The organism is Aminobacter sp. MET-1 (genome assembly GCF_026521175.1).
Taxonomy (GTDB): domain Bacteria; phylum Pseudomonadota; class Alphaproteobacteria; order Rhizobiales; family Rhizobiaceae; genus Aminobacter.
This window is the reverse complement of the sequence record NZ_JAMSHL010000033.1, coordinates 1-44,073: the sequence shown is the minus strand read 5'-3', so window position 1 is coordinate 44,073 and position 44,073 is coordinate 1. Positions and strand designations below refer to the sequence as shown.

At 64.1% G+C, this 44,073-nt stretch carries 39 protein-coding genes; 24 read left to right on the top strand and 15 right to left on the bottom strand.

Annotation, left to right across the window (positions count from 1 at the left end; translation table 11 throughout):
• Window positions 1-90: 90 nt before the first annotated feature.
• Complete coding sequence (locus NDO48_RS27515; protein ID WP_018430652.1) at window positions 91-1,167, top strand: tartrate dehydrogenase; 1,077 nt, start codon at window positions 91-93, stop codon at window positions 1,165-1,167.
• Window positions 1,168-1,245: 78 nt separating this feature from the next.
• Here NDO48_RS27515 and NDO48_RS27510 read toward each other — a convergent pair whose 3' ends face one another.
• From NDO48_RS27510 to NDO48_RS27500, 3 genes are all read right to left on the bottom strand, one after another.
• Window positions 1,246-2,154, bottom strand: coding sequence for a hypothetical protein (locus NDO48_RS27510; protein WP_267322773.1), 909 nt, complete (start codon window positions 2,152-2,154; stop codon window positions 1,246-1,248).
• 358 nt (window positions 2,155-2,512) lie between these two features.
• The gene (locus tag NDO48_RS27505) at window positions 2,513-3,328 is read right to left on the bottom strand and encodes an SDR family NAD(P)-dependent oxidoreductase (protein ID WP_267322772.1); all 816 of its coding nucleotides are present in this window, start codon (window positions 3,326-3,328) and stop codon (window positions 2,513-2,515) included.
• 12 nt (window positions 3,329-3,340) lie between these two features.
• Window positions 3,341-4,180: an NAD-dependent epimerase/dehydratase family protein gene (locus NDO48_RS27500; RefSeq protein ID WP_018430655.1), complete on the bottom strand. Its 840-nt coding sequence runs from the start codon at window positions 4,178-4,180 to the stop codon at window positions 3,341-3,343.
• A gap of 385 nt (window positions 4,181-4,565) precedes the next feature.
• Here NDO48_RS27500 and NDO48_RS27495 point away from each other — a divergent pair, with 385 nt between their 5' ends.
• The 4 genes from NDO48_RS27495 to NDO48_RS27480 all read left to right on the top strand — a co-directional run bounded on the left by NDO48_RS27495 (window position 4,566) and on the right by NDO48_RS27480 (window position 7,681).
• Window positions 4,566-5,210, top strand: a complete 645-nt coding sequence (locus tag NDO48_RS27495; RefSeq protein WP_018430656.1) for a cysteine hydrolase family protein — start codon at window positions 4,566-4,568, stop codon at window positions 5,208-5,210.
• Window positions 5,211-5,262: 52 nt separating this feature from the next.
• Entirely contained in the window at window positions 5,263-5,796 is a 534-nt protein-coding gene (locus tag NDO48_RS27490) for a MarR family winged helix-turn-helix transcriptional regulator (RefSeq protein ID WP_018430657.1), read from the top strand.
• Between the two features lie 101 nt (window positions 5,797-5,897).
• Entirely contained in the window at window positions 5,898-7,097 is a 1,200-nt protein-coding gene (locus tag NDO48_RS27485) for an amidohydrolase family protein (protein WP_267322771.1), read from the top strand.
• Window positions 7,098-7,303: 206 nt separating this feature from the next.
• Entirely contained in the window at window positions 7,304-7,681 is a 378-nt protein-coding gene (locus NDO48_RS27480) for a glyoxalase superfamily protein (RefSeq protein WP_267322770.1), read from the top strand.
• A gap of 79 nt (window positions 7,682-7,760) precedes the next feature.
• On the opposite strand, the gene NDO48_RS27475 is transcribed toward NDO48_RS27480, so the two are convergent.
• Both NDO48_RS27475 and NDO48_RS27470 read right to left on the bottom strand, forming a co-directional pair.
• Window positions 7,761-8,345 carry an amino acid synthesis family protein gene (locus NDO48_RS27475; RefSeq protein WP_018430660.1) on the bottom strand — a complete coding sequence of 195 codons (585 nt, stop codon included), beginning with the start codon at window positions 8,343-8,345 and terminating at the stop codon, window positions 7,761-7,763.
• A complete protein-coding gene (locus tag NDO48_RS27470) occupies window positions 8,342-8,926 on the bottom strand; it encodes an amino acid synthesis family protein (RefSeq protein WP_026227736.1) in 585 nt (194 codons plus the stop codon). The genes NDO48_RS27475 and NDO48_RS27470 overlap by 4 nt, the downstream gene beginning before the upstream one ends.
• Window positions 8,927-9,166: 240 nt before the next feature.
• Here NDO48_RS27470 and NDO48_RS27465 point away from each other — a divergent pair, with 240 nt between their 5' ends.
• From NDO48_RS27465 to NDO48_RS27440, 6 genes are all read left to right on the top strand, one after another.
• Window positions 9,167-10,168 (top strand): BMP family lipoprotein, encoded by a 1,002-nt coding sequence (locus NDO48_RS27465; RefSeq protein WP_018430662.1) that lies wholly within the window; start codon window positions 9,167-9,169, stop codon window positions 10,166-10,168.
• A gap of 125 nt (window positions 10,169-10,293) precedes the next feature.
• Window positions 10,294-11,874 carry an ABC transporter ATP-binding protein gene (locus tag NDO48_RS27460; protein ID WP_267322769.1) on the top strand — a complete coding sequence of 527 codons (1,581 nt, stop codon included), beginning with the start codon at window positions 10,294-10,296 and terminating at the stop codon, window positions 11,872-11,874.
• A complete protein-coding gene (locus NDO48_RS27455; RefSeq protein WP_018430664.1) occupies window positions 11,871-12,911 on the top strand; it encodes an ABC transporter permease in 1,041 nt (346 codons plus the stop codon). Before NDO48_RS27460 ends, NDO48_RS27455 begins: the two co-directional genes overlap by 4 nt.
• A complete protein-coding gene (locus NDO48_RS27450; RefSeq protein WP_267322768.1) occupies window positions 12,899-13,879 on the top strand; it encodes an ABC transporter permease in 981 nt (326 codons plus the stop codon). Before NDO48_RS27455 ends, NDO48_RS27450 begins: the two co-directional genes overlap by 13 nt.
• 23 nt (window positions 13,880-13,902) lie before the next feature.
• Window positions 13,903-14,919: a nucleoside hydrolase gene (locus tag NDO48_RS27445; RefSeq protein WP_018430666.1), complete on the top strand. Its 1,017-nt coding sequence runs from the start codon at window positions 13,903-13,905 to the stop codon at window positions 14,917-14,919.
• 11 nt (window positions 14,920-14,930) lie between these two features.
• Window positions 14,931-15,860, top strand: a complete 930-nt coding sequence (locus NDO48_RS27440) for a nucleoside hydrolase (RefSeq protein WP_416377225.1) — start codon at window positions 14,931-14,933, stop codon at window positions 15,858-15,860.
• Window positions 15,861-15,924: 64 nt separating this feature from the next.
• Here NDO48_RS27440 and msrA read toward each other — a convergent pair whose 3' ends face one another.
• The 3 genes from msrA to NDO48_RS27425 all read right to left on the bottom strand — a co-directional run bounded on the left by msrA (window position 15,925) and on the right by NDO48_RS27425 (window position 18,572).
• On the bottom strand, window positions 15,925-16,650 hold the full coding sequence (gene msrA, locus NDO48_RS27435; protein ID WP_416377224.1) for a peptide-methionine (S)-S-oxide reductase MsrA: 726 nt from the start codon (window positions 16,648-16,650) through the stop codon (window positions 15,925-15,927).
• 174 nt (window positions 16,651-16,824) lie between these two features.
• A complete protein-coding gene (locus tag NDO48_RS27430) occupies window positions 16,825-17,628 on the bottom strand; it encodes an arginine deiminase family protein (RefSeq protein WP_267322766.1) in 804 nt (267 codons plus the stop codon).
• 113 nt (window positions 17,629-17,741) lie between these two features.
• Complete coding sequence (locus NDO48_RS27425) at window positions 17,742-18,572, bottom strand: helix-turn-helix transcriptional regulator (RefSeq protein ID WP_267322765.1); 831 nt, start codon at window positions 18,570-18,572, stop codon at window positions 17,742-17,744.
• A 174-nt stretch (window positions 18,573-18,746) separates the two neighbouring features.
• Here NDO48_RS27425 and NDO48_RS27420 point away from each other — a divergent pair, with 174 nt between their 5' ends.
• From NDO48_RS27420 to NDO48_RS27410, 3 genes are read left to right on the top strand one after another with little or no spacing between them, the layout of a single operon-like run.
• Complete coding sequence (locus NDO48_RS27420) at window positions 18,747-20,003, top strand: cytochrome P450 (RefSeq protein ID WP_267322764.1); 1,257 nt, start codon at window positions 18,747-18,749, stop codon at window positions 20,001-20,003.
• A 15-nt stretch (window positions 20,004-20,018) separates the two neighbouring features.
• The gene (locus NDO48_RS27415) at window positions 20,019-20,339 is read left to right on the top strand and encodes a 2Fe-2S iron-sulfur cluster-binding protein (protein ID WP_018430672.1); all 321 of its coding nucleotides are present in this window, start codon (window positions 20,019-20,021) and stop codon (window positions 20,337-20,339) included.
• A gap of 60 nt (window positions 20,340-20,399) precedes the next feature.
• Window positions 20,400-21,353 carry a ring-cleaving dioxygenase gene (locus NDO48_RS27410; RefSeq protein WP_267322763.1) on the top strand — a complete coding sequence of 318 codons (954 nt, stop codon included), beginning with the start codon at window positions 20,400-20,402 and terminating at the stop codon, window positions 21,351-21,353.
• Window positions 21,354-21,371: 18 nt separating this feature from the next.
• Here the strand turns inward: NDO48_RS27410 and NDO48_RS27405 are convergent, their stop codons facing one another.
• Window positions 21,372-22,928 (bottom strand): VOC family protein, encoded by a 1,557-nt coding sequence (locus tag NDO48_RS27405; RefSeq protein ID WP_267322762.1) that lies wholly within the window; start codon window positions 22,926-22,928, stop codon window positions 21,372-21,374.
• A 130-nt stretch (window positions 22,929-23,058) separates the two neighbouring features.
• Complete coding sequence (locus NDO48_RS27400) at window positions 23,059-25,242, bottom strand: malate synthase G (protein ID WP_267322761.1); 2,184 nt, start codon at window positions 25,240-25,242, stop codon at window positions 23,059-23,061.
• Window positions 25,243-25,425: 183 nt separating this feature from the next.
• On the opposite strand from NDO48_RS27400, the gene NDO48_RS27395 reads away from it, so the two are divergent.
• The gene (locus NDO48_RS27395) at window positions 25,426-26,358 is read left to right on the top strand and encodes a sugar phosphate isomerase/epimerase family protein (protein ID WP_267322760.1); all 933 of its coding nucleotides are present in this window, start codon (window positions 25,426-25,428) and stop codon (window positions 26,356-26,358) included.
• Window positions 26,359-26,497: 139 nt separating this feature from the next.
• Window positions 26,498-27,904 carry an allantoinase PuuE gene (gene puuE, locus NDO48_RS27390; RefSeq protein WP_267322759.1) on the top strand — a complete coding sequence of 469 codons (1,407 nt, stop codon included), beginning with the start codon at window positions 26,498-26,500 and terminating at the stop codon, window positions 27,902-27,904.
• Between the two features lie 51 nt (window positions 27,905-27,955).
• Here the strand turns inward: puuE and NDO48_RS27385 are convergent, their stop codons facing one another.
• Both NDO48_RS27385 and NDO48_RS27380 read right to left on the bottom strand, forming a co-directional pair.
• Window positions 27,956-28,666, bottom strand: coding sequence for a GntR family transcriptional regulator (locus NDO48_RS27385; RefSeq protein WP_018430678.1), 711 nt, complete (start codon window positions 28,664-28,666; stop codon window positions 27,956-27,958).
• 345 nt (window positions 28,667-29,011) lie between these two features.
• The gene (locus NDO48_RS27380) at window positions 29,012-29,752 is read right to left on the bottom strand and encodes an aspartate/glutamate racemase family protein (RefSeq protein WP_267322758.1); all 741 of its coding nucleotides are present in this window, start codon (window positions 29,750-29,752) and stop codon (window positions 29,012-29,014) included.
• A 446-nt stretch (window positions 29,753-30,198) separates the two neighbouring features.
• Here NDO48_RS27380 and NDO48_RS27375 point away from each other — a divergent pair, with 446 nt between their 5' ends.
• Genes NDO48_RS27375 through NDO48_RS27350 form a run of 6 tightly spaced genes read left to right on the top strand, consistent with a single transcriptional unit; the run spans window position 30,199 to window position 36,670 of the window.
• Complete coding sequence (locus NDO48_RS27375) at window positions 30,199-31,776, top strand: ABC transporter substrate-binding protein (protein ID WP_267322757.1); 1,578 nt, start codon at window positions 30,199-30,201, stop codon at window positions 31,774-31,776.
• Window positions 31,777-31,788: 12 nt separating this feature from the next.
• Window positions 31,789-32,832 carry an ABC transporter permease gene (locus tag NDO48_RS27370; protein WP_018430681.1) on the top strand — a complete coding sequence of 348 codons (1,044 nt, stop codon included), beginning with the start codon at window positions 31,789-31,791 and terminating at the stop codon, window positions 32,830-32,832.
• Window positions 32,829-33,692, top strand: a complete 864-nt coding sequence (locus tag NDO48_RS27365) for an ABC transporter permease (RefSeq protein WP_018430682.1) — start codon at window positions 32,829-32,831, stop codon at window positions 33,690-33,692. The genes NDO48_RS27370 and NDO48_RS27365 overlap by 4 nt, the downstream gene beginning before the upstream one ends.
• A gap of 19 nt (window positions 33,693-33,711) precedes the next feature.
• Window positions 33,712-34,740, top strand: coding sequence for an ABC transporter ATP-binding protein (locus NDO48_RS27360; RefSeq protein WP_018430683.1), 1,029 nt, complete (start codon window positions 33,712-33,714; stop codon window positions 34,738-34,740).
• Between the two features lie 2 nt (window positions 34,741-34,742).
• Complete coding sequence (locus tag NDO48_RS27355; protein ID WP_018430684.1) at window positions 34,743-35,561, top strand: ATP-binding cassette domain-containing protein; 819 nt, start codon at window positions 34,743-34,745, stop codon at window positions 35,559-35,561.
• A gap of 20 nt (window positions 35,562-35,581) precedes the next feature.
• A complete protein-coding gene (locus NDO48_RS27350) occupies window positions 35,582-36,670 on the top strand; it encodes a sugar phosphate isomerase/epimerase family protein (RefSeq protein ID WP_018430685.1) in 1,089 nt (362 codons plus the stop codon).
• A gap of 201 nt (window positions 36,671-36,871) precedes the next feature.
• Here NDO48_RS27350 and tdh read toward each other — a convergent pair whose 3' ends face one another.
• Both tdh and NDO48_RS27340 read right to left on the bottom strand, forming a co-directional pair.
• Window positions 36,872-37,894, bottom strand: a complete 1,023-nt coding sequence (gene tdh / locus NDO48_RS27345; protein ID WP_018430686.1) for an L-threonine 3-dehydrogenase — start codon at window positions 37,892-37,894, stop codon at window positions 36,872-36,874.
• Window positions 37,895-37,911: 17 nt separating this feature from the next.
• Window positions 37,912-39,114 (bottom strand): glycine C-acetyltransferase, encoded by a 1,203-nt coding sequence (locus NDO48_RS27340; protein ID WP_018430687.1) that lies wholly within the window; start codon window positions 39,112-39,114, stop codon window positions 37,912-37,914.
• Between the two features lie 150 nt (window positions 39,115-39,264).
• On the opposite strand from NDO48_RS27340, the gene NDO48_RS27335 reads away from it, so the two are divergent.
• Entirely contained in the window at window positions 39,265-39,846 is a 582-nt protein-coding gene (locus tag NDO48_RS27335) for a helix-turn-helix domain-containing protein (protein ID WP_018430688.1), read from the top strand.
• 104 nt (window positions 39,847-39,950) lie between these two features.
• On the top strand, window positions 39,951-43,739 hold the full coding sequence (locus NDO48_RS27330) for a hydantoinase B/oxoprolinase family protein (protein WP_267322756.1): 3,789 nt from the start codon (window positions 39,951-39,953) through the stop codon (window positions 43,737-43,739).
• A 150-nt stretch (window positions 43,740-43,889) separates the two neighbouring features.
• Here NDO48_RS27330 and NDO48_RS27325 read toward each other — a convergent pair.
• On the bottom strand, window positions 43,890-44,073 hold a 184-nt coding region (locus tag NDO48_RS27325), incomplete at its 5' end, for a hypothetical protein (protein ID WP_267322755.1).

Sequence of the window (44,073 nt, the reverse complement as noted above, 5' to 3'; positions counted from 1 at the left end):
AGAACACCCCGGCCGAGTTCTTCGACCATCCGCGCCACGAGCGCACAAAACTCTTCCTCAGCCAGATCCTGCATTAGGGCGACACCAACCATGAGCGACAAGACCCTGAGAATCGCCGTCATCGCTGGCGACGGCATCGGCAAGGAAGTCGTGCCAGAAGGCCTGCGGGTGCTCGAGGCAGCGGCGTCGAAATTCAAGATCGACATCGGCTTCGATGTCTTCGACTTCGCCTCCTGCGACTACTACCTCAAGCACGGCACGATGCTGCCCGAGGACTGGAAGGCCCGGATCGGCGGCCATGACGCCATCTTCTTCGGCGCCGTCGGCTGGCCCAACACGGTGCCGGACCATGTTTCGCTGTGGGGCTCGCTGCTGCAGTTCCGGCGCGAGTTCGACCAGTATGTCAATTTGCGGCCGGTGCGGCTGATGCCTGGCGTCAGCTCGCCGCTGGCTGGCCGCAAGCCCGGCGACATCGACTTCTACATCGTGCGCGAAAACACGGAGGGCGAATATTCGTCGATCGGTGGCCGCATGTATCCCGGCACCGAGCGTGAGGTCGTCATCCAGGAAACGGTGATGAGCCGCATCGGTGTCGACCGCATCCTGCGCTATGCCTTCGACCTGGCCAAGCGCCGCGACGCCAGGCACCTGACCTCGGCGACCAAGTCGAACGGCATCTCGATCACCATGCCCTACTGGGACGAGCGCGTGGAAGAAATGGCAAGGCACTATCCCGACGTGCGCTGGGACAAGTATCACATCGACATCCTCGCCGCCCAGTTCGTGCTCAATCCCGACCGCTTCGACGTGGTGGTGGCATCGAACCTGTTCGGCGACATTCTCTCCGACCTGGGCCCGGCCTGCACTGGCACGATCGGCATAGCGCCATCCGGCAACATCAACCCGGAGCGCAAATTCCCGTCGCTGTTCGAGCCGGTGCATGGCTCGGCGCCCGATATCGCCGGCAAAGGCATCGCCAATCCTGTCGGCCAGATCTGGACGGGCGCGATGATGCTTGAGCATCTCGGCCACCGCGATGCGGCCGATGCCATCGTCAGGGCCATCGAGGAGGTTCTCGCCAACGAGGCACTGCGCACCCGTGACCTCGGCGGCAAGGCAGACACCACAACCTGCGGCAAGGCAATTGCCGACGCCGTGTCGGGTTGAGCCACCAGACCAGCCGATAAACTCTCCGCGGAGCGCTGTCGCTTCGCGGAGAGGGATCACTTGGCCAGATTGAAGATATCAGTTTTGGGCGGAAGCCTTGACGCCGGTCAGCTCCAGGCTGGTCACCACGTCCCAGACGATTTCCTGCATACGCCTTGCAAGCTCGGCCGACGGCGCCTGTGCCGGCGTGCCGTCGGCGCGCAGAAGTTCGTGCGGCAGGCCCACAGGGCTCCTGGCATAGAGCACCGCATAATGGGTAAGCGCGACCAGATAGAGACCGAGGTCGCTGGCATGGATCTGGTCCTGCGTGCCATCGGCGGCGATCGCGAAGAGCCCTTGCCGGTTCCGCAGGCCGCCAATGCCCTCCGGGCTCGCTTCCACTTCCGCGACGAGCCGGGCCATCACCTGGCCTGCCGGGATGAGATATATGGGGCGTCCGGTGGCGCGCACCGAAGGCCAGAGCAGTGCGGCTTCCCAGAGGTCTTTCAAGTCAGTCGGAAAACGCTTCAGCCAGTCCTTGGGTGCATCGAGCGCATGCCAGGTCTCGTAGAGATAGACCTTGATGTCGGGATTGCCGGCAAAAGCCGCCTCGGCCCATTTCGGTGCATAGCGAACGCTGTCGTGGTAGCGGATGGCATCGCGCAGATCGACCATCTCGGTCATGACGAACGCGTCGTATTCGCCGCTGGCCAATGCGGCCCGCGCATCCCGGTAGCGCGGGGTTGCGTTCTCCTTGGCAAAGCCGGCGATTTTTGTTTGCAGCTCCCAATGGTCGCGCAGGGAGGTGCCCCATCCGAGCTGCAGTTCATAACGATGGCCCGGACCGGCAAGCTGCGCCAGCATGGCTGGCATGTCGCGGCCGACGAGACTGTGTCCGAGATGGAAAACCCTCTCCCCTCCGGAGGGAGGCTGGACCGGCTTGGCGTAGAGCGCCAGGAGATCGGGGTCGGGTGCGCTCGTGCCCTGTTTCAGGGATGGAAGAGCCACGCGAACTCCAAGGGCCACGGCAGCGACCAAGGCCCCGGCGGCAAGCAGGATGCCGCGCTTTCCCGCATTGAATATGGGCTTCTTCATCGCCAGACCGACAATTTCGATTGAACTTGCAGCCTTTGAGTTGTCTTCAACCCTGTCTTACACAGCATGACCGGAAACAAATCGACATCAGGCCTTTCAGATCGGCTGAAGCTCAGCGGCGGCAGACTTGCAGGTTTCATATGGCGAAGCTCGAACAGCACGATTTTCTTCGATGAGGTCGCCTGCTATTTTAGAGTAACCTGCATGCCATTCATAGGACGGAAAAGGCTGCGGATTGGCGGGCAACCGGCCGATAGTCCGCAACCCTATGTTACTCCGGCTTCACATGGCGTGGGAAAGCCTGGGCTTCGGGGGCGTTGGCCCAGCTTTGCAGCGTCTGGCCGCCGTCGATCAGCCAGTCTACGCCGGTGATGTGGCGCGCTTCGTTCGAGGCGAGGAAGGCGACTGCTGCGGCCACGTCCTCGGGCTGGCCAATGCGGCGCAGCGGGATGCGGTCGGCAAAGCGCTGGATGCCCTGGAGGTAGCCGGCACGATCGGCGGCAGGCACGCCCAGCGTCGTTTCGATGACGCCGGGGCAGATGGCGTTGACGCGGATGCCCCAAGGCGCGGCGTCGAGGGCGGCGACCCGGGTGAGGCCGACAACGCCGTGCTTGGTCGAGGCATAGCCGGCCCCACCCGCAAGCACGTCCCAGCCGGCCATCGACGAGCCCATGTTGACGATCGAGCCTTCGATGCCCTGGTCGATCATTGCCTTCACAGAGGCCTTGAGCACCAGGAACATGCTGCGCAGATTGATGCGCACGATCCGGTCCCAGTCCTCGACAGGCAGTTCGTGGACGGGTGCGACCTTGCCGGAGATGCCGGCGTTGTTGAACACCGCATCGAGGCGGCCGAAGGCGGCGACGGTCTTTGCCACTGCGTCATTGGCCTGTGTTTCGTCGGCGACGTCGGCGGTGATGGCAAGCGCGCGGTCGTCAAGGGCGGAAGCGACCTCCATGGCCCGGGCAGCGTCGAGATCGACGACCGCAACCTTTGCGCCTTCCTCCGCAAAACGGCGCACCGCTGCACTGCCGATGGCGCCGCCGCCGCCGGTGACCAGAACAACCTTGTTGTCGAAGCGCTTCATCGTCGTCCCCTGCTATTTGCCGTATGAGCGCCAGCTGTGGCGCGGCTTGAAACCGAGCGTTTCGCGGGCGTGGACATTGTCGATAACCGCGTCATGGCCGGTGAGCGGCCGCTTGAGCGGCGTGTTCGGGAAGGCGTGGAGGACCAGATCGGCGGTCGGCTCTTCCGAATAGGTGTCGGCTGCGCTGAGGAAGGTGCGCAAATGGCCTTCGCCGGTCCAGGTGAGTGCTTTGATGAAGGCCTCGGCGGCGTCGCGGGCGTCGAGATAGGCCCAGAGGTCGCGAGCCGAATCGGCAAGCTCGCGGCGGGGTCCGATGCTGCCAAAGAAGCTTTGCGGTGTCTGGATCCACGGCATGCGCAGGCTGATGGCCGAAAACGCGCCGCGCCGCACGGCAGCTTCCACGATCTCCTCACCCAGCCATTTCGACAGGCCGTAGGCGTCCTGCGCGCCGATGGGATGATCCTGGTCGACTGGCAAGTAGGTGGGAGCGACGAAATTCTCGGCGAAGGGATAGCCGAGCACGCTGAAGGACGAGGCGTAGACAAGGCGGGTGGCGCGCGACAGCGCCGCTGCCTCGATGACGTTGTAGGCAATCGCCATGTTGGTGCGGAACACCTCGGCCGGCGCCTTGCCCAGCGGACGCGGAATGGCGGCGATATGGACCACCGCATCGCAGTCGCGGATCAACTGCAGGGTCAGCCCGAGATCGGTGAGGTCGGCGCTGACATGTGCCCAACTGCCCGATGCCGGCGGTATGGCGTCGATTCCGAGCACCTCGTGGCCGGCGTCCACCATGGCCCCGGCGACATGGCTGCCGAGCAGTCCGCTCGATCCGGTGACGACGATTTTCATCAGGGGCTCCTCTCGTCTGGCCGTGAATATTGTTTGTAGTCAAACAATCGGACACCGCAATCCGGCCCGCTTGTCAAGGTGTTGTTGGCGCCGTCGAGGCCCGTCAGCTTGATGCGCTTTGGCCTGCCGCCGCAACCGCCGCTGGGTGGGATCATCGGACGTCGCGCCATCTGCCGAGCCTGTCGTTTGGCGCGATAGTCGCTGGTCCGATCCGCTATCAGGCTCTAACGTCTTGTTCGCGAATGATCTTCTCCGAAAATAGCGGTTCCAGCGCCCGAGAATCGTGCTCTACTGTGACAAGTTGCTGCCAGAGGATTGACTTGGACGTCGCCACGGTTTTTTGTATGACCACCAACAATCGGCAATCTGCCGGGGAGGTAGGATCATGACATTGGACAGCTTCTCGTCGCACAGGCAGGACGGCGGCATCGCGCTCGACCCCAAGCGGGCGGCCGTCATCGTCGTCGACATGGTCAACGACTTTTGCAAGCCCGGCGGGGCAATGGTGCTGCCCGGATACGAGACGCTGGTCGCACCGCAGCTCGCCGTCATCGAGGCTGCCCGCGCTGCTGGCGCACCGGTCATCTGGGTGCACGATGCGCACCGCCGCAACATGCGCCGCGACCGCGAATGGGTGAAGCGCACGCCGCATTGCGTCGAAGGCACCTGGGGTGTCGAGATCATTGATGACCTCGGCGCGCGCGACGACGAGATTCACGTCATCAAGCGGCGCTACTCGTCCTTCTTCCAGACCGACCTCGATATGACGCTGAAGGACATGATGGTCGACCAGTTGATCGTCTTCGGCGTGGTCACCAATATCTGCGTGCGCTCCACCGTGCATGACGCCTTCTTCAACGGCTACGAGGTCGTGGTGCCGGCTGACTGCTGTGCCGCCACCGGCCCGCGCGAGCAGGAAAGCACGCTTTACGACATCTCGACCCATTTCGGCGTGGTCAGCGATGCTGCCGCTGTGGTGAAGGCGTTCCGCGAAGGCGCCTATGTCGAGAACACAAGCATCGCCGCGTGACCGGGCCGCAAGCCAGGGTCCGGGGTTTCAAGCCTGGAGTTGAAAGCACGCCGTGACAACCCTCGACGAAGCCCAGAAGTCCAAGATCAAGTCCAGCGGCGACGAGCCGCTGAGCCGCGAGGAAGCGATGGCGCTCTATGCCGATACCGGCTACGACCTTGACGTCCACCCCGCTCACGTCGTGCGCCGCGCCCACCAGCGCGCCACCTTGTGCTTCCAGCAGGTGATGGCCGGCGAGGACCTGTCGCCGACGCAGTTCGCCGCACTGGCCACCGTGCTGCGCCATGGCGAGGTGTCGCAGAACCATCTCGGCCGCATGACGGCGATGGATCCCTCAACCATCAGCCTGGTGGTGCGCAAGCTGCTGAAGCAGGGGCTGATCAAGCGCAGCCCCTCGCAGACTGACCAGCGGCTGGCGATCATCGCCCTGACCGACGAGGGCGTGCGCTACACGCTGGAGCGACTCGAGCGCAGCGTCGAGGTCGGCCAGCGCCTCCTGTCGCCGCTGTCGGCGGCCGAACAGGTGACCCTGCTCAGGCTGCTCCAGCGCATCAGCGGCGACGAACCCGGCGCCGAAGGCAAATGACCGGCTAGCACACCGAAACACCCCCTCCGAAGCGCGCGTTTTTGCCGGCCGGCGGCCGGAGCGCCTGCTTCATGCCCGAGACTACGCAAGGAACGCACGCGATGGCGCATGACCCGCAAACCAAGGATGCCAAGGGAAAACTGGTCATCCGCAATATCGGCCTGCTGCTGAGCGGCGATATCGCCCGGCCGATCCTCGATGCCGATGCGATCGTGGTTCTGGATGGCCGCATCGCAGCCGTCGGCAAGGCTGTAGATCTCGACCTCGCCAATGCCGACAGTGTCATCGACGCGCAGGGCTGTGTCGTCACACCTGGTCTCATCGACAACCATGTCCACACGGTCGCCGGCGACTGGACGCCGCGCCAGAACCAGATCGGCTGGATCGACTCGACGCTGCATGGCGGCGTCACCACCATCATCTCCGCCGGCGAGGCGCATTACCCCGGCCGTCCCAAGGATATTGTGGGCATCAAGGCGCTCGCCATCGCGGCCCAGCGCAGCTTCGCCAATTTCCGCCCCAGCGGCATGAAGATCATCGCCGGCGCGCCGGTGCTCGAGCCTGAAATGACCGAGGACGATTTCCGCGAACTCGCCGAGGCCGGCGTTACGCTGATCGGCGAAGTCGGGCTCGGTGGGGTCAAGGACGGCCCCACCGGTCGCCGGATGATCGCCTGGGCGCGCAAATATGGAATGACCTCGATGACCCATACCGGCGGCCCGTCGATCCCGGGTTCAGGCCGCATCGGCGCCGACGTCGTGCTCGAGGTAGATGCCGACGTGGTGGCGCACATCAATGGCGGCCCGACGGCGTTGCCCGACGATGAGATTCGCCGCATCTGCGAGGAAAGCCCGCGCGGCCTCGAAATCGTTCACAACGGCAACCTGCGCACCGGCCTGTTCGTGCTCGGCATCGCCAAGCAGCGCAACATCCTCGAGCGCGTCATCCTCGGTACCGACGGCCCGGCCGGCTCGGGCGTGCAGCCGCTCGGCATCCTCAGGACCATCTGTCATCTCGCTTCGCTCGGCGACGTGCCGACCGAAGTCGCCTTCTGCTTCGCCACCGGCAACACGGCACGTGTGCGCAATCTCGACGATCGCGGCCTCATCGAGGCCGGCCGTGCAGCCGACCTGGTGTTCATGGACCAGGCGGCCGGCGGCATCGGCAAGGATTTCCTCGAGAGCCTTGCGCTCGGCAACCTGCCCGGCATCGGCATGATCATGGTCGACGGCATCGTCCGCACCGCCCGCAGCCGCAACACTCCGCCGGCGATTCGCGTGCCCGAGATCGTCGCGTCCTGATTTGGCCGCGGCGACGCCGCAAAACCCGGCTGCAAGCGCCGATCGCGATATTCGCGACGGCGTACATACTGCCTGTTTCGCTGGAGACCGGCACAGGATAGACTTTGCCGCGTGGGCACCGTCCTGCTGATTCAAACAACAAAGCGCATCAAATCTGCCGGCACCGTCCGGAGAGTGATCGCGACTTTGCAATCAGAGGCTCTGCGATGAACGATATCGCCGATCACGGTGTCCGGTTCGGACGAATTGCCGCCATGATGCCCGTAAAGGACATGGGCAAGGCCCATGACTTTTACACCAAGGTTCTCGGCTTCACGAAAATCTTCGAAAACGGAAGTCCCGTCGGCTTCATGATCCTGAAGCGCGACCAGGGTGAGTTGCATCTGACGCTGCAGCCCGGCCACAAGGCCGCGCATTTCAATGTTGCCCACCTGATGGTGGACGATGTCGATGCCCTGCATGCGGTTTGCAAGGAACATGGGCTGAGGATCATCAAGGGCCTTCAGGACAAGGACTATGGCCTGCGAGCGTTCGTATTCGAGGACCCGGATGGAAACCGTATCGACGTAGGCCAGGCGATCTAGAGCCTGCCTCGGAAGCCGGGCGGACTGTGTCCGTCCGGCTTTTTGCCCATTGGAACTCTGCCTATTGGAACAGGGGGCCTCAGTTCACGCCGTCGATGCCGACGACCTTGTCCTTGGTCAGGCCGCCGACGCGTGGATGGGGGCGACCCGAATCGGTGACGGCGATCGCCACCACGATCTCGTTGTCGCGCGGAGCGTCGGGGATGCGCACTTCCATACCGTCGAAGTGGCTGCGGACCTTGGCGGCGTCCTTGTGGCCCAATGGAATGTCGAGCGCTATGCCCATGCCGCCGCGCTTCTTGGATGACGGAATAAGCGCCGCACCCTTGCCGAGGATGGTGCGGAACGGCGCGCCGAGCTTCGGATGTAAGATCGCTGCCGCATGCTCCAGCTCGCCCTCGGCGCCGACGGCCGCCGCCTTGCCGAAGCTCTCGACCTGGTCGCCCGGAATGCCGAGTGCTGCGACTGCGCGGCGCGGCAGGATGTCGCCCAGCTCCTCGCCGATCGCCATGAGTTCCGCGAGATCGTCGGCATATTTGCCGGCATAGGGGTTGGTGATGACGGCAACGGCTGCGGCCCGCCTGGTCGGCGGATCGACCGGCTTGCCGCCTTCGTCGCGGACCTCCTCAACGACGGTGATGATTCGGCGGATCAGGGCGCTCATCGCAGTCCGTCCTCGCCCTTGATGTCCTTGGCGTCGAGGCCGCCGGCGCGGGCATGCACGCGCGCGCCTGTCGTCATGGCCAGCACCAGCACCAGCTCGTTGGCGCGCGGCGCGTCGTTGATGCCGACTTCGATGGCGTCGAAATGGCTGCGGACATAGGAGGCGTTGACGTGGGTGACCGGGATGTCGATGCGGGCGCCGGGACCGCCGACCTTCTTGCTCGACGGTACGATGGCCTTGGCGCCGCCGAGGGCTTCGCGCATAGCGTAGCCGCCGGGATTGTGCCACAGCGCGCCGTGTTCGAGCTCGCCGCCGCCGCCGACGATCGAGCCTTTGCCATAGCCTTCGATGGCAGAGGCATCGCCGCCGAGCGCGGCAAGCAGCTTGGTGGCCATCTCGACGCCGAGCGGCTTCAGATCTTCCATGAAGGGCTGGATGTCCTCGACATAGCGGCCGGCATAGGGGTTGGCGACCACCGCCATCACCGTGCCGCGCTTCACCGGTTCGGCCCGCACCGGCCCGCCCTCATGAAAAATTTCCTCGACCTGTACGACCAACTTCCTGACGACAACGTCCGGCATCGACTGCTCCATTCCGGTGGGCTGAAAACTTGTTAGAGTATCAACAATTATCCATCCGCCGTTTTTGTCAAGCAGGATGCGTGAAACCGCCGCCGCGGCGATTGTTCACAGCGATTTCGGACGTTCGCTGGCCGATTGACAGTTCGTTGGACCGCCCATAAAGTCATATGACCACCAACAAGTTTTGGGCGTCGAGGAGAGAGGCCCTTTGCTGGTGATGCTTCACATCGGGGAGTTGAGATGAAGAGCGTATTCCGTAAATGCATTATCGCCGGCGCGGCCCTTGCTGCTTCGCTCGGCTCGGCCGCAGCCCAGGACAAGGTGTCCGTGGCGGCGATCTCCGGCTACTTCGCGCAGGGCTTCGGCATTTCGATCGTCAACGGCCTCAACAAGGCCAAGGACGAGTTCGGCATCGATCTCAAGCTCGTCGACACCGGCAACCGCGCGCTCGATTATGAAGAGCAGTTCGCCAACCTCGCCAAGGGCGGCCAGTACGACCTGATCTTCGTCATGGGCTGGGAACTGGTCGATGCGCTGACCAAGGCCAGCGAAGCCTATCCGAACCAGCGCTTCGTCTTCATCGATGGCGTGCTCGATTCGAAGAAGATCGTCTACGCCAACTTCGCTGAGGAGCAGGGTTCCTTTGTTGCCGGCGCGCTCGCCGGCATGGTCGAGAACCAGGGCAGCGCCTTCGACAAGATCGGCGACGGCAAGGCCATCGGCTTCGTCGGCGGCCGCGACATCCCCGTCATCCGCAACTTCCTCGGCGGCTACGAGCAGGGCTCGAAATATGCCGCGCCTGAAGTCAAGGTGAACTCGGTCTTCGCCGGTACCTTCGACGATCCGGCGAAGGGCAGCGAGCTGGCGTTGGCGCTCTATGGCCAGGGCACAGATATCGTCTACAACGTCGCCGGCCCGACGGGCGAAGGCGTGATGCAGGCGAGCGCCGCCGCCGACAAGTACTCGATCGGCGTCGACATCGACATGTGCAGCTCTGCCCCTGGCAACGTGCTCGCCTCGATGCTGAAGCGCGGCGACGTCGCCGTCTACAGCCTGATCAAGAGCGAAGTCGAAGGCAAGAAGGTCGAGGCAGGCAGCACCCACACCTTCGACCTCGCCTCTGGCGGCGTCGAGGTGAAGGTCTGCGACGACATCGCCATCCCGGACGAGGTGACCGCCAAGCTTGACGAGATCAAGAAGGGCATCACCGACGGCTCGATCAAGGTCGAGCGCCACAAGTAAGGCGCAGCCTTGATTCCGGAAGCCGGCCCCCCGGCTTCCGGAGCTAATCTTTTCCCAAAAATCAGGTAGAGATGGGTCGGCTCCCGCCAGTGCGGGGCGGATCGGACTCAAGCTGCGAGGCAATCGTGTCGGACACGTCGCCAGCCAGGACGGAAGATAAGGCAGCAACTGCCGAAACTGCCGTCGAATTGATCGGCATCACCAAGCGTTTCGGCGCCTTCGTCGCCAATGAAGACGTCAATCTTTCCGTCAGGCGCGGCGAGATCCACGCCATCATCGGCGAGAACGGCGCCGGCAAGACGACGCTGATGAACATCCTCTTCGGCCTGTTGCAGCCCGACGAAGGCAAGATCGTTCTCAACGGCAAGGAAACGGTCGTTGCCGACCCGGCCACCGCGATCGATGCCGGGCTCGGCATGGTGCACCAGCACTTCAAGCTGGTGCCGTCTCTATCGGTCGCCGAGAACGTGTTCCTTGGCATGGAAATCCGCCGCAACGGCCTGATCGACCACACCGCCCAGATCGAGAAGACGCGCGAGCTGTCCGAGCGCTTCGGCCTCAAGGTCGACCCGGAAGAGCGCGTGTCGCTGCTGTCGGTCGGCATCGAGCAGCGCATCGAAATCCTGAAGGTGCTGGCGCGGGGTGCCCGCACCATTATCCTCGACGAGCCGACAGCGGTGCTGACCCCGCAGGAGAGCCGCGAGCTGTTCCAGACGCTGCGCGGCTTCGTCGCCGGCGGCATGACGGTCATCTTCATCTCGCATCACCTCGAGGAGGTGATGGAAGTGTCTGACACGGTGACCGTGCTGCGCCATGGCAAGCATGTCGCAACCCGCCCGACGGCAGAGCTGACCAAGGGCGACATGGTCCGCATGATGGTGGGCCGCGACGTCAGCTTCGATCGCCGTCCGCGCGAGAAGGTTTCAGGCGAGATCGTTCTCGACGTCAACAACCTCTGGGCTCGCGATGACCGCCGCCTGCCGGCGCTGCGCGATGCGAGCTTCACGGTTCGCGCCGGCGAGATTGTCGGCATCGCCGGTGTCGCCGGCAACGGCCAGACCGAGCTGGCGGAAGTGCTGTCCGGCCTGCGCCCGGCAAGCCATGGCTCGGCCAGGCTCAAAGGCAGCGAGCTCACCGATTTGTCGCCGGCCGAAATCCGCGATGCGGGCTTCGCTCATGTGCCCGGCGACCGGTTGGTGCGCGGCGTCGACGGCAGCGCCTCGATTTCGTCCAATCTTCTGATGGGCCGCCAGTCCAAGGCGCCGTGGAGCCGCAACGGCGTGCTCGACTGGCGCGCCGCCGCCAGCCGGGCGGTCGAGATGATCAAGCGCTTCGACATCCGTGCCCGCGGTCCCGAGGACACGGTCAAGCGGCTGTCGGGCGGCAACATCCAGAAGGTGGTGCTGGCGCGCGAATTCACCAATGAGGCGGACTTCCTGCTCATCGACCAGCCGACGCGCGGCGTCGACATCGGCGCGCAGGAATCCATTCACGACGAGATCATGCGCCAGCGTGCCGCCGGCCGCGCCGTGCTCGTCATTTCGGTGCAGCTCGACGAACTGCTCACTCTGGCCGACCGCATCCTGGTGATGTTCAACGGTCGCATCATGGGCGAGGTCGACGGCGACAGCGCCGACAGCGAAAGGATCGGCATGATGATGGCAGGCCTGGAAGTTGACGCCGCGACCGGCGAGGTGGCGGCATGAGCGACAGACTGCGCGCATTCTATGGCCAGATCATTGCCGTGGCGATTGCGCTTGCGCTCGGCGCGGTGATCATCGTGCTGATCGACGAAAGCCCGGTCAAGGTGCTCATGACGTTGCTCAAGGGTGCGTTCGGCGACCAGTCCAAGATCGCCGGCACGCTGTTGCAGACGACGCCGATCCTGATCTGCGGCATTGCCGCCTGCATCGGCCTGCGCGGCGGCATGTTCAATGTCGGCATCGAGGGCCAGCTTTTCCTCGGCGGTTTCGCCGCTGCCTGGGTCGGCTTCGCCCTGCCGCTGCCGGCCGGCCTGCATGTCGTGGTCGGCATGGCCGTGGCTGTGCTCGCAGGTGCCGCCTGGGTCGCGATCCCGGCCTATTTTCGCGCCCGCTATAACACCAACGAGGTGGTCTCGACCATCCTGTCGAACTACGTCGCTGTGCTGCTGACCTCCTATTTCACCATCTTCCTGTTCAAACGTCCCGGCGGCTGGTCGGAGACCCCGCCGATCCTGCCCACGGCCTACCTGCCCGAGCTGTTTTCCTTCTCGCGCCTCAACTGGGGCCTGGTCATCGGCCTGGCGCTGGCACTCTTCGTCGCCTGGTTTTTCCGCTACACCGCCAAGGGTTACTCGATCTCGATGGTCGGCTCGGCACCGAAATTCGCCGAATATGGCGGCATCGACGTCAAGCGCCAGGGTTTCCTCGTGCTGCTGGCCTCGGGCGCAGTCGGCGGTCTTGCCGGCGGCATCGAGACGCTTGGCGTCCACCACCGCTTCATGGAGGGTTTCGCGCCAGGCTTCGGCTTCGATGGCCTGATAGCGGCACTGCTCGCCAACGGCTCGCCCATCGGCACCATCGTGACCGCGCTGTTCTTCGGCGCCTTGCGCAGCGGTTCGCTGCTGCTTGAGACCGACACCAACGCATCGCGTGAAATCATCACCGTCATCCAGGCCCTGATCATCCTCAGTGTCTCGGCGCAGGTCTTGATGAAGCGCCGCGGCGACAGCACCGCAGGAGAGCGTCGATGGAAGTTCTAGGCAGCCTGTTCAACGTCGCGCTGTTGGTCGCGACGCTGCGGATGACGGCACCCATCCTGCTCGTCGCGCTCGGTGGATCGTTCACCACAAAGGCCGGCATCTTCAACATCGGACTCGAGGGCCAGATGCTGGTCGGCGCTTTCTTTGCCGTGCTCGGCTCGATCTGGTCGGGCTCGGCGCTGGTCGGCGTCGCCTGCGGCGTTGCGGCGGCGCTCGTCTTTGCCCTCGCATTTGCTGTGCTGGTGGTCAGCTTCCGCGCCAATGAGGTGGTCGTCGGACTGGCGCTCAACATCCTCGCCGGAGGCATGACCATTTCGCTGATGAAGGCGATCTTCGGCACGCGCGGCTCGATCGTTGGTCAGGGCATCGTCGGCCTGCCCAAGGTACAGATTCCCGGCGCCCGCGACCTGTTCGGCTCCTGGGCGCCGCTGATCAACGGCTTCACGCCGATGGTCTATCTCGCCTTCATCGCGGTGCCGCTTCTGGTGCTGTTCTACAAGCGCACGCGTCTCGGCCTCTATATCCGCGTCGTCGGCGAAAAGCCCGAGGCAGCCGAGGCGTTGGGCATCTCCATCACCCGGGTGCGCTACACCGCCTCGCTGCTGTGCGGCCTGCTGGCCGGCCTTGCCGGTGCGCATCTGTCGCTCGGCTACATCACCATGTTCACCGAGAACATGTCGTCGGGCCGCGGCTTCATGGCCGTTGCCATCCTGATCTTCTCGGCCGGCGATCCGCTCAAGGTGCTGGCGGGTTGTCTGCTGTTCGGTTTTGCCGACGCCTTCTCGCTGCGCCTCCAGACCTTCGGCTTCCCCTCCTACCTGATCCTGGCGGTGCCCTATCTGGTGGCCCTGGTGGCGCTGTTTGCGTTGTCCTACCGCAGCCGGCCGAAGATCATCCGCGAAACACTGGAGAGCATGAAGAAGCTGCTCTCCGTCGAGAACAAGCCGGCTGGGACCGGCACCAACTGACGCTGAAGGATCGCATCAAGACCATGGAACGCATCATCCTCGACGTGGATTCGGCTGGCGACGACATTCTCGCCGTGCTGTTTGCCGCGGCCAATCCGAACGTGAAGCTGGAGGCAGTGACCACCTGCACCGGTGCTGCCGGTCCCATCGAGCAGGTCACCAATGTCGTGCTCAACACGCTGTCGCTTGCCAATCGCGACGACATTCCTGTCTATGCCGGCGCTTGGCGGCCGATCGTCGGCCATTCCAAGGCGGCGATGGAAGCGCCTGTTCACTTCGAAAAGACGCTCACCGCCCGCTTCGGCGACCGCCTGAAGAAATTCAACCCGCCGGCTCCGACGCCAAGGCGCCAGGCGAACCCCGGCCACGCCGTCGATTTCATCATCAAGACCGTGATGGCCAGTCCGGGCGAGATCACGCTCGTCACCACCGGCCCGCTGACCAATGCGGCGATGGCGCTGCTGCAGGAGCCGAAGATCGCCGGTGCGCTGAAGCGCCTGATCGTGCTCGGCGGCACCTTCACCACTCCGGGCAACATCACGCCTGTGACCGAATACAACGTCTGGGCCGATCCCGAGGCGTCGCGCATCGTGCTCAACGCCGAGGTCGACAAGATCCTGGTGCCGCTCGACATCTGCGAGGACAACCGCGTCGCCACCTCCATGCTGACGCGTGACGACATTGCCGACATGCAGGCAAGGGCCGAGAACAATCCGGTTCTCGACATGATCGCCGACGTGTTCCCGATCTACATTGACATCTGGCGCGAGTTCTTCGGTCTCGTCGGTTTCCCGCTCGACGACGTCATCACTGTCGCGCTGGCCTTCGACCCCGAACTCGCGACGCTGACCGAGCCGCTGTTCGTCGACGTGCTGATCGATGGCACTGTCTCGCGCGGCCAGACGGTCGCTTACCGCGGCTTCCAGATCCTGCCCGGCGGCGGCCCCAAGACCACGCGCATCGGCATCGACCTCGACGGTCGCCGCTTCCTCGACATGTTCAAAGAAACCATCGCGCGCTTCGACCTGGCGGCGGAGTGAAGAGTGACATCATGACAGCTACACCCATTCTCTTCGACTGCGACCCCGGCCACGACGACGCCATCGCACTCGTCATGGCGCATCGTTCGCCTGCCATCGATCTGCTCGGCGTCACCACCACCTGCGGCAATGCCGAGCTGGAGAAGACCACCACCAACGCCCTGCGCATCCTCGAATACATAGGCGCCGGCGACGTGCCGGTCGCGGCCGGCTGCCATCGCCCGCTGGCACGGCCACTGGTGCTCGGCACCGCTGACGGCCCGAGCGGCCTCGAAGGCTCCCCTTATCTGCCGCAGGCGACCATCAAGCCGGTCGACCAGCATGCGGTCGACTTCCTTGCCGAGAAGCTTTTGGCATCGCCCGAGCCGCTGCTCGTCGTCGCCACCGGCCCGCTCTGCAACATCGGCCTCCTGATCCTCAAGCACCCCGAGGTGCTGCCCAAGATCAAGGAGCTGATCTGGATGGGCGGCGTGTTCTTCCGCAAGAGCGAGATCATCACGCCGACCGAATTCAACGCCTTCTGCGACCCGGAGGCACTGAAGATCGTGCTCGATTCCGGCGTACCCATCCTGATGGTCGGCCTTGACGTCACCATGCAGGTGCTGGTCGAGGAAGAGCAGTATGCCGAGCTCGCCACCATCGACACGCCGCTGGGCAAGCTGGTCAACGACTGGCTACTGTTCTACGAGAAGCTGCACCGCAACTCGATGGGCGTCGGCGGCGCCATGCACGATCCGCTGGCCCTTGCGCTGGCGATCGATCCGACGCTGGTCAAGACCCGGCCGGCACATATTGCCGTGGACCTGACGGGCACCCATACCTTCGGCGCGACGGTTGCCGACTATTGGGGCGAACGTGGCGAGAAGGACAACGCCCGCATTGCCTACGAAGTCGATGCCGACCGTTTCTTCAAGCTCATGTTCGATCTTCTGAGGGATTGAACGCAGCGTCGAACGTTGAAGGAGGGCGGCGGCGCTTACTTGGCGCCAGCCGCCGCCCGTTTCGTCAATTCGAAGCCTTGGCTTCCGAAACCAGGACCGGGTCACTGCGGTAGCTGCCGGGGAAAAGCCGCTTGAGATTCTCGATCTTCGGCAGGTCGTTGTAGACGATGTAAGGATAGGTCGGGTTCAGGGCGAGGAAGTCCTGATGGTATCCCTCCGCCGGATAGAATGCGTGTCCCGGCTCCACCTTCGTGGCAATGGCCCGGTCGAAGGTCTTGGCCCCATCCAACTGGGCAATATAGGCTTTCGCGACCTTCGCCTGCTCGGCAGTCACGGGGAAAATCGCCGAGCGGTACTGCATGCCGCTGTCAGGTCCCTGGCGGTTGAGCTGGGTCGGATCGTGCGCAACCGAGAAATAGATCTGCAGGATCTGCCCGTAGCTGATCTTGCGCGGGTCGAAGGTGATCTTGACCGATTCGGCATGACCGGTCGATCCGGTGCCGACAGTCTCATATTGCGCCGTCTGCTTGTCGCCGCCGGCATAGCCTGAAACCGCATTGCGGACGCCAGTCACGTGCTGGAACACGCCCTGCACCCCCCAGAAGCAGCCGCCGGCCAGTACTGCCGTTTCCGAACTGCCATTTGCCGGCTCGTCCAAGGCAGGCGCCGGAATGGCGATGCCCTCCTCCGCCTTGGCGGGGGCAAGCAGGAGCGCGAGGCCTCCCGCCATACCCAGCAGGACAATGCGGCTGGCGTTGTTACTCCATGCGGTTGAAAGCAGCTTGAGCATTGGACACTCCCTGATCTTCAGCCGATGCCGGGTCGGATCGGCACGCTGGCGAACCCCTGGCGTCGGTGGGTACAGGAGAGAATACGCAGCGTGGCCGACAATTGTTGCGTAGGCGTGCTTCAACTCACGGGCAAGTGAACGCGCCGCGTCAGCCCATTGGCGGCGCCGACGCGCTCAAGCGGTGCCGCGATGCCAGCGCAGCGACATGCAAGACAGGCCGGCGTCGATCTTGCCGATCTCGGTCGTCTTCAGTGGCACGACGGTGTAGCCGAGCAGGTCCAGCATCTCGATGGTGCGCGGATAGTCAGAGCCCACCATCACCACGCCGTTGACGCGCAGCGCGTTGGCCGCCGGCTCCTCTCCGGCGGGTATTGTCACTTGCCGGAAGCCCGAGAACACGCCCGAGTGGCCCAGCCTTTCGGTGGTCAGCATCGTTTCGTCGTCGAGCAACGAGCAGTCGGTCTTGAAATGCAGCACGCCTTCGGGCGTCTGCACGATCTCGCCCTTGCGTCCAAGACGCTCGAGGCTCGAGATCAGCCCTTCTGCGCCGGCGCGGTCGGTGCGGGCCGACAGGCCGATCATCACGCCTTTGGGCGTCGTCAGCACGTCGCCGCCGTCGGCGTAGCCCGGTGAGGGCAGGTCGAGCACAGTGTCGAACATCGCCTTCAGCGTCGGCGTGATCTCTGCGGTTTCCTTGACCCGCGTCTCGGCGCCGGGCCGGAGCAGGACAGCACCCTCCGGGAAAACGAGCGCCGGGTCTTCGACGAAGATCGAATCTGGAAACGCTTCCAGCGCCGGCAGCACAGTCACCTCGACGCCCGCCGCCCGCATCGCCGCGATATAGGCCGCATGCTCAGCTCTCACGCCCTCATATGTCGGATTGCCGCGGTCGTCGGCGCGCAGGCCGTTGACCACCGAGCGTGCCGGCTCGCGCACGATCGCCGCGTTGAATTCGTAAACGGCTGGCTTCGATGTCATGTCGGTTGGCTCGTACTCGGAGTGGCGGGCAGGTTTGCCTCAACCTGCCCGAATTGGCGGGGCCTGTCGACGGGCAGGTCATGGTCCAGATATGGCGACAGCACCCTCGCGCGCTATTGACCTCTCGCGCGCCGAAACTCGCTTGGCGACTGGCCTGATATGCGCCGGAAGTCTCGGCTGAAATGGTAGGGATCGGCATAGCCGGAACTCAAGGCCACTGCTGATATCTTGGCGTCTGTGGAGGTCAAAAGCCGCTTGGCGAGGTTCATGCGCTCGTGGCGAATCCAGTCCATTGGTGTGGTGCCCGTCTTCTGGCGGAACTGCCTGTGCAACTGCGAGGCGCTGAGACTGGAGATGTCGGCCATGTCTTCGATCTGCCAGTTGCGGGCGATGTCGGCCCGGAGCGCCCGCATCAGCCGCTGGACGCGCTCGCCGCTGTCTTCCTCCTGCTCGCCGCGCTCGGCAACCAGAAGTGCCACCAACTGGCTGACTATGGCGCTCGACAGCGCGTCGGTGGTTTGGCTGCGATGGGCAAGCTTGGCAAGCGCCTGCTCGAACAGCGGCTCGGCTGGGCTGGAGCTTACGAAGACCGGCTGTTGTCCGACACGCAGGAAGGCGAACACCGCGTCGAGGCCATGGCCATCGATGCTCATCCAGAGGTAGTTCCAATGGTCGGCGTCAGCGTTGCAGCCATGGGCATATTGCATCGCCGTGTCGAGCCAGACGACGCTGCCGGCCTGGGCGGCAAAGCGCTGTCCGGCAACCTCGATCAGGCCGCGGCCGGACAGGGAAAGAATCAGCGTGTGGTGGTGGAAGCGGCGCGTCACCAGCCCGTCCTCGGCGGTGAAGCGCGTGCGCCCGGCAACGAGGATCTTGTAAGGATAGGCCTCCGCATGCCGGCCTGGCGTGTGAAACAGGATCTCGTCACGATGGTCTTCGGTCATTTTTGCGCAGGCCGGTCAGCTCGTCCGTTGCTGGCGTTGTAGCGGCATGCCCACGACGATGCGAGTTTTATCCATCAAGGCGCGACTTCGGTGCATTCATATCGGCACCGTTGCCGCTAGCCTAAGGCAGGCTGCCGCATTGCGGCGGCTATCCATGTAAGTTGGAGCGACCAGATGGCGACCGCTACCCCAAAGGCAAGCGTATCAGGCGCGGCATTCGAGCCGCTGTCCAGCGCCTTCGCCCAGAATCCCTATCCTGCCTATGCGGCACTGCGCGACATGGGCGAGCCTCAGTTTTTCCCCGACTTCGACATGTGGCTGGTCTCCCGCTTCGACGACGTTGCCGGCATCGCCCGCGACAACTCGATGGTGCGTTCGCCCGAGTTCTTCATGTCGGCCGAGGAGGTGCATGAGCAGAAGCGGCTACAGAACTGGCTCGGCATGCCGCATCATGAGCGCTTCGTTCAGTTTTCCATGCTCGACAGCGATGGTGAGGTACACGATCGGCTGCGCAAACAGGTGTTCCGCGAGTTCACGCCCGCCTTCATTGCCCGCCAGCGCGGCATGATCCAGAGCTTCGTCGACAAGCTGGTCGATAGCCTGATCGACAAAGGCGAGATCGATTTCGTCGAGGATCTCGCCTCCCAGGTGCCGGGCCACATCATTGGCCGCGTGCTCGGCGTGCCTGATGAGGATTGTCCGCAGCTGCGCGGCTGGTCGGAAAAGGTCGTGCAGTTCTTCGACATCAACCGTACCGACGAGCGCAAGGCGCTGGCCGAGCAGGCGACCACCGAGTTCTACCACTACCTCCAGAAGCTGATGGCCGAGCGCCGCGCGGCGCCGCAGGAGGACCTGATCACCCGCCTGATCGCGGCTCAGGACGCGGGTCACCTCAACGAGGACGAGCTGGTCTCGACCTGCATGCTGATCCTGATGGCAGGCCACGGTTCGACCATCGACGTGCTCGGCTCGGGCATGCACGCGCTGCTGCGCTTCCCCGACCAGATGGAGCGGCTGCGCCAGGATCCGGGCCTGATCCACACCGCGATCCAGGAAATGTTCCGGTTCGAGTCACCGCTGCCCTTCTTCCACCGCTACTCGACCACCGACTGCGTCGTCGGCGGCAGGGCGTTTCCGCGCGGCACCAAGTTCGGCCTGCTCTACGGCGCGGCCAATCGCGACCCCTGGGCCTTCGGCGACGACGCCGGCAGCTTCGATGTCGGCCGCAACCCCAACCGCCACCTCGCCTTCGGCGGCGGTGCCCATTTCTGCCTCGGCAACCATCTGGCGCGCCTGGACATGGAGGTGATCTTCACCACGCTGATCAAGCGGCTGAAGTCGATCTCGCTCGCCGAAGCCGAGCCCCAATACAAGCCCGGCCTGTCCGTGCGCGGCCCCAAGGCGCTGCACCTGACGCTGACCCCGGCCTGATCAAGGAGAAATTTCATGTATCGCGTAATCTTCGTCGACGCCGACGGCCAGGCAACCGAACTCACGGCCAATGAAGGCCAGAGCGTCATGTCGGTGGCTGTCGCCAATGGCATCGACCAAATCCTCGCCGAATGCGGCGGCTCCTGCGCCTGCGGCACATGCCATTGCTATGTTGACGAAACCTGGACCGGAAAGTTGGCAGCGCCTGACGATTCCGAGCAGGGCATGATCGAATGCCTGATGAACCCGACCGAGCGCAGCAGGCTCACCTGCCAGCTCAAGATGTCGGCTGCCCTCGACGGCCTCGTTGTGCATTTGCCGCGCGAGCAATATTGAGCGTGGCCGCCCCGGCATAAAGGCGCTATCTCTAGGCCTTCCCGGTAACAGGAGGCTCCGATGACGCTGCAACTGACGGGCATTCACCATCTGACCGCGATCACCGCCGACGCACCCGGCAATTTGCGCTTCTACACGCAGATGCTGGGCATGCGGCTGGTCAAGAAGACGGTCAACCAGGACGACACCAGCGCCTATCACCTGTTCTACGCCGACGGAAAGGCCAGTCCCGGCTCGGACCTGACCTTCTTCGACTGGCCGGTGGGACGCGAGCGCCGCGGCACCCACAGCATCTGCCGCACCGGCTTGCGCGTTTCGGGCGAGGCGTCGCTGTCGTGGTGGCGCGAGCATCTTGCGGCCAAGGGCATCGAGACATCGGATATCAGGGAGATCGGCGGCCACAAATCAGTCGATTTCGAGGACCCCGAGGGCCAGCGCCTGCGGCTGGTCGACGATGGCGGCAAGGGTCCGGCCAATGAATGGTCTGCCAGCACCATTCCAGCAGAGCACCAGATCAGGGGCCTAGGACCGATCACCATCAGCGTGCCCGACCTCGCAAACACCGAGTTGGTGCTGACCAGAGTGATGAACCTGCGCAAGGTCAGGGATTTCGCCTCGCCAGATGGCGAAGGTCAGGTACATGTCTACGAGATGGGCGAGGGCGGGCCGGCTGCCCAGCTGCATGTCGCCGTCCAGCCAAAGCTCAACCCGGCCATGCAGGGTGCTGGCGGCGTCCACCACGTGGCCTTCCGCACCCCGGACGTCGAGCAGATCCATCAATGGACGGCGCGGCTGCAGGAGTTCCGCCTGCCATCGAGCGGCGAGGTCGAGCGCTATTATTTCCGCTCGCTCTACTTCCGCGAACCCGCCGGGGTGCTGTTCGAAATCGCCACCGACGGCCCCGGCTTTGCCGTCGATGAGCCGATGGAGACGCTCGGCGAGCGCCTGTCGCTGCCGCCGTTCCTCGAGGGCAAGCGGGCCGCGATCGAGGCGAGGCTCAAACCTCTGGCGTAGTCTGGCAGGGTCTCGCCACTAGAGCCCGCGAGCGGCCAGCCACGCCCTGACGCTCTCGATGTCGGCAGCCTCGAAGGCATGCCCGGAGGAGATGGTGCGAGCGTCGATCTGGGCGCCCGCCTGGCGCAGCAACCCGGCCAGTTCGGGGCCAAAATTGCTGAACACATCGACGTCGCCCGTGATCAGCAGCACCTCGGCATCCGACAGGTCGGCCGCCGGTGGCCGTTCAAGCACCATCGCCGCGCGCAGCAATGCCGCGCGGCGGATGACATGTGGGTGCAACAGCATGGTGGCGGCCAGCATGTTGGCGCCGTTGGAATGGCCGAGGAATACCAGCTTGGCAGGGTCGAGCCGGTAGGCCTCGATGGCGCCGTCGATGAAGGCGGCCAGCGCCTCGGTCTCCGAGGCAATGTCGGTCTGGTCGAATTTGTTTGCCGAGAAGCGGCGGAACCAGCGTGGCGTGCCCTCGTCGGTGGCGCGGCCGCGCAGTGCCAGCAAGGTGGCGTTGGGCGCTGCCTTGGCGGCGAAGGGCAACAGGCTGGTTTCGTTGCCGCCCGAGCCGTGCAGCAGCACGATGGTCGTGCCGTCGGGGTTTTCGGGCGTGTAGAAGCGGTGGACGAATGGCAGCTCGCGATAGATGACGCGCTCTTCGCCGGGCCAGGAAAACTGTGGCAGCATCGTTTTCAGCTCGTCGATCTTGTCGGCGCGGTCGGGCGGCACGAACAGATGCGTGCCGAGTTCTTCCGGGGCTTCGTCCACAGCCATTCCAGGCGCGTCGGTTGCCAGCTCGATCAACGTGCCGCCCGGCTCGCGCACATAGAGCGAGTAGAAATACTTGCGGTCGTGCACGTTGGTGATCGAGGAATTGGACGAACCCAGCTCGCCATGCACCCGCTCCACCTCTGCGATATCTCGAGCGCGGAAGGCGATGTGGTCGATGGTGCCGGTGCCCGGTGCGCTTGACCAAAAGCCCTTGGCGTCCCTGATGTCGATGATGTCGCCGGAATCCGAAATCAGCCGGCGGATGAACTCGGTGCTCTTGTCCTGCCGATAGCCAAAATGCCTGGCGACAAAGCTCTCGGTCAGCTCCGGCACCTCGGTCATGATGGTGGCACCACGGATACGGCGGATGGCATGTTCCGAAGGTACGGTCGAGCCGTCCCAGCCTGAAGGGACGGGAAAACCTGTTACGCCCACCAGCTTGACGATCACCCCGTCAGGGTCCTTCAGCCTGAGCGTCGGCTCGCCCATCTCTTCTGTAGGGCCAGAAATCTCGACGTGGTGCGACAGCGCCCGCGTCAGCCAGAAGCCGGTGCTTTGGGGGTCGATGGCGAGCGAAATCTCGCTCGGTTGCCCGTGGCCGATGCGTCCCTGAGCGCCGTCCTCCCAGACCAGGAAGGTGATCAGCGTGCCGGGATTGGCGGCACCGTCGCCATAAAACAGGTGCAGCTGGGTTGTGTCCTCATAGCCGCCGGTCTGCTTGACCAGCCGGAGCCCGAGGAAGCCGACATAAAAGTCGACATTGGCCTGCACCTTGCGGGTGATGAGCGTGATGTGATGGATGCCAGCGCCCATGACGCACCTCCGGCCGATTTGCTGCTGGCGTGACATTCCATCAGCAGCACGAAGCACGCAACCTGATGCAGCGACGCACCAAAGCAAAAGGCCCCGTCGAAACGGGGCCTTTCGTATTTCCGCTTCGAGCTCAGGCCGACAGTGCCTTGGCCTCGCGGCGCCTGATATGCAGTACATGCTCGGTGTAGCCGTTGGGCTGGGTGCGGCCGGTGAACACCAGATCCTCGGCGGCTTTGAAGGCCGGGCTGTCGAAGCCGGGGGCCAGCGGCTTGTAACCTTCGGTGTCGGCATTCTGCCGGTCGACCACGGAAGCCATGCGCCGCATCGTCTCGCGCACCTGCTCTTCACCAACAATGCCGTGATGCAGCCAGTTGGCGACATGCTGGGACGAAATGCGCAGTGTCGCGCGGTCTTCCATCAGCCTGACGTCGTCGAGATCGGGCACGGTAGAGACACCGACGCCCTGGCCGACCCAGCGCACGACATAACCGAGCAGGCCCTGCAGGTTGTTTTCGAGCTCGGCCTTGATCTCGTCGGCGCTGTAGTCGCGGGTTGCCAGCGGAATGGTCAGCAGGTCGGTCAACGACGCCTGATCCTTGCCGCGCAGTCCGTCCTGCACGGATGCGACGGCGACGAAGTGATAGTGCATGGCATGCAGCACCGCTGCCGTCGGCGTCGGCACCCAGGCGGTGCTGGCACCGGCGCGCGGATGGGCGATCTTCTTGTCGAGCAGCGCGGCCATCTGGTCGGGCGCCGCCCACATGCCTTTGCCGATCTGGGCGCGGCCGGGCAGGTTGCGGGCAATGCCGACATCGACATTGTTCGCCTCATAGGCCGTGAGCCAGGTGGCAGACGCCATCTCGGCCTTGCGCATCATCGGGCCTGCTTCCATCGAGGTGTGGATCTCGTCACCGGTGCGGTCGAGGAAGCCGGTGTTGATGAACACCGTGCGGTCGCGCACCTTGGACATGCAGGCGGCGAGATTGGCCGATGTGCGGCGTTCCTCGTCCATGACGCCGATCTTCATTGTGTATTTGGGCAGGCCGACGAGCTCCTCGATGCGCTTGAACAGCAGATCGGACAGGCCGACTTCGTCGGGGCCGTGCATCTTGGGCTTCACCACATAGACCGAGCCGGTGCGGCTGTTGCGCACGGCGTTTTCGCCGCGGATATCCTGCGCGGCGCTGGCAACGGTGATGGCCGCATCGAGGATCGCCTCGGGCACCGGGTTACCTGCTTCGTCGAGCACGGCGTCGGTGAACATGTGGTGGCCGACATTGCGCACCAGCATGGTCGAGCGGCCGTGCAGGACAAGCTCGCTGCCGCCGGGCGCGGTGAAGACGCGGTCTTCGACCAGCTTGCGGGTGACGGTCCTGCCGCTCTTGCTGAATTCCGAGCTCAGGCTGCCATCCATCAGGCGCTGCCAGTTGCGGTAGACGGTGACCTTGTCCTCGGCGTCGACCGCCGAAACCGCGTCCTCGAGGTCCATGATGATCGAGATCGCCGCCTCGATGACGACATCTGCGATGCCTGCCGAGTCGAGCTGGCCGACCGCGTGCTCGCGGTCGATGACCAGCTCCATGTGCAGGCCGTTGTTGATCAGAAGCACGCTCTTAGGCTCGTGGCGAGGGCCGGTGAATCCGGCAAATTGTGCGGCCGACTGCAGGCCGGTCTTCGAGCCGTCTGCAAGCGTCACTTCAAGCTTGCCGCGCTCGACGACATAGCTCGTGGCGTCGGCATGGCTGCCCTTGGTGAGCGGCACGGCCTGGTCGAGGAAGGCGCGGACACGGGCAATGACGCGGCCGGCGCGGGTCGGATTGAACGCCTTGCCCTTCTCGGCGCCGTCGGTCTCAGGGATGGCGTCGGTGCCGTAGAGCGCGTCGTAAAGCGAACCCCAACGCGCGTTCGCGGCATTCAGCGCATATCGTGCGTTGGACAGCGGCACGACCAGCTGCGGGCCGGCGAGCGTGCCGATCTCGGCATCTACGTTCTTGGTCGCCACCTGATAGGCGTCGGCGGCCGGCGCCGGCACCAGATAGCCGATGTCGCGCAGGAATTGTTCATAGGCGGCCGCGTCGTGCGGCTTGCCTTTCCGCTCGATATGCCAGGCATCGATCTTCGCCTGGAGGTCGTCGCGCACGGCCAGCAGCTCGCGGTGGCGCGGCGCCAGTTCCGCGATGATGGCGGACAGCCCGGTCCAGAAGGCCGACGGCTCGAGACGGGCGCCGGGCAGCACCTCGCCTTCGACAAAGGCGCGCAGGGCCGGATGCACCGAGAGGCCGGCGACGCTTTCATAATTTGACGGCTTGGTCATGGGAGGCTCCTTCATTGGCGCAGGCGCGCGCAGTCATCGTGCTGATGGCAGAGATTGTATCCATTGACAACAATTTTATGATACAAGATAGTGCTGATGGATCCGACTTGCCAGGATCGCCATGCGTTCAACGCGCTCGGGCGGCGGCGGTTGCGGACCCAGTTTCTTCCGCGAGGTGGCTGTATGACCGGCATCATCAAGAGTTCCCTGCCGAACGGCCGCAGCCTGACGGCTGTCGAGGCGCTGCACGCCGCAGCTGGGCTGGGGCTCAAGGGCCTGTTGTTCAACTCGCTGTTCGATATCAGCCCGACGCTCGATCCCAATGAACTGCGCGCCATCAGGCAGGAGGCCGATCGGTTGGGGCTGGAGATTTCGGCGATGCTCGGCATCGTCAATCCGGCGCTGCCCGCCCGCAGCAAGCCGATTGTCGATGCCGGTCACGGCGACATGCAGGCCGGCATCGAGCGGCTGGTCGGGCTTGCCGCCGGCGTCGGCATCTACGACATGTTTTTCATCATCGGCATGATCGAGGATCGCTTCGACGCGGATGTGAGCTGGCAGGCCCAGCTCGACGGCGTTGCCGAGCTTTTGTCACGCTGTGGGCCGGCCTTGCGCGGCAACGGCGCGAAGCTGTTGCTCAAGACCCATGAGGAGATCGCGACATCGGAGATCGTGGCCCTTGTCGAACAGGTCGGCCCCGACGTGCTCGGCATCGCCTTCGATCCGGTGAATGTGTTGTGCCGCCTCGAGGACCCTGTTGCCGCGGCCCGGCGCGTCGCGCCCTATGCCGCCCAGATCTATGTCGACGATGCGGTGATGCGGTTCCAGGACCATGGCATCCGCCGTTTTCTGGCACCGCTCGGCGAAGGGTTCGTCGACTGGGAGGCGATCAGGTCGATCCTGCCCGAATGCAAGGTCTGGATTGAGATGCATGCCGGCCAGTTCGCCATGCCGATCTTCGACCAGGACTGGCTGAAGCGCCAGCCGCCCGTGGCGATCGAGGAGTTTGCCGGCGTCCTGGCCATGGCGGCGAAGTTCGGGACGCGTGCGGTGCCGTGGGACCAGGCAACGCCTGTCGCGCGGCTGACACAGGCGTTGGGTAAATGCGGCCCATAGCATTTTTCCCGCCGAATTATTGGATACGATTTTTACCTGAGGCCGGTTTTTAGACGCTGCGGCCAGCCTGCTGCGTCAGACTTTGACAGCCACTCTTTTGCGCGGGACGCGACCGCGCACCCACTTCTGGAGAAATGCCATGCGTTACCCCCGCGACATGCGCGGCTACGGCGAGAACCCGCCGCACGCCAACTGGCCTGGCGGCGCCAATGTCGCCGTGCAGTTCGTGCTCAATTACGAGGAGGGGGGCGAAAACAACATCCTGCACGGCGATGCCGCCAGCGAGGCCTTCCTGTCGGAAATCCCGGGGGCGGCGCAATGGCCGGGCCAACGCCATTGGAACATGGAGTCGGTCTACGAATACGGCGCCCGCGCCGGTTTCTGGCGGCTGCATCGCCTGTTCACCGATCTCGATGTGCCGGTCACCGTCTATGGCGTGGCAACGGCCTTGATGCGCGCGCCCGAGCAACTGCGCGCCATGCAGCAGGCCGGCTGGGAAATCGCCAGCCACGGCTACAAATGGGTCGAGCACAAGGACATGCCGGCCGAGGAGGAGCGAGCCCAGATCAAGGAGGCGATCCGTCTGCACACACTGGCCACAGGCGAGCGCCCGACCGGCTGGTACACCGGGCGCTGCTCGGTCAATACCGTCGATCTGGTTTCGGAGGAGGGCGGTTTCGATTATGTGTCCGACACCTATGACGACGACCTGCCTTACTGGCGCGAGCATCAGGGCCGGGAGCAGCTCATCGTCCCCTACACGCTCGAAGCCAACGACATGCGCTTTGGCACCCCCAATGGCTTCAATTCGGGCGACCAGTTCTTCGCCTATCTCAAGGACACCTTCGACTATCTCTATGCCGAAGGCGCTGCCGGCAGGCCGAAGATGTTTTCCATCGGCCTGCATTGCCGTCTGGTCGGCCGCGCCGGCCGGATTGCGGCTCTGAAGCGCTTCATCGAATACGTGCAGCGCCACGACAAGGTCTGGATCGCCAAGCGCATCGACATTGCCCGTCATTGGGCGAAGGAACATCCCTTTGAGAAGCCGAAGCTGGTGCCGTCACAACTGGACAAGACGAGCTTCGTGGAAACCTTCGGCCATTGCTTCCGCAATGGCACGTTTCTGGCCGAACGCGCCTTCGACGGCGAGCTGGCGCCGGTTAACGACAGCCCTTACGGCCTGTTCTTTGCACTGCGCACGCAATTTCGCGCTGCAAGCGACGCCGAAAAATTCGAGGTGTTGAAGGCCTACACGCCGCTAGACCCGCGCATCGAGGCAGCCAGCATCATTTCTGATGAAAGAAAGTCGGTCAGCCTCGACGCCATGACGGCCGGCCAGCAGGCCAGGTTGCTGGAACTGCTGGGCGCCTATGTCGAAAAATTCGGCTTCGACGCCATCTTCGTGGTGCGCAACTACACCACCGCGGAGCTTCTGGCCTCGCTAGAAACTCGCCTTCTCACAGACCGCGAAACCGAGCTGGCTGTCACCTACGGCGAGGTCGAGCGCCTGGCCGAGATCCAGGTCGAGGCGCGCTTCGCAGCTTAGCGCGGAGTGGCCGACCGGTGCGTCCCTAGCGGGATGCGCCGGTGCGGCACATCAGGCGTAGCGCGCCAGGATCTCGCTGAGATTGCGCTTGGTGCGCTTGGTCTGGCCGATATTGGCCTGCTCGAACACCTGCTGCAGGTGTTCGACGATGGCCGCGGCACTTGCCTGCGGGTCGCGTGCCCGCAGCGCCTGCAGGATCGCCTGATGCTCGTCGACGCTGCAGTCGGTCTCCTGATGGGTGCTGTGCTGGGCGAGGATCAGCGACGTCCGCGAAATCAGCGATTTGAGAAACCCGGCCAGCACCTCGTTGCCGGCCATATGGGCGGCAAGCAGGTGGAACTCGCCCGACAGCAGGATCGCCAGCGTGTGGTCGCCCGAATGGCGCACCTCGTGTTCCTTTTCGAGATGCTGCTCGAGTGCCGCGATCTGCTTGTCGGTCACCACGGTGGCGAGCTTGGAGAAGATCTCGCGCTCGATGGCGTTGCGCGCCTCGAACACCTGCCGCGCCTCGTCGGGCGTCGTGCTGGCGACGAAGGCGCCACGGTTCTGGCGGAACTCGACCAGGGATTCAGTGTGCAGGCGGTTCAGCGCGGCGCGCACGATGGTGCGGCTGACCGAAAACAGCGCGCCGATCGACTCTTCGCTGAGCTTGGTGCCGGGCATCAGTTCGCGGGCCAGAATTGCGCGGAACAATGCCTGGTAGATCGAGTCGATTTTCGACCCGGCCTTGTCGTCCAGGTCAGTATTCGCAGCTTTGGCCATTCTCTCACCAGCAGTGTTGCGTCGACAGCGGGCAAGTATGCTACGTCTCGAATGCGTCGCGCCGGATGGAGGGCAAGAAGAATGAGCGCCCTTGCCTCTAAGTTGATTATGTATTAGCCGGTCTTTTGCGACGCAGCCGGCATGCAACTGCCCACCGCATTTTGCTCCTCGATCGGGCAGCGTAATCGCCCGCCGATTTTGTCGCACTCTAGCACAAGTTTTCTAATACAATAGAGAAAACTATTGGGCGCAATCGTAATCAGTTTTGAGTACGATTTGAAAGTGCGCCGAACGAAGCGATGTGGCGGCCCGCCGAAACAGGCCGCTGGCGTCCCGATTTGCTTGTCAGTTGCGGCGGGCGCTGTCCGGAAGGGCGCCGAGAGCGGCCGATAGAAACGGCGAAAGCCCATTGATGTCGGTAACGTCGACCGGCGCGACGGCGGTCGGGCGCGGGGTTTCGGCAAGCTTCAGTGCCTTGCGGATGGCCACGCGATGGGGATCTAGGATCGGCACCGGCGAAGCGGCGATGATGCTCGGCAGGCTCGGGATCAGGCCGGCGCCGCCGAGAACGATGCGTTCCGCCCCAGTCGCCTTCGCCTCATCGGACAGGAAGGCGGCGATTGCGGCGGGATCATCGGCGGTGCCCTCGATCGAGCGCACGCCTGACATCTTGTCGCCTATACCGAGCTTGAGCACCAGCTCCGCCAGCATTTCGCACCAGACGGCGCCGTTGGTCGAGACCAGCGATTTGCCTGGCATGGCAGCCGCAGCGAGCAGGCCGGCTTCGGCAAAACCGATGACCGGCAGGCCGGTCAGCTCCTCCAGTGCTTCGCGGCCGGGATCGCCGAAGCAGGCGAGCACGATGGCGTTTGGAGTAGCACCCTCGGCCATTGCCTTGGCGGCAGCATCGAGCACGGCGTGGGCTGCGATCGACACGGCGACCCGGGTCGAGATGTAGCTGAAGCCGAAGCTTGCGGTCGTCATGCAGATGTCGGCTGCACCCTTCGTCTCCTCGCGCACCAGTGCTTCGATCACCTGGCTGACGCGGGTCGACGTGTTCGGGTTGATGACGAGCAGACGATGCATCGATGTCCTCAATAAGTGCGACGGCCGGGCGTTCGGTCCGATGCGCGTCCCGGCGCACGACCTGCCTGCCGTCAATGCCTACATCGTATCATATTGTCTGTAAAGTTTGTATCCAAACTTGGATCAAGACATTGGCTGGCGTCGCGCCAGAAAATCTGACAGGCCGCCCGCCAAACAGTCCGGATCGTGCCCTAGGAGTGCACTGAAGGAGCGTCGAAGTTGCGTTCAAAGACAGGAAAAAGGACCGGCAAGCAATTCATGGTCTGCGTGAGTGTGATAATAATATGATGATTTTAAAGGTATTTTAGGCGCTGCGTGGCGACTTTCGCAATTATGCATCCGCAGCGTAACATTTATGTATCCACTGACGCAAAGATCGGATACAAAAAGACCAGGGAGTGTTCTGCCTGATGGCAGAGTCGGTTTTGCATATGGGAGAGACGATCATGCAAATTTTCCTGTCCGCCATTTCCACGCTGTCGCACAGCCGGCGGCAATTCCTGGCAGCTGTCGGCGGCGTAGCGCTTGCCGCAGCAGTCGGCCTCGGCGCAACGGCAGCCTTGGCGGCCGATCGCGAGCACACGATCATTGTCGGCCTCGGTGGTCAGATCAACACGCTCGACCCGCTGCGTGCCGACTACAACCAGACCAACACCATCATCAGCGCCGTCTACGACACGCTGGTGACTTATGATGAGACCAAGCTGGTCGGGTCGCTCGCCACCGAATACGCCTATTCGGACGACGCCAAGTCGATCACGTTTACGCTGCGTCCCGACGTCAAGTTCCATGACGGCACGACGCTCACCGCCAAGGACGTCGCCTACACGCTCGACCGCCTGAAGCGCCTCGGCACCGGCGTCGCCTCGCTGATCGGCGGTTATGAATCGACTGTCGTCACCGACGACACCCACCTGACCATCAACCTGTCCAGGCCGAACACGCTGTTCCTGCCGTCGCTGAGCAAGGTCTACATCCTGAATTCGGCGCTGGTCGAAGCCAACAAGGGCGCCGATGACGGCCAGGGCTGGCTGCAGGCGCATGATGCCGGCTCGGGCGCTTATGTGCTGGGCGACCAGTCGCAGGCAGTGGTGATCGACCTGTTCCCGGGCTACTGGGCCGCCGAGGCTGGCCGTCCCGAATCCATCGTCTTCCGCCGCATCGACGAAAGCTCGACGCGCCGCGACGAACTGCGGGCCGGAAACATCGACGTCGCCTTCGGCTTCGCCGACCGCGATGCCGCCGCTATGGCCACCGATCCGGCGCTTAAGGTCGTGCCGATCAACACCAGCTATCAGACCGAAGTGGTCTTCAACACCAAGGTTGGCCCGACGGCCGATCCCAAGGTGCGCAAGGCACTGCGCATGGTCTACGACTATGCCGGTGGCCTGCGCGGCATTCGCGGCGGCAACGGCAAGATCGCCAATGGCCCGCTGCCGGCGCGCCTCGACTGTCGTCCAGAACTGCCTGAAGTGAAACGCGACCTCGATGCCGCCAAGGCGATGCTGGCCGAGGCCGGTGCTGCCAATCTCAAGCTCAAGATGAACTTCCAGCCGGTATTCGAGTTGCAGAAGCAGGAGGCGACGCTGTTCCAGTCCAACCTGCGCGAGATCGGCGTCGAGCTCGAACTCGAGCCCATCGCCTATCCGAACTACCTCGCCAGCCTCAAGGATCCGAACTCGATCCCGCAGATGATGTTGCTCGAGGATTTCGCTCAGTTCCCGGATGCCGGCATCATGCTGGTCAAGGGCTACAAGTCGGACGCCATCGGCACCAACCGCACCGGCTACGCCAATCCGGAAGTCGACAAGCTGCTCGACGAGGCTCTCGCCACCGCCGACGATGCCAAGCGCTGCGAACTCTACAAGCAGGTCCAGACCATCCTCGACAATGACTCGGTCATGGTCGACATGTATGGTGTCTACAAGCCGGCCGCCTATCGTGTCGGCACGCTCGCCGACCTCAAGGCCAGCATGCTCGCCACGCCCGCCGAGCCGGCGGACTTCCGTCTCGCCAAGCCGTAAGCGAGGCCGAACATGCTCGCGTTCCGCGCCTACTCCTGGTTCCTGGGCCGACGCCTGGGCCTGACCCTGTTGACCCTTTGGGGACTGGCCTCGCTGGTCTTCCTGATGATCAAGCTCATGCCCGGCGACGAAGCACAGATGGCCGCCGGCGCGGACGCCTCCGCCGCCCAGATCGAGGCGGTGCGTGAACGGCTGGGGCTCGATGCTCCCGTCATCATGCAATATCTCGGCTTCCTGGGTCGCCTCCTGCGTGGCGACCTGGGTACTTCCATCGTCACTCTCCAGCCAGTGCTGGCCGACCTCGAAAAGGTCCTGCCCAGCACGCTGGAACTTGTCTTCATCGCCATGCTGCTGAACCTGGCGGTTGCCATCCCGGCCGGCATCGTCGCCGCCTACCGCCAGGGCGGCATCTTCGACACGACCAGCCGCGTCACAGCGGTCATGCTTGGCGGCATGCCTGCCTTCTGGCTGGCGCTGGTGCTGCAATATGTACTGGGCAGCGTCTGGCGCGTGGTTCCGATCTCGGGCCAGCAGGGCTACGGCATGAACTCGCCTGTTATCTCGGGCGCGCCGACGCTCGATGCGCTGATCGCCGGCAACTTTGCCGGCTTCTTCGACGCCCTGCACCACATCATCCTGCCGGCGGCGGTGCTGGCGGCATTGTTTGCTACCCAGATCTTCCGCACGCTGCGGGCATCTCTTCTCGGCGTGTTGCGCTCGGACTTCATCATGGCCGTGCGCGCCAAGGGCGCCACTGCTCGCCATATGCTTGTGCGTCATGCCCTGCCCAACAGCCTGAACCCGGTGCTGACGCTGTCGGGCACCCAGGCCGGCGCGATGATCGGCTCGGCCGTCTTGGTCGAGACCGTCTTCGCCCGCCAGGGCATCGGCGCCTACATGTTCAACGCTGTTGCCCAGAAAGACGCCTTTGCCGTGCTGGGCTCGGTGATGTTCATCGGCACCGTCGTCTGCCTCGTCAACCTGATCGTCGACATCCTCCAACTTCTTGTCGACCCGCGCATCCGCGCCGCACAACTGGGGAGCCAAGGCCAATGACCGCCCCTGCCATCGCCCATGTCCAGCCGGCAACGGCCCGCCGCAAGGAAGGCTTCAGCGCCTTCGAGATTTTCGTCTTCACGCTTGTCATCGCGCTGTTGGTTGTCGCCGTCTTTGGGCCGTTCCTTGCGCCCGACAGCATCTACAATTCCGACATCGCCAACTCGCTGATGCCGCCGAGCGCTGCCAACTGGTTCGGCACCGACGATCAGGGTCGCGACGTGTTCTGGCGTCTCATCGTCGGGGCCCAGACGACGCTGCTTTCCGCCTTCCTGGTGGTGACACTCTATTCGCTGATCGGCGTCACCCTTGCCACCGTGGCCGCCGCCGGCCCGCGCTGGCTCGACGAGGGGCTGATGCGCATCACCGACATCGGCCTTGCCCTGCCCGGCATGATCGTGGCACTCGGCTTTGCTGCCGCGATGGGCGCCAGCCTGCGTTCGGCGATCATCGCCATGGCCATCACCGGCTGGCCAATCACCGCCCGCATGCTGCGCGGCATCATGCGCCAGACAATGGAGCAGCCCTTCGTCGCCGGCGCCCAGGTGCTCGGCGTGTCGAAATGGCGGCTGATGACCAAACACGTGCTGCCCAATTCGCTCGATGTGCTGATCGTCAAATGGGCCGGCGACATCGGCACCACGGTGCTCGTGCTGGCGAGCCTGTCCTTCATCGGCGTCGGTGCCCAGCCGCCGAGCGCCGAGTGGGGTGCGACCATCGCCGCTGCCCGCGGCTACGTCTCGACCGCCTGGTGGACCGTCGTCGCGCCCGGTGCTGCGGTCGCCATCACCTCGATCGCCTTCGGCCTGCTCGGCGACATCATCCAGGTCCGCCGCGACCCGTCCTTGAGGGGTAACTGAGATGAGGACCGTGCACCCCATGCCCGACCAATCCACAGTCACCCCTGTTCGTCCTCCTCTCGTCACCGTAGACAAGCTGACCGTCGACATGCCGCTCGGCCGCAGCGGGTCGAGTGTCCGCATCGTCGACGGTGTCGATTTCAGCATCGGTGTCGGCGAGCGCGTGGCGCTGGTTGGTGAGTCCGGCTCGGGCAAGTCGCTGACTGCCCGCGCGCTGATGCGGCTCGACCGGCTGGCCAAACTGTCCGGCCGCGTCGACTTCGACGGCACCGATCTGCTCAAGCTCTCCGACCGCGAGATGGGCAAGCTGCGCGGCAGCTCCATCGCCATGGTCTTCCAGGACCCGATGAGCTTCCTCGATCCGCTGATGACCATCGGCGACCAGGTTGCCGAGACGCTGCGCATCCGTGGTGTCGGCAAGGTCGAGGCGCGCAAGCGGGCGCTTGCCGTGCTCGATGAACTCGGCGTCGACCGCGCCGCTGAACGCCTCGATTCCTACCCGCATGAATTCTCCGGCGGCATGCGCCAGCGTGTGGTGCTGGCCATGGCGCTGGTGGGCGAGCCGCGCCTTTTGATCGCCGACGAGCCGACGACCGCGCTCGACGTGCGTGTGCAGGACCAGGTGCTTGACCTGCTCGACGACGTCTCGACGCGGCGTGGCTTGGCTGTGCTGTTCATCACCCACGACCTCGGCGTCGTCGCCGGCTTCGCCGAGCGTGTCATGGTCATGTATTCGGGCCGCATCGTCGAGGACGGCGAGGTTGCCAGCGTCTTCGCCAAACCGAGCCATCCCTACACGCAAGGGCTGATCAAGGCGGTGCCGCGCATCGACCAGGATCTCAACACGCTTTACGCCATCCCGGGCGCGCCGCCGCCGCCGCTGGCGCGGCCGAGCGGCTGCCCGTTCCACCCGCGTTGCGACCAGCGCTTCGACCGCTGCGGCCGAGACCTGCCTGCGCTGCTGCCGGTCGGCCTGTCGCGCGTTGCCTGCCATCTGCTCGACGGCCACCAGCATGACGGCCACCAGCATGACGGAAAGGGTGCCTGACCATGCTCATGTCCATCGACAGCATCAGCAAATCGTACAACGCCTTTCCCAATCCGCCGGCCAAGGTGCTGCACGACGTCTCGCTCAATGTCGACACCGGCGAGGCCATCGGCCTGGTTGGCGAATCCGGCTCTGGCAAATCGACGATCGCAAAGTGCATGCTGGCGCTGATCAAGCCTGAACAAGGCGCGATCACCTATGACGGCATCGACGTCATCCACGCCAAGGGCGACGATCTCAGGCGCTTCCGCCGCGAAGTGCAGATGGTGTTCCAGGACCCCTATGGCAGCCTCAACCCGCGCATGACGGTCGAGGAGCTGATCGGCGAGGGGCTCTTGATCCACAAGCTTGAGCCGACAGCCGCCGCGCGGCGCGCCCGCGTAGCCGAGATGATGGAGATGGTTGGTCTCAACCCCAACGACATGGATCGCTACACGCGCTCCTTCTCCGGCGGCCAGCGCCAGCGCATCGCGATTGCCCGTGCGCTTGTCATTCGCCCCCGCATCCTCGTCTGCGACGAGCCGGTGGCGGCACTTGACGTGTCGGTGCAGGCGCAGGTCATCAACCTGCTGCAGGACATGCAGAAGAAGCTCAACCTCGCCATCGTCTTCGTGGCGCACGACCTCGCCGTCGTTCGCCATCTCTGCGAAAAGATCGTCGTGCTGCACAAGGGCAAGGTGGTCGAGCAGGGGTCGCGCGAGCAGATCTTCGGCAGCCCCGAGATGCCCTACACCCAGTCGCTGCTGGCGGCAGTGCCGGTGCCCGATCCCGTTGCCGGCCGCGCCCGTCGTGCTGCGCGCCGCCTCGAAACCGCAAACTGACATTACCAAGGAGACTGCCTATGCGTATCGGTGTCGATGGCCGCAAGATTCCCGAAGCCGTCAAGCGCGGCCCCGTGGCCAGCTTCGATCATGCCAAGGAACTGGGCATGGAGGGACTGTTCTTCCGCACTGTGCTCGACATGAGCCCGACGCTCGACGCCGGCTACCTTGGCGAGATCAAGCAGCGCGCCGACGAACTCGGCATGTATCTCGAAACCGGACTCGGCAAGGTCAATCCTTATGCCACGCCGGAGGCGCCCGAACTGCGCCTGATCGGCGACGGCGACATCGTGCTCGGCTTCCGCCGCATGATGGAGGCTTGTGCGGCCATCGACTGCCGTGAGCTGTGGGTCGCGACCGCCAACTACAAGCCGGCCTATACCGGCCGTTTCGCCTATGACCGTTTCCGCACCGACGTGACCTGGTCCGAGCAGCTCGAAGCCACCGCGCGTTTCCTCAAGAAGCTTGCGCCGATCGCGCGCGATCTCGGTATCCACCTCAACCTTGAGACCCATGAGGAGATCACCTCCTTCGAACTGGTGCGGCTGGTCGAGGAAGTCGGCCCCGACACGACTGGCATCGTCTTCGACACGGCCAACGTCCTGCAACGCGCCGAACACCCGGTCTGGGCGGCAAAGCGCGTGGCGCCTTACGTGCGCCAGTCCCACATCAAGGATGCGCTGATTGCCTACGACGGCGAGGTGCTCGACTTCCAGATGCGTCCCTGCGGTGGCGGCGTCGTCGATTTCCGCGCCATCATGCCGATCCTGGCTGCCGCAAATCCCGATCTCAACCTGTCGATCGAGAACTACGAATCCTTCTCAGACCGGCCGCGCAACCCGCCGAAGATGATCATCGAGATCGCTGATCCGAAATGGCTGGCTGGCCATCCCGATCTCGGTGTCGAGGAATATGCCGACTACATGAAGATGGTGCAGGACTATGCTGTCCGCATCGCCAGCGGCGAGGTTTTGGACCGCGAGAGCTTCGCTGCCTGGGCGGTGAAGAATTACCACTATGCCGAGACGGTCGACTACATCAAGACAAGCGCTGCCCACGTCCGCGGCATCTGCGAAGAGCTTGGCCTGCCGCTGCAGAAGGCGGCATAGGCCAGCTTCGCAGAGTGTGAACAACAGGCCCGCGGAAGGCAGCTTCCGCGGGCTTTTTGTTTCTGCCAACCATCAGATCCCCCTCGGCGTCACGGCTTCGCCCGAGACGGTGAGGGGGCTCGCTTGGCCACTCGGGCTTTTCACCAACAAAAAGGCCGCGCTTTTGGCGCGGCCTCTTGTTCAATTGCGGCGGTTAAGAACCTACCATTCCAGCACGATCTTCCCCGCTTCGCCATTGGCGGCATTGTGGAAGGCGGCCTGGTAGTCGTCGGCCTTCATGCGGCTGGTGATGACCTTGCGGATGTCGAGCCCGCTTTCGAGCATCGCCAGCATCTTGTGCCAGGTCTCGAACATCTCGCGGCCGTAGATGCCCTTGAGCGTGATCATCTTGAACACGATCTTGGACAGATCGATGGGGAAGGGCTTGGCCGGCACGCCGAGCAGAGCGATGCGGCCGCCCATCAGCGTGTGCTCGATCAGCTGGTCGAAGGCGGCGGGCGAGCCGCTCATCTCGAAGCCGACGTCGAAGCCCTCGCGCATGCGCAGCCGCGCCATGGCGTCGCGCAGATCTTCCTCGGCGACGTTGACCGGGGTGACGTCGGCCACCTGGGTCGCGAGTTCGAGGCGCTTCGGGTTGACGTCGGTGATGACGACATGGCGCGCGCCGCAGTGGCGGGCGACCGCCGCACCCATGATGCCGATGGGGCCGGCGCCGGTGATCAGCACGTCCTCGCCGGCGACGTCGAAGGACAGCGCCGTGTGTACGGCGTTGCCGAGCGGGTCGAGGATGGCGCCGAGCTCGTCGTCGATGGTGTCGGGCAGCGGCACCACGTTGAAGGCCGGGATGCGCACATATTCAGCGAAGGCGCCCGGCAGGTTGACGCCGATGCCCTGCGTTTCAGGATCGAGGTGGTAGCGGCCGGCACGGCTGGCGCGGCTGCGCATGCCGATGACATGACCTTCGCCCGACACGCGCTGGCCGACCTTGAAGCCGCGCACATGAGCGCCGAGCTCGACGATCTCGCCGGCATATTCGTGGCCCGTGATCATCGACACCGGCACGGTCCTGGCCGCCCATTCGTCCCACTTGTAGATGTGGATGTCGGTGCCACAGATGCCGGTCTTGTTGACCTTGATCAGCACGTCGTCGGGGCCGACCTCCGGAACGGGCCGGTCTTCCATCCAGATGCCGGGTTCAGCCTTGGCCTTGACCAGTGCGCGCATGGGAAAACTCCTGAAATTTAGATGATGCCGAGCGACTTGCCGGCGTCGGCAAAGGCGTCGATGGCAAAGGTAATGTCGGCGTCGTCGAGCGCGGCCGACATCTGGGTGCGAATGCGCGCCTTGCCTTGCGGCACCACGGGATAGAAGAAGCCGGCGACATAGACGCCGCGTTCGTCGAGCGCCTTGGCCATTCGCTGCGCCAGCACAGCGTCGCCCAGCATGACTGGGATGATCGGCGTTTCGCCCGGAAGCAGCGTGAAGCCGGCCTGGGTCAGGCCGTCACGGAAACGCGTCGTGTGGCGGCCGAGTTTTGCACGGAGATCGTCGGCGCCCCGCGCAATCTCGATCGCCTTCAGTGAGCCTGCGGCGACTGCCGGTGCCAGGCTGTTGGAGAAGAGATAAGGGCGGGCACGCTGGCGCAAAAGATCGATGATCGGTTGCGAAGCCGCGATAAAGCCGCCCATGGCGCCACCGAGCGTCTTGCCCAGCGTGCCGGTGACGATGTCGACACGGTTGCCGACGCCAGCAAGTGCCGGCGTGCCGCGACCCTCTTCGCCGATATGGCCGGTGGCATGGCAATCGTCGACGGCGACGATGGCGCCGTAGCGCTCGGCGAGGTCGCAGATCTGCTTCAGCTTGGCGATGTGGCCGTCCATCGAGAACACGCCGTCGGTGACGACAAGCTTGAAGCGGGCGCCGTCGGCGTCGGCCTGCTTGAGCTGGGTCTCCAGATCGTCCATGTCGCCCTGGGCGTAGCGGAAACGCTTGGCCTTGGAGAGGCGCACGCCGTCGATGATCGAGGCGTGGTTCAGGCTGTCGGAAATGATCGCGTCTTCGGCCCCGAGCAGCGGCTCGAACAGCGCGCCATTGGCATCGAAGCAGGCGGCAAACAGGATCGCGTCATCCTTGCCGAGATAGTCGGCGATGGCGTGCTCCAACTCGCGGTGCAGCGTCTGGGTGCCGCAGATGAAGCGCACCGAGGCCATACCGAAGCCGAACTCGTCGAGAGCGCTCGCCGCAGCCTTGCGGATGTCGGCATTGTCGGCGAGGCCGAGATAATTGTTGGCGCAGAGATTGACCATCTGGCGTTCGCCGGCCTGACCCTTCACCTTGATGCGGCCGGACTGCATGCCGGAAATCTGCCGCTCGCGCTTGTAGAGGCCGTCGGCCTCGATGCCCTGGAGAACATTCGAGATGTGGGAAAGGAAATCTTGGCTCATCGATCTCGTCATCCGTTAAGATGGAAATTCCGATATAATGGATGCTATGTTAAGTCTAGTGGAATCCGCTGTGCCAGCGTGCTCAGCCGCAAATGCCTCGCAGTACGGCAGGCACGGTGCTATCAGTGAGCCTGCTTTGGGGGAGGCGACATGGAATTGAATGACGCGCCGAAGATCGGCCCGGTGATCCAGAAGGAGCGCAAGGAACGCCATCTGACGCTCGACCGCTTAGCGGCGGTGTCGGGCGTATCGCGTTCAATGCTGTCGCAGATCGAGCGCGGCGAAGCCAATCCGACCTTCGCCGTATTGTGGTCATTGACCCAGGCGCTCGGCATCGATTTTTCGCAGCTTATCGCGGGTGGCATCACCCACCAGCGCAAGATCGACGCCATCGAGTTGGTGACGCTGGCGCTGACGCCTGAAATCAAGAGCCCCGACGGTGCCTGGCGGCTGCGCATCCTCAGCTCGCCGGCACTGGCCGGCCGCGTCGAATGGTACGAGGTCGAGATCGCGCCCGGCTGCAAGCTGCAGAGCGCCCCGCACACGCCCGGCACCTTCGAGCATCTCACTGCCTATACAGATGGCCTGCTGGTCGAGACCGAGCTTGGCCGGCAGGGCCTCGCGACCGGCGAGACCGCCCGCTATCGCGCCGACATCGCCCACGAGATCGCCAACACCTCGACCGAGACGGCGCGGGCGCTGATGGTCGTGCTCTACGACCAGGACAGCTGAAGCCGGGCGCCATTCCGGCTTGACGCGGTTGCATCTCTCCCGCTTCCTCGCCACCGGGCGTATCGTGGTCGAACGGGTGCGCCGCAGCAGATCGGGAGAGCGTCATGTCGGGCAAGTGGGATTTCTGGATCGACCGTGGCGGCACCTTCACCGACGTCATCGGCCGCGATCCTGACGGTGGTCTCCATCCGCACAAGCTTTTGTCGGAAAATCCCGAGGCATATCGCGATGCCGCCATCCAGGGCATCCGTCACCTGCTTGGCCTCGCGCCGGATGCCGCCATTCCGGCCGGTCGCATCGGCGATGTCAGGATGGGCACGACGGTTGCCACCAACGCGCTGCTCGAGCGCAAGGGCGACCGCGTCCTCCTGCTCATCACCAAGGGTTTCCGCGATGCTTTGCGCATCGCCTACCAGGCCCGCCCCGACATCTTCGCCAAGGAAATCATCCTGCCTGAGCAGCTCTATGAGCGCGTCGTCGAGGTCGACGAGCGGGTGCGGGTGGACGGCTGCGTCGAACGCCTGCTCGACATATCCGACATCAAGCCGACCCTGATGCAGGCAAAGGCCGACGGCATCGATGCGGTCGCCATTGTCTTCATGCACGCCTGGAAATTCCCCGAGCACGAACGCGCCGTCGCCGCGGTCTGCCGGAACTGCGGGTTTTCGCAGGTCTCTGTCAGCCACGAAGTCTCGCCACTGATCAAGCTCGTCGGGCGGGGGGATACGACTGTGGTCGATGCCTATCTCTCGCCGATTCTGTCGCGATATGTCCGGCAGGTGGCGGGGGAACTGGGGGCTTTACCCTCCCCCTTGTGGGGAGGGTCGGACGGCGAGGCCGGACGGGGTGGGGGTGACGGTCCGACAGGGTCTATCCCCACCCCGGCACTGCGTACCGACCCTCCCCACAAGGGTGAACCCCCCCGCCTCATGTTCATGATGTCGTCCGGCGGCCTCACGGCGGCCGACCTGTTCCAGGGCAAGGACGCGCTGTTGTCCGGTCCAGCAGGCGGCGTGGTCGGCATGGTCGAGACGGCAAAACTCGCCGGCTTCGACAAGGTCATCGGCTTCGACATGGGCGGCACTTCGACCGACGTCGCCCATTATGACGGCGAATACGAGCGCAGCTTCGACACCGAGGTTGCCGGCGTGCGGGTGCGCGCGCCGATGATGCGCATCCACACTGTTGCTGCCGGCGGCGGTTCGGTGCTGCATTTCGAGGCCGGCCGCTTCCGCGCCGGGCCCGATTCCGCCGGCGCCAATCCTGGCCCTGCCTGCTACCGCCGCGGCGGCCCGCTCACGGTTACCGACGCCAACGTCATGTTGGGCAAGCTGCAGCCCGATTTCTTCCCTGTCATCTTCGGCCCCGGCCAGGATCAGCCGCTCGATGACGGCGTCGTGCGCGAGACGTTTGCTGCGATGGCCAGCGAGATCGGCGACGGCCGCAGCCCCGAAGCCGTCGCCGAAGGCTTCGTCACCATCGCCGTCGAGAACATGGCCAACGCCATCAAGAAGATTTCGGTCCAGCGCGGCTACGACGTGACCGAATATTTGCTCAACTGTTTCGGCGGCGCCGGCGGCCAGCATGCATGCCTGGTGGCTGACGCGCTCGGCATGGAGGCGGTGCTGATCCATCCCTTTTCCGGCCTGCTGTCGGCCTATGGCATCGGCCTGTCCTCGGTCTTCGCCTCGCGACAGCAGGCACTGCTCAAGCCGCTGGCCGAGGACTCGCTCGATCAGATCGAGGCTCTGATCGCCAGCCTGGGTGCCGAGGTGTTGGCCGAGCTTGCCGGCCAGGCCATAGCCGAAGATGATGTCGCCATGCGGCCGATCCTGCACGTCCGCTACGACGGCACCGACACCGCCCTGCCGGTCGGTTTCGAGCACGGATCGATTGCTGGGGCGAAGGCCGCCTTCGAGGCCGCCCACAAGGCGCAGTTCGGTTTCATATATAAAGACAAGCCGACGGTGGTCGAAGCGGTGGTGCTCGAAGGTCGTGACGGCAGCGCCCGTGGGCTCTCTGAACAGGAAGCCTCGCTTGAGGAAAAACCGGCCAACGCGTCCGAGGTGAGAAAAGTCTTTACCGAGGGCGCCTGGCACGAGGCCGGCGTTTTCCGCCGCACCCAAATGAAGCCGGGCCACAAGGTCTCGGGTCCTGCTCTTATTATAGAGAGCCACCAGACGACAGTGGTCGAGCCGGGCTGGGCCGCCGAGATCACTGCCCGCAACCACGTGCTGATGCGACGCACGGAAAAAAAGATGCGCCGCGCCGCCATCGGCACCGCCGCTGATCCGGTCATGCTCGAGGTGTTCAACAACCTGTTCATGTCGATCGCCGAGCAGATGGGCGTGACGCTGCAGAACACCGCCTATTCGGTCAACATCAAGGAGCGGCTCGACTTCTCCTGCGCCGTCTTCGACCGCACGGGCGCGCTTGTCGCCAATGCCCCGCACATGCCGGTGCATCTCGGCTCCATGGACCGCTCGGTCGAGACCATCATCCGGCTGAACGAGGGCGACATCCACCCCGGTGATGTTTTCGCCCTCAACGCTCCTTATAATGGCGGCACGCACCTGCCCGACATCACCGTGGTGACGCCGGTGTTTGAGGAGGACGGGATGTTGCCCCCCTCTGCCTTGCCGGGCATCTCTCCTGCGAGGGGGGAGATCAGCCAGGTGCGGAAGATCCTCTTCTGGGTCGCCGCCCGCGGCCATCACGCCGATGTCGGTGGCACAGCACCCGGCTCGATGACCCCTCTCGCGACGACCGTCGATGAAGAAGGCGTGCTGTTCGACAATTTCCGCCTCGTCGAACGCGGCACGTTCCGCGAAAAGGAACTGCACCGCCTCCTGGCAGACCATCCTTATCCCGCGCGCAACCCCCAACAGAACATCGCCGACCTCAAGGCCCAGATCGCCGCCAATGAAAAGGGCGTGGCGGAACTGAAGAAGATGATCGGCCATTTCGGCCTTGACGTCGTCGAAGCCTATATGGGCCACGTCCAGGATAATGCCGCCGAAAGCGTGCGCCGCGTGCTCGACCGCCTGCCCGATCATTCGGAATACGAATACCCGACCGACACCGGCCAGGTGATCAAGGTGAAGATCACGGTCGATCGCGCCGCGCGCAAGGCGACCGTCGACTTCACCGGCACCTCGCCTGTCATGAAGAACAACTTCAACGCGCCCGAGCCCGTTGCCCGCGCCGCCGTGCTTTATGCCTTCCGTGTCATGGTCGAAGACAACATCCCGATGAATGCCGGCTGTCTCCGGCCGATCGACATCGTTATCCCCGAGGGTTCGATGCTCAGGCCGTCCTACCCGGCCGCCGTCGTCGCCGGCAATGTCGAGACCTCGCAGCACGTCACCAATGCGATCTTCGGCGCCATGGGGGCGCTCGCCAATGCCCAAGGCACGATGAACAACCTGACCTTCGGCAATTCCACCTATCAATATTATGAGACGATCTGCTCTGGTTCGCCCGCGGGGCGCATGAACGATGGGCGTGGCTTTGCCGGTACGTCTGGCGTCCACACCCACATGACCAACTCGCGCCTGACCGACCCCGAAATCCTCGAGCTGCGCTTCCCTGTTCTGCTCGAAGACTTCCGCATTCGCGAGGGGTCGGGGGGCAAGGGCCGCTGGAGCGGCGGCGACGGCACCAAGCGCACCATCCGCTTCCTTGAAAGAATGGAGTGCTCGATCCTGTCTTCGCACCGCTCGCGTCCACCGCTCGGCCTGGACGGCGGCGGCGAAGGCCAGAAAGGTGCGACCAAGGTCCGCCGCAACGACGGTTCTGTCGACGTGCTCAGGGCCTGCGACCAGACGGTGCTGGAGGCGGGCGAGGCGGTTATTGTCGTCACGCCGACGCCGGGTGGGTTCGGTCCTGGATGAGTCTGCTGCCGGTCCATTCTGGAGATTGGCGTGTGAATCGGTGCTGAATCACTTTCCTCCTAGCTTGGCGGTGTTTTTTCGGCGGTTGGCCGTGGCGTTTCGAGCCTTTGGAATCGGTTTTTGTTTGCCGGTTTCGCGCGGGGATATGAATCAAGCCATTGATTTCGCGTTGGGATTGCGGGCTGCCTTGGGCTTGGCTTGGCTTGTTTTGGGAATCTTCGTTTGTCTTACGCAGGGTTTTGTTGGGGTTTGGGTTGTTGTCGCAAAAAATTCGCAAAAGTTGGAATTAGGTCGTTGACAGTTTGAAGGGGTGGCGACTATATACGCCTCAACA

What these genes read in the sequence shown, in the direction of transcription:
- NDO48_RS27515 (WP_018430652.1), top strand. Translation starts at nt 91, where the DNA reads ATGAGCGACAAGACCCTGAGAATCGCCGTCATCGCTGGCGACGGCATC.
- NDO48_RS27505 (WP_267322772.1), bottom strand. Translation starts at nt 3,328, where the DNA reads ATGAAGCGCTTCGACAACAAGGTTGTTCTGGTCACCGGCGGCGGCGGC.
- NDO48_RS27500 (WP_018430655.1), bottom strand. Translation starts at nt 4,180, where the DNA reads ATGAAAATCGTCGTCACCGGATCGAGCGGACTGCTCGGCAGCCATGTC.
- NDO48_RS27495 (WP_018430656.1), top strand. Translation starts at nt 4,566, where the DNA reads ATGACATTGGACAGCTTCTCGTCGCACAGGCAGGACGGCGGCATCGCG.
- NDO48_RS27485 (WP_267322771.1), top strand. Translation starts at nt 5,898, where the DNA reads ATGGCGCATGACCCGCAAACCAAGGATGCCAAGGGAAAACTGGTCATC.
- NDO48_RS27480 (WP_267322770.1), top strand. Translation starts at nt 7,304, where the DNA reads ATGAACGATATCGCCGATCACGGTGTCCGGTTCGGACGAATTGCCGCC.
- NDO48_RS27475 (WP_018430660.1), bottom strand. Translation starts at nt 8,345, where the DNA reads ATGAGCGCCCTGATCCGCCGAATCATCACCGTCGTTGAGGAGGTCCGC.
- NDO48_RS27470 (WP_026227736.1), bottom strand. Translation starts at nt 8,926, where the DNA reads ATGCCGGACGTTGTCGTCAGGAAGTTGGTCGTACAGGTCGAGGAAATT.
- NDO48_RS27465 (WP_018430662.1), top strand. Translation starts at nt 9,167, where the DNA reads ATGAAGAGCGTATTCCGTAAATGCATTATCGCCGGCGCGGCCCTTGCT.
- NDO48_RS27455 (WP_018430664.1), top strand. Translation starts at nt 11,871, where the DNA reads ATGAGCGACAGACTGCGCGCATTCTATGGCCAGATCATTGCCGTGGCG.
- NDO48_RS27450 (WP_267322768.1), top strand. Translation starts at nt 12,899, where the DNA reads ATGGAAGTTCTAGGCAGCCTGTTCAACGTCGCGCTGTTGGTCGCGACG.
- NDO48_RS27445 (WP_018430666.1), top strand. Translation starts at nt 13,903, where the DNA reads ATGGAACGCATCATCCTCGACGTGGATTCGGCTGGCGACGACATTCTC.
- NDO48_RS27440 (WP_416377225.1), top strand. Translation starts at nt 14,931, where the DNA reads ATGACAGCTACACCCATTCTCTTCGACTGCGACCCCGGCCACGACGAC.
- msrA (WP_416377224.1), bottom strand. Translation starts at nt 16,650, where the DNA reads ATGCTCAAGCTGCTTTCAACCGCATGGAGTAACAACGCCAGCCGCATT.
- NDO48_RS27430 (WP_267322766.1), bottom strand. Translation starts at nt 17,628, where the DNA reads ATGACATCGAAGCCAGCCGTTTACGAATTCAACGCGGCGATCGTGCGC.
- NDO48_RS27425 (WP_267322765.1), bottom strand. Translation starts at nt 18,572, where the DNA reads ATGACCGAAGACCATCGTGACGAGATCCTGTTTCACACGCCAGGCCGG.
- NDO48_RS27420 (WP_267322764.1), top strand. Translation starts at nt 18,747, where the DNA reads ATGGCGACCGCTACCCCAAAGGCAAGCGTATCAGGCGCGGCATTCGAG.
- NDO48_RS27415 (WP_018430672.1), top strand. Translation starts at nt 20,019, where the DNA reads ATGTATCGCGTAATCTTCGTCGACGCCGACGGCCAGGCAACCGAACTC.
- NDO48_RS27410 (WP_267322763.1), top strand. Translation starts at nt 20,400, where the DNA reads ATGACGCTGCAACTGACGGGCATTCACCATCTGACCGCGATCACCGCC.
- NDO48_RS27405 (WP_267322762.1), bottom strand. Translation starts at nt 22,928, where the DNA reads ATGGGCGCTGGCATCCATCACATCACGCTCATCACCCGCAAGGTGCAG.
- NDO48_RS27400 (WP_267322761.1), bottom strand. Translation starts at nt 25,242, where the DNA reads ATGACCAAGCCGTCAAATTATGAAAGCGTCGCCGGCCTCTCGGTGCAT.
- NDO48_RS27395 (WP_267322760.1), top strand. Translation starts at nt 25,426, where the DNA reads ATGACCGGCATCATCAAGAGTTCCCTGCCGAACGGCCGCAGCCTGACG.
- puuE (WP_267322759.1), top strand. Translation starts at nt 26,498, where the DNA reads ATGCGTTACCCCCGCGACATGCGCGGCTACGGCGAGAACCCGCCGCAC.
- NDO48_RS27385 (WP_018430678.1), bottom strand. Translation starts at nt 28,666, where the DNA reads ATGGCCAAAGCTGCGAATACTGACCTGGACGACAAGGCCGGGTCGAAA.
- NDO48_RS27380 (WP_267322758.1), bottom strand. Translation starts at nt 29,752, where the DNA reads ATGCATCGTCTGCTCGTCATCAACCCGAACACGTCGACCCGCGTCAGC.
- NDO48_RS27375 (WP_267322757.1), top strand. Translation starts at nt 30,199, where the DNA reads ATGCAAATTTTCCTGTCCGCCATTTCCACGCTGTCGCACAGCCGGCGG.
- NDO48_RS27370 (WP_018430681.1), top strand. Translation starts at nt 31,789, where the DNA reads ATGCTCGCGTTCCGCGCCTACTCCTGGTTCCTGGGCCGACGCCTGGGC.
- NDO48_RS27365 (WP_018430682.1), top strand. Translation starts at nt 32,829, where the DNA reads ATGACCGCCCCTGCCATCGCCCATGTCCAGCCGGCAACGGCCCGCCGC.
- NDO48_RS27360 (WP_018430683.1), top strand. Translation starts at nt 33,712, where the DNA reads ATGCCCGACCAATCCACAGTCACCCCTGTTCGTCCTCCTCTCGTCACC.
- NDO48_RS27355 (WP_018430684.1), top strand. Translation starts at nt 34,743, where the DNA reads ATGCTCATGTCCATCGACAGCATCAGCAAATCGTACAACGCCTTTCCC.
- NDO48_RS27350 (WP_018430685.1), top strand. Translation starts at nt 35,582, where the DNA reads ATGCGTATCGGTGTCGATGGCCGCAAGATTCCCGAAGCCGTCAAGCGC.
- tdh (WP_018430686.1), bottom strand. Translation starts at nt 37,894, where the DNA reads ATGCGCGCACTGGTCAAGGCCAAGGCTGAACCCGGCATCTGGATGGAA.
- NDO48_RS27340 (WP_018430687.1), bottom strand. Translation starts at nt 39,114, where the DNA reads ATGAGCCAAGATTTCCTTTCCCACATCTCGAATGTTCTCCAGGGCATC.
- NDO48_RS27335 (WP_018430688.1), top strand. Translation starts at nt 39,265, where the DNA reads ATGGAATTGAATGACGCGCCGAAGATCGGCCCGGTGATCCAGAAGGAG.
- NDO48_RS27330 (WP_267322756.1), top strand. Translation starts at nt 39,951, where the DNA reads ATGTCGGGCAAGTGGGATTTCTGGATCGACCGTGGCGGCACCTTCACC.